General features: G+C 54.0%; 59 protein-coding genes, 2 tRNA genes and 1 pseudogene (2 of these 62 running past the window's edge). 18 read left to right on the forward strand and 44 right to left on the reverse strand.

Annotated features, from left to right (window positions below):
• Together JQR90_RS13485 and JQR90_RS13490 are read right to left on the reverse strand one after the other, a co-directional pair.
• Window positions 1–452, reverse strand: a pseudogene (locus tag JQR90_RS13485) (MFS transporter); its annotated part reaches 835 nt to the left of the window's first position; the annotation flags it as partial.
• 117 nt (window positions 453–569) lie between these two features.
• Window positions 570–1136 (reverse strand): GNAT family N-acetyltransferase, encoded by a 567-nt coding sequence (locus JQR90_RS13490; RefSeq protein WP_010795150.1) that lies wholly within the window; start codon window positions 1134–1136, stop codon window positions 570–572.
• A 270-nt stretch (window positions 1137–1406) separates the two neighbouring features.
• On the opposite strand from JQR90_RS13490, the gene JQR90_RS13495 reads away from it, so the two are divergent.
• Window positions 1407–4883, forward strand: coding sequence for a hybrid sensor histidine kinase/response regulator (locus JQR90_RS13495; protein ID WP_434140057.1), 3477 nt, complete (start codon window positions 1407–1409; stop codon window positions 4881–4883).
• 400 nt (window positions 4884–5283) lie between these two features.
• On the opposite strand, the gene codA is transcribed toward JQR90_RS13495, so the two are convergent.
• Both codA and codB read right to left on the reverse strand, forming a co-directional pair.
• Complete coding sequence (codA, locus tag JQR90_RS13500; protein ID WP_434140058.1) at window positions 5284–6525, reverse strand: cytosine deaminase; 1242 nt, start codon at window positions 6523–6525, stop codon at window positions 5284–5286.
• Between the two features lie 67 nt (window positions 6526–6592).
• Window positions 6593–7867, reverse strand: coding sequence for a cytosine permease (gene codB / locus JQR90_RS13505; RefSeq protein WP_434140059.1), 1275 nt, complete (start codon window positions 7865–7867; stop codon window positions 6593–6595).
• A gap of 349 nt (window positions 7868–8216) precedes the next feature.
• Here codB and JQR90_RS13510 point away from each other — a divergent pair, with 349 nt between their 5' ends.
• Window positions 8217–8441, forward strand: coding sequence for a hypothetical protein (locus tag JQR90_RS13510; RefSeq protein WP_010795154.1), 225 nt, complete (start codon window positions 8217–8219; stop codon window positions 8439–8441).
• A gap of 174 nt (window positions 8442–8615) precedes the next feature.
• Here the strand turns inward: JQR90_RS13510 and JQR90_RS13515 are convergent, their stop codons facing one another.
• The 8 genes from JQR90_RS13515 to JQR90_RS13550 form a co-directional block, all read right to left on the reverse strand.
• A complete protein-coding gene (locus JQR90_RS13515) occupies window positions 8616–9362 on the reverse strand; it encodes a TerC family protein (protein WP_434140060.1) in 747 nt (248 codons plus the stop codon).
• Between the two features lie 138 nt (window positions 9363–9500).
• The gene (locus JQR90_RS13520; RefSeq protein ID WP_434140061.1) at window positions 9501–10331 is read right to left on the reverse strand and encodes a quaternary amine ABC transporter ATP-binding protein; all 831 of its coding nucleotides are present in this window, start codon (window positions 10329–10331) and stop codon (window positions 9501–9503) included.
• A complete protein-coding gene (locus JQR90_RS13525; protein ID WP_074824530.1) occupies window positions 10328–11179 on the reverse strand; it encodes an ABC transporter permease in 852 nt (283 codons plus the stop codon). Before JQR90_RS13525 ends, JQR90_RS13520 begins: the two co-directional genes overlap by 4 nt.
• Window positions 11180–11245: 66 nt before the next feature.
• Window positions 11246–12193 (reverse strand): ABC transporter substrate-binding protein, encoded by a 948-nt coding sequence (locus JQR90_RS13530; protein WP_434140062.1) that lies wholly within the window; start codon window positions 12191–12193, stop codon window positions 11246–11248.
• Window positions 12194–12328: 135 nt separating this feature from the next.
• On the reverse strand, window positions 12329–13117 hold the full coding sequence (locus JQR90_RS13535) for a phosphate/phosphite/phosphonate ABC transporter substrate-binding protein (RefSeq protein ID WP_434140063.1): 789 nt from the start codon (window positions 13115–13117) through the stop codon (window positions 12329–12331).
• Between the two features lie 10 nt (window positions 13118–13127).
• Window positions 13128–14156 carry an ABC transporter substrate-binding protein gene (locus tag JQR90_RS13540; RefSeq protein ID WP_010795160.1) on the reverse strand — a complete coding sequence of 343 codons (1029 nt, stop codon included), beginning with the start codon at window positions 14154–14156 and terminating at the stop codon, window positions 13128–13130.
• A 111-nt stretch (window positions 14157–14267) separates the two neighbouring features.
• Window positions 14268–15020 carry a carbon-nitrogen hydrolase family protein gene (locus tag JQR90_RS13545; protein ID WP_010795161.1) on the reverse strand — a complete coding sequence of 251 codons (753 nt, stop codon included), beginning with the start codon at window positions 15018–15020 and terminating at the stop codon, window positions 14268–14270.
• A 123-nt stretch (window positions 15021–15143) separates the two neighbouring features.
• Window positions 15144–15455, reverse strand: a complete 312-nt coding sequence (locus JQR90_RS13550) for a hypothetical protein (RefSeq protein WP_019367186.1) — start codon at window positions 15453–15455, stop codon at window positions 15144–15146.
• A gap of 222 nt (window positions 15456–15677) precedes the next feature.
• Between JQR90_RS13550 and treA the strand changes: the two genes are divergently transcribed.
• On the forward strand, window positions 15678–17333 hold the full coding sequence (gene treA, locus JQR90_RS13555) for an alpha,alpha-trehalase TreA (RefSeq protein ID WP_051001249.1): 1656 nt from the start codon (window positions 15678–15680) through the stop codon (window positions 17331–17333).
• A 129-nt stretch (window positions 17334–17462) separates the two neighbouring features.
• Window positions 17463–17699, forward strand: a complete 237-nt coding sequence (locus tag JQR90_RS13560) for a hypothetical protein (protein ID WP_010795164.1) — start codon at window positions 17463–17465, stop codon at window positions 17697–17699.
• Window positions 17700–17750: 51 nt separating this feature from the next.
• Here JQR90_RS13560 and JQR90_RS13565 read toward each other — a convergent pair.
• From JQR90_RS13565 to dapA, 5 genes are all read right to left on the reverse strand, one after another.
• Window positions 17751–17840: transfer RNA gene (locus JQR90_RS13565), tRNA-Ser, on the reverse strand.
• A 96-nt stretch (window positions 17841–17936) separates the two neighbouring features.
• Window positions 17937–18647, reverse strand: coding sequence for a phosphoribosylaminoimidazolesuccinocarboxamide synthase (gene purC / locus JQR90_RS13570; RefSeq protein WP_010795165.1), 711 nt, complete (start codon window positions 18645–18647; stop codon window positions 17937–17939).
• Between the two features lie 29 nt (window positions 18648–18676).
• Window positions 18677–19435, reverse strand: coding sequence for an MBL fold metallo-hydrolase (locus tag JQR90_RS13575; RefSeq protein ID WP_010795166.1), 759 nt, complete (start codon window positions 19433–19435; stop codon window positions 18677–18679).
• Window positions 19374–20555 carry an outer membrane protein assembly factor BamC gene (gene bamC, locus JQR90_RS13580; protein ID WP_010795167.1) on the reverse strand — a complete coding sequence of 394 codons (1182 nt, stop codon included), beginning with the start codon at window positions 20553–20555 and terminating at the stop codon, window positions 19374–19376. The genes JQR90_RS13575 and bamC overlap by 62 nt, the downstream gene beginning before the upstream one ends.
• A 14-nt stretch (window positions 20556–20569) precedes the next feature.
• Window positions 20570–21448: a 4-hydroxy-tetrahydrodipicolinate synthase gene (gene dapA, locus JQR90_RS13585; RefSeq protein ID WP_010795168.1), complete on the reverse strand. Its 879-nt coding sequence runs from the start codon at window positions 21446–21448 to the stop codon at window positions 20570–20572.
• 153 nt (window positions 21449–21601) lie between these two features.
• Between dapA and JQR90_RS13590 the strand changes: the two genes are divergently transcribed.
• Together JQR90_RS13590 and JQR90_RS13595 are read left to right on the forward strand one after the other, a co-directional pair.
• Entirely contained in the window at window positions 21602–22162 is a 561-nt protein-coding gene (locus JQR90_RS13590) for a glycine cleavage system protein R (RefSeq protein WP_010795170.1), read from the forward strand.
• Window positions 22163–22189: 27 nt separating this feature from the next.
• Window positions 22190–22660 carry a peroxiredoxin gene (locus JQR90_RS13595; RefSeq protein WP_010795171.1) on the forward strand — a complete coding sequence of 157 codons (471 nt, stop codon included), beginning with the start codon at window positions 22190–22192 and terminating at the stop codon, window positions 22658–22660.
• Window positions 22661–22691: 31 nt separating this feature from the next.
• On the opposite strand, the gene JQR90_RS13600 is transcribed toward JQR90_RS13595, so the two are convergent.
• Window positions 22692–22943, reverse strand: a complete 252-nt coding sequence (locus tag JQR90_RS13600) for a sulfurtransferase TusA family protein (RefSeq protein WP_010795172.1) — start codon at window positions 22941–22943, stop codon at window positions 22692–22694.
• A 104-nt stretch (window positions 22944–23047) separates the two neighbouring features.
• On the opposite strand from JQR90_RS13600, the gene JQR90_RS13605 reads away from it, so the two are divergent.
• Entirely contained in the window at window positions 23048–24481 is a 1434-nt protein-coding gene (locus JQR90_RS13605; protein ID WP_434140064.1) for a M48 family metalloprotease, read from the forward strand.
• Window positions 24482–24506: 25 nt separating this feature from the next.
• Here the strand turns inward: JQR90_RS13605 and nadA are convergent, their stop codons facing one another.
• From nadA to aspS, 16 genes are all read right to left on the reverse strand, one after another.
• Window positions 24507–25565, reverse strand: coding sequence for a quinolinate synthase NadA (nadA, locus tag JQR90_RS13610; protein WP_010795174.1), 1059 nt, complete (start codon window positions 25563–25565; stop codon window positions 24507–24509).
• Between the two features lie 84 nt (window positions 25566–25649).
• Window positions 25650–25725: transfer RNA gene (locus JQR90_RS13615), tRNA-Lys, on the reverse strand.
• Between the two features lie 46 nt (window positions 25726–25771).
• Window positions 25772–26461, reverse strand: a complete 690-nt coding sequence (gene queC / locus JQR90_RS13620; RefSeq protein ID WP_010795175.1) for a 7-cyano-7-deazaguanine synthase QueC — start codon at window positions 26459–26461, stop codon at window positions 25772–25774.
• Between the two features lies 1 nt (window position 26462).
• Window positions 26463–27113, reverse strand: a complete 651-nt coding sequence (gene queE, locus JQR90_RS13625) for a 7-carboxy-7-deazaguanine synthase QueE (RefSeq protein WP_010795176.1) — start codon at window positions 27111–27113, stop codon at window positions 26463–26465.
• Window positions 27114–27197: 84 nt separating this feature from the next.
• The gene (ybgF, locus tag JQR90_RS13630) at window positions 27198–28019 is read right to left on the reverse strand and encodes a tol-pal system protein YbgF (protein WP_010795177.1); all 822 of its coding nucleotides are present in this window, start codon (window positions 28017–28019) and stop codon (window positions 27198–27200) included.
• Window positions 28020–28024: 5 nt separating this feature from the next.
• On the reverse strand, window positions 28025–28540 hold the full coding sequence (pal, locus tag JQR90_RS13635; RefSeq protein WP_010795178.1) for a peptidoglycan-associated lipoprotein Pal: 516 nt from the start codon (window positions 28538–28540) through the stop codon (window positions 28025–28027).
• A 54-nt stretch (window positions 28541–28594) separates the two neighbouring features.
• Window positions 28595–29893, reverse strand: coding sequence for a Tol-Pal system beta propeller repeat protein TolB (tolB, locus tag JQR90_RS13640; protein ID WP_010795179.1), 1299 nt, complete (start codon window positions 29891–29893; stop codon window positions 28595–28597).
• Entirely contained in the window at window positions 29890–30999 is a 1110-nt protein-coding gene (tolA, locus tag JQR90_RS13645; protein ID WP_112297631.1) for a cell envelope integrity protein TolA, read from the reverse strand. Before tolA ends, tolB begins: the two co-directional genes overlap by 4 nt.
• A complete protein-coding gene (tolR, locus tag JQR90_RS13650) occupies window positions 30996–31445 on the reverse strand; it encodes a protein TolR (RefSeq protein WP_010795181.1) in 450 nt (149 codons plus the stop codon). The genes tolA and tolR overlap by 4 nt, the downstream gene beginning before the upstream one ends.
• 12 nt (window positions 31446–31457) lie before the next feature.
• Entirely contained in the window at window positions 31458–32150 is a 693-nt protein-coding gene (gene tolQ / locus JQR90_RS13655) for a protein TolQ (protein WP_010795182.1), read from the reverse strand.
• A gap of 14 nt (window positions 32151–32164) precedes the next feature.
• Window positions 32165–32599, reverse strand: coding sequence for a tol-pal system-associated acyl-CoA thioesterase (gene ybgC, locus JQR90_RS13660; protein WP_010795183.1), 435 nt, complete (start codon window positions 32597–32599; stop codon window positions 32165–32167).
• 51 nt (window positions 32600–32650) lie between these two features.
• A complete protein-coding gene (gene ruvB / locus JQR90_RS13665; protein ID WP_010795184.1) occupies window positions 32651–33703 on the reverse strand; it encodes a Holliday junction branch migration DNA helicase RuvB in 1053 nt (350 codons plus the stop codon).
• Between the two features lie 2 nt (window positions 33704–33705).
• On the reverse strand, window positions 33706–34311 hold the full coding sequence (ruvA, locus tag JQR90_RS13670; RefSeq protein ID WP_010795185.1) for a Holliday junction branch migration protein RuvA: 606 nt from the start codon (window positions 34309–34311) through the stop codon (window positions 33706–33708).
• An 11-nt stretch (window positions 34312–34322) separates the two neighbouring features.
• Window positions 34323–34847: a crossover junction endodeoxyribonuclease RuvC gene (ruvC, locus tag JQR90_RS13675; protein WP_010795186.1), complete on the reverse strand. Its 525-nt coding sequence runs from the start codon at window positions 34845–34847 to the stop codon at window positions 34323–34325.
• Window positions 34848–34961: 114 nt separating this feature from the next.
• Entirely contained in the window at window positions 34962–35708 is a 747-nt protein-coding gene (locus tag JQR90_RS13680) for a YebC/PmpR family DNA-binding transcriptional regulator (RefSeq protein WP_010795187.1), read from the reverse strand.
• Between the two features lie 58 nt (window positions 35709–35766).
• Complete coding sequence (gene aspS / locus JQR90_RS13685) at window positions 35767–37542, reverse strand: aspartate--tRNA ligase (RefSeq protein ID WP_010795188.1); 1776 nt, start codon at window positions 37540–37542, stop codon at window positions 35767–35769.
• Between the two features lie 328 nt (window positions 37543–37870).
• Between aspS and JQR90_RS13690 the strand changes: the two genes are divergently transcribed.
• Together JQR90_RS13690 and JQR90_RS13695 are read left to right on the forward strand one after the other, a co-directional pair.
• The gene (locus JQR90_RS13690; protein ID WP_010795189.1) at window positions 37871–38341 is read left to right on the forward strand and encodes a Dps family protein; all 471 of its coding nucleotides are present in this window, start codon (window positions 37871–37873) and stop codon (window positions 38339–38341) included.
• 193 nt (window positions 38342–38534) lie between these two features.
• Complete coding sequence (locus tag JQR90_RS13695) at window positions 38535–39161, forward strand: cold shock domain-containing protein membrane protein (protein WP_434140065.1); 627 nt, start codon at window positions 38535–38537, stop codon at window positions 39159–39161.
• 42 nt (window positions 39162–39203) lie between these two features.
• Here JQR90_RS13695 and JQR90_RS13700 read toward each other — a convergent pair whose 3' ends face one another.
• Together JQR90_RS13700 and JQR90_RS13705 are read right to left on the reverse strand one after the other, a co-directional pair.
• Window positions 39204–39410 (reverse strand): SlyX family protein, encoded by a 207-nt coding sequence (locus JQR90_RS13700; RefSeq protein WP_010795191.1) that lies wholly within the window; start codon window positions 39408–39410, stop codon window positions 39204–39206.
• A complete protein-coding gene (locus JQR90_RS13705; protein ID WP_286787518.1) occupies window positions 39400–39831 on the reverse strand; it encodes an HIT domain-containing protein in 432 nt (143 codons plus the stop codon). The genes JQR90_RS13700 and JQR90_RS13705 overlap by 11 nt, the downstream gene beginning before the upstream one ends.
• Window positions 39832–40213: 382 nt before the next feature.
• On the opposite strand from JQR90_RS13705, the gene JQR90_RS13710 reads away from it, so the two are divergent.
• The 3 genes from JQR90_RS13710 (at window position 40214) to JQR90_RS13720 (ending at window position 44345) form a co-directional block, all read left to right on the forward strand.
• Window positions 40214–41515: an OprD family porin gene (locus JQR90_RS13710; RefSeq protein ID WP_150346922.1), complete on the forward strand. Its 1302-nt coding sequence runs from the start codon at window positions 40214–40216 to the stop codon at window positions 41513–41515.
• 158 nt (window positions 41516–41673) lie between these two features.
• Window positions 41674–43389, forward strand: coding sequence for a proline--tRNA ligase (locus tag JQR90_RS13715; RefSeq protein ID WP_010795194.1), 1716 nt, complete (start codon window positions 41674–41676; stop codon window positions 43387–43389).
• A gap of 8 nt (window positions 43390–43397) precedes the next feature.
• Window positions 43398–44345: a hypothetical protein gene (locus JQR90_RS13720; RefSeq protein WP_286787517.1), complete on the forward strand. Its 948-nt coding sequence runs from the start codon at window positions 43398–43400 to the stop codon at window positions 44343–44345.
• 15 nt (window positions 44346–44360) lie between these two features.
• On the opposite strand, the gene JQR90_RS13725 is transcribed toward JQR90_RS13720, so the two are convergent.
• Genes JQR90_RS13725 through JQR90_RS13735 form a run of 3 tightly spaced genes read right to left on the reverse strand, consistent with a single transcriptional unit; the run spans window position 44361 to window position 46344 of the window.
• Window positions 44361–44636, reverse strand: a complete 276-nt coding sequence (locus JQR90_RS13725) for an acylphosphatase (RefSeq protein WP_019366325.1) — start codon at window positions 44634–44636, stop codon at window positions 44361–44363.
• Entirely contained in the window at window positions 44633–45097 is a 465-nt protein-coding gene (locus tag JQR90_RS13730) for a TlpA family protein disulfide reductase (RefSeq protein ID WP_010795197.1), read from the reverse strand. Before JQR90_RS13730 ends, JQR90_RS13725 begins: the two co-directional genes overlap by 4 nt.
• Window positions 45094–46344 carry a YihY family inner membrane protein gene (locus JQR90_RS13735; protein ID WP_125887639.1) on the reverse strand — a complete coding sequence of 417 codons (1251 nt, stop codon included), beginning with the start codon at window positions 46342–46344 and terminating at the stop codon, window positions 45094–45096. Before JQR90_RS13735 ends, JQR90_RS13730 begins: the two co-directional genes overlap by 4 nt.
• Before the next feature lie 118 nt (window positions 46345–46462).
• On the opposite strand from JQR90_RS13735, the gene arsC reads away from it, so the two are divergent.
• Both arsC and wrbA read left to right on the forward strand, forming a co-directional pair.
• The gene (gene arsC / locus JQR90_RS13740) at window positions 46463–46816 is read left to right on the forward strand and encodes an arsenate reductase (glutaredoxin) (protein ID WP_019366326.1); all 354 of its coding nucleotides are present in this window, start codon (window positions 46463–46465) and stop codon (window positions 46814–46816) included.
• Entirely contained in the window at window positions 46813–47415 is a 603-nt protein-coding gene (gene wrbA, locus JQR90_RS13745) for an NAD(P)H:quinone oxidoreductase (protein WP_197871052.1), read from the forward strand. Before arsC ends, wrbA begins: the two co-directional genes overlap by 4 nt.
• 35 nt (window positions 47416–47450) lie before the next feature.
• Here wrbA and hda read toward each other — a convergent pair whose 3' ends face one another.
• The 3 genes from hda to JQR90_RS13760 all read right to left on the reverse strand — a co-directional run bounded on the left by hda (window position 47451) and on the right by JQR90_RS13760 (window position 50421).
• Window positions 47451–48155 (reverse strand): DnaA regulatory inactivator Hda, encoded by a 705-nt coding sequence (gene hda, locus JQR90_RS13750; RefSeq protein ID WP_010795201.1) that lies wholly within the window; start codon window positions 48153–48155, stop codon window positions 47451–47453.
• Window positions 48152–49243 (reverse strand): AI-2E family transporter, encoded by a 1092-nt coding sequence (locus JQR90_RS13755; RefSeq protein ID WP_434140066.1) that lies wholly within the window; start codon window positions 49241–49243, stop codon window positions 48152–48154. The genes hda and JQR90_RS13755 overlap by 4 nt, the downstream gene beginning before the upstream one ends.
• Window positions 49244–49356: 113 nt before the next feature.
• Window positions 49357–50421 (reverse strand): DUF2066 domain-containing protein, encoded by a 1065-nt coding sequence (locus tag JQR90_RS13760; protein WP_434140067.1) that lies wholly within the window; start codon window positions 50419–50421, stop codon window positions 49357–49359.
• 293 nt (window positions 50422–50714) lie between these two features.
• On the opposite strand from JQR90_RS13760, the gene purM reads away from it, so the two are divergent.
• From purM to JQR90_RS13780, 4 genes are all read left to right on the forward strand, one after another.
• Window positions 50715–51773, forward strand: coding sequence for a phosphoribosylformylglycinamidine cyclo-ligase (gene purM / locus JQR90_RS13765; protein ID WP_434140068.1), 1059 nt, complete (start codon window positions 50715–50717; stop codon window positions 51771–51773).
• On the forward strand, window positions 51773–52423 hold the full coding sequence (gene purN / locus JQR90_RS13770; protein ID WP_407362105.1) for a phosphoribosylglycinamide formyltransferase: 651 nt from the start codon (window positions 51773–51775) through the stop codon (window positions 52421–52423). The genes purM and purN overlap by 1 nt, the downstream gene beginning before the upstream one ends.
• Before the next feature lie 12 nt (window positions 52424–52435).
• Window positions 52436–53152: a DUF3108 domain-containing protein gene (locus tag JQR90_RS13775; RefSeq protein WP_010795206.1), complete on the forward strand. Its 717-nt coding sequence runs from the start codon at window positions 52436–52438 to the stop codon at window positions 53150–53152.
• A gap of 219 nt (window positions 53153–53371) precedes the next feature.
• A complete protein-coding gene (locus JQR90_RS13780; protein ID WP_019366332.1) occupies window positions 53372–53542 on the forward strand; it encodes a hypothetical protein in 171 nt (56 codons plus the stop codon).
• A gap of 61 nt (window positions 53543–53603) precedes the next feature.
• On the opposite strand, the gene JQR90_RS13785 is transcribed toward JQR90_RS13780, so the two are convergent.
• A complete protein-coding gene (locus JQR90_RS13785) occupies window positions 53604–55811 on the reverse strand; it encodes a xanthine dehydrogenase family protein molybdopterin-binding subunit (RefSeq protein ID WP_434140069.1) in 2208 nt (735 codons plus the stop codon).
• On the reverse strand, window positions 55808–55933 hold the 3' portion of the coding sequence (locus JQR90_RS13790; RefSeq protein WP_434140070.1) for an FAD binding domain-containing protein. Its footprint extends 864 nt past the window's final position; the window shows 126 of its 990 coding nt (coding positions 865–990); its start codon lies beyond the right edge, outside the window — the gene reads right to left on this strand; it ends in the stop codon at window positions 55808–55810. Before JQR90_RS13790 ends, JQR90_RS13785 begins: the two co-directional genes overlap by 4 nt.

Here is a 55933-nt window from a genome sequence, read left to right on the forward strand (position 1 = left end):
GTGCCCATCTCCACCAACGCGTTACCGCCCATTAACTCTCGAGACTCGAGATGCTGGGGCAAAATTGAGTACTTGGAAGGTCCGAAGAGCGCCGAGCGTGTACCCATGGCAAACAGGACAAATAACAACAGTGGCAGGCTGTTAAGCCAAAAGCCTAGACTGCCTAACAGCAACATGACGATTTCCGAGCCTTTTAGCCATCGCATGAGCCGCGCCTTGTCATATTTTTCGCCTAATTGTCCGCCTAACGCTGAAAACAGCAGGAACGGAAGAATAAACAGCAAGGCGCACAAGTTGACCAGCAACAGCCTGTCACCGGTAACGCTCAAGTGAAACAGCACCGCCAGAATCAATGACTGCTTATAGACGTTGTCATTAAAGGCGCTAAGGGACTGTGTTACGAAAAACGGTAGGAAGCGCCGTTTTTTCAACAGAGCGAACTGTGAGGACATCGAACGAGGTCCTATTCGAAGAAGGGAAACCGGAACGGGCCACAGCCATCCTTGCAGCCCGAGATAACAACCGCGTTACATCGTACGTCAGTCAAACATCGTTATATCCGGATAGCCTTAGGAAAAAGAAGCTTCCAGGCTGGCTTTTACCGTCGGCCACTCACGGTCGGTAATACTGTACATGACGGTATCATCAAGCCGACCGTCGGCCAAACGTCGATGGTTACGTAACAGCCCTTCACGTACAGCCCCTAGCTTTTCAATAGCGCGTTGCGCACGCAGATTACTGGCTGCCGTCTTGAGTTGTACACGTACCAGATGCCAGTTCTCGAACGCATGACGCAGCAGGAGGTATTTGATGTTGGCATTCAATCCACTGCCATGCTGCTCCCGATCCAGCCAGGTCCAGCCAATTTCAGCGGCAGGTAGCGCAGGCAGAAACTCTGAAAAGCGAGTGGTACCCACCAGCTTGTCAGCCAGCCTGATGGTAAAAGGGATAGTTTTGCCTTCACGCTGCTCAGCAATGGCGTGCCTATACCAGTCCGGTCGTAGTGGACCGCTCAGGTAATGCAACTCATCCCGGTTGAGATCAGCCAGGCTGACCAGTTCCAGTACGTCGCTTTCCACCATAGGCTCTAAACGAAGAGCACCGCGCTGCAAGGTAATGGGATGCGCTTCGAACATGGCGCCACTCTCCTTGATAACACTGCGACACGCTAACAGGCTGAAGCCCTTGGCTCAACCAAACCTGCGACATTGGTCTCAGTGACCTTGGAGCAGTCGCTTTGATGAGACACTTATAAAGCCTGCCATGCTCCCCAACGAGCGCATTAGAATAGTCCCTAGGTATTCCCACTACTCGAGACGAGCTCTTTCTAATCTATCTGGCAGCGGAAGGCCTAGGGCCAATCACCTATAAAAGGCCCTGCACAACAAAATTCCACAGGAGTTCGCATGACCCTATCCAGCGGACTGATCGCCGCCGTTGCCCTACTCTACATGGCGGTGCTCTTTGCGATTGCCTTTTATGGCGACAGACGTAAAACGCCGTTGCCACCCAAGTTACGCGCCTGGGTTTACAGCCTGTCGCTTGCGGTATATTGCACCAGCTGGACATTCTTTGGCGCCGTTGGACAGGCGGCCGACCAACTTTGGTCCTTTCTGCCGATTTACCTAGGGCCTATCCTGCTCCTGCTATTCATGCCACGTCTGATCAAGAAAATGATCATGATCAGCAAGCAGGAAAACATTACTTCCATTGCCGACTTCATTGCCTCCCGTTATGGAAAATCGCGGGCGCTGGCGGTTGTGGTTACGCTGATCTGCCTGGTAGGCGTGCTGCCTTATATCTCCCTGCAGCTCAAAGGCATTGTCATGGGCGTTAATCTGCTGACCGGTGTAGGGGCCGAGTCAATAGGCATGCGTGCACAGGATACCGCCTTGATCGTCTCACTGGCATTAGCGGTATTTACCATCCTGTTCGGCACTCGCAACCTTGATGTTACCGAGCATCACCGGGGCATGATGCTCGCAATTGCCTTTGAGTCGCTGATCAAACTCCTGGCATTTCTTTCCGTAGGGATTTTTGTGACCTATGGACTTTATGATGGATTCGATGACCTCTTCGATCAGGCACGCATTGCGCCCGAGCTGTCCAAATACTGGCAGGAAACCTTCGACTGGCCCGCACTGCTGGTGCAAACCGGAGTAGCGTTCACGGCCGTCATGTGTCTGCCACGACAGTTTCATGTCACGGTGGTTGAAAATACGGATGCGCGTGACCTGAACCTGGCCCGTTGGGTATTTCCTTGCTACTTGGCCTTGGCGGCGCTGTTTGTTGTTCCTATCGCCCTGGCAGGACAGATGCATCTGCCCAAAGGGGTCGTACCTGACTCCTTTGTTATAAGCCTGCCCATGGCACAGGCGCATCCCGGCCTGGCGCTCCTGGCTTTCATTGGTGGCGCTTCGGCCGCTACCAGTATGGTGATCGTCGCCAGCGTGGCCTTATCCACCATGCTATCCAATGATATTTTGCTGCCTCTCTTATTCCGTAAGCAGAAGGTAGAGCGCCCCTATGAGGTGTTCAGCCACTGGCTGGTAACCATTCGGCGTGTTGCGATCGTGGCGATCCTGCTATTGGCGTATCTCTGCTATCGCCTGCTGGGCTCTACGGCAAGCCTGGCTACCATCGGGCAGATCGCCTTTGCAGCTATCGCTCAACTGGGCCCGGCCATGGTAGGGGCACTCTACTGGAAGCAGGCGAACCGGAGAGGTGTATTTGCAGGACTTGCAGCGGGCGCCTTTCTTTGGGCTTATACCCTGGTTCTGCCAGTCATGGCAGAAAGTCTGAGCTGGCCACTCGACCGTTTTCCTGGGCTAGCCTGGCTGGCGGCCAATCCGTTTGGCCTGCCCTTCAAGCCCCTGACTCAAGGCGTACTGCTGTCCTTGGCAGGAAATTTTCTCCTTTTCTTTCTGGTTTCCAATCAGGCCAGGACGCGAGTATCCGAGCACTGGCAGGCCGGCCGTTTCATTGGGCAAATGACCTCGGCGCGCCTGAATACCCGGTCGCTATTGGCAGTGCAGCTGGAGGATCTTCGCGCACTCGCTGCCCGCTTCGTAGGCGATGAACGTGCTCGGCAGAGCTTTATTCGCTTCGCTGACCAGACGGGCCTGACCTTTCATCCGGCCCAGAATGCCAACGGAGAATGGATTGCCCATACCGAGCGCCTGTTAGCCGGCGTGATTGGAGCCTCCTCTGCGCGGGCGGTGGTAAAGGCTGCCATCGAAGGCCGTGACATGCATGTGGAGGATGTCGTACGCATTGCTGACGAAGCGTCCGAAGTACTTGAATTCAACCGCGCGCTTTTGCAGGGCGCTATCGAAAATATTTCTCAAGGTATCAGCGTTGTCGATCAATCTCTTCGGCTGGTGGCCTGGAACCAGCGTTACCTGGAGTTGTTTGACTACCCGGACGGCATGATCCAGGTCGGGCGTCCAATCGCCGAAATCATCCGCTATAACGCAGAACGGGGCCTCTGTGGCCCAGGCGATCCTGACGAGCACGTAGCACGACGTGTTGATCGAATGCGGCAAGGGATTGCCCACACATCTGAGCGACAATTCCCTAATGGCCGGGTAATCGAACTCAGTGGCAAACCCATGCCGGGACGCGGCTTTGTCATGAGCTTTACCGACATCACTGCGTTTCGCGAAGCAGAGCGCGCCCTTCGTGAAGCCAATGAAGGGCTGGAGCAGCGCGTGGAAGAGCGAACCCGGGAGCTCTCCCAGCTTAACCAGGCGCTGACAGAGGCCAAAGCCCATGCAGAAGCAGCAAACCAGTCCAAAACACGCTTTCTCGCTGCCGTCAGCCATGATCTGATGCAACCGCTAAACGCAGCCCGCCTGTTTACGGCCGCCCTCGCCCACCACGATGCGTTACCAAAGGATGCTCGCGAGCTGGTTAACAACATGGATTCGTCCCTGCGCTCCGTGGAAGACCTGATTGCCGACCTGCTGGATATCTCGCGTCTGGAGAGCGGACGGGTTCATACGGAAGTCGGCACGTTCGCAATCAATACGCTATTCGATACGCTGGGCGTAGAGTTTCGTGCCCTGGCGCGAGAACAAGGCATAGATTTCCACCTAAGCGGAAGTCGCCTGAGAGTAGAAAGCGACGTCAAGCTTCTGCGCCGAGTCCTGCAGAACTTTCTGACCAATGCTTTCCGCTATGCCAGAGGGCATGTATTGCTAGGTGTCCGCCGCCATGGTGATCATGTGACACTGGAGGTATGGGACCGTGGCCCAGGTATCCCGGAAGATAAGCGGCAGGTCATTTTTGAGGAGTTCAAGCGACTCGACAGCCATCAGACGCGCGCAGAGAAGGGGTTGGGCCTGGGACTGGCTATTGCTGATCGTCTTTGCAAGGTACTGGGCCATCGTATCGAGGTACGCTCCTGGCTAGGCAAAGGCAGTGTATTCAGCGTCTCGGTGCCCGTTGCGACTCAAACTCTATCCGAGCCTGTCCTGCAGCCTACACGAGCACACACCAGCGAACCGCTACGAGGCGCACCGGTATTTTGCGTTGATAACGAGGAAAGCATCCTGACGGGTATGCAGAGCCTTCTTAGCCGCTGGGGCTGCGAGGTTCATACGGCACGCAATCAGCAGGAGTGCGAGGCGTTATTGGCGCAAGGCATTCAGCCACAGATAGCGCTGGTGGATTTCCATCTGGATGACGGCAATACCGGACCTCAACTGATGGCATGGCTTCGTACGCGGCTTGATAAGCCGTTGCCTGGCATTGTGATCAGTGCAGATGCACATCAGGATCGTGTCAGTGAAGTGCATTCGGCTGGGCTGGATTTTCTACCTAAACCCGTAAAGCCAGCCGCCTTACGCGCATTGCTTAGCCGTTATCTGAATTTAAGATGACTTGGCGGCGCCCGTGTCGATAGGTCATAAAAACCCAATCGAAATAATGCAAAAAAATTCTTGCATTTTGATGAAGCCAAGCGTGATGCGGTCTACAGGGTTAATCCACAGAACCTGTGGATAACTCTGTAGAAAAGTTGGTGGAAATGTCCTGTAAGCTAGATGAAATGGGGGGTTCCGTTAAACTGTCCATTTTTTAACCAATCAAAAAAATCCTTATAAATCATATATTTATACCTAAATAACCGTTCTAAATATTTTTATGCCTGTTTAAGCGAAGCGCTTGACAAGCGCATTAGTGCTTGTGCACAAGTCCTGAACATTGCCCCTTGACTCAGGGTGTATTTTTGAGCATAGCCCTTCGCCTGAGTTAGAAAATTTAGTGAATTCATATGTTTTATCACCCTGCCAGACTGACCTCGGCAGGACGACGACTCATTAACACCCTGCCCTCACGGACAGAAAACAGTGGAAGGCCCTGGCTTCTTATCATTTCGTAGTCCGAATCGGCTGACAGGATCAGCAGATTGGCCGGGCGCCCTACTTTCAGCCCATATCGGTCACCCAGCTGCATGGCGTTGGCGCTATTTACCGTCACCAGATCCAAGGCATGCTGCAGGCGCTCATAACCGAGCATGTGACAGATATGCAGGCCGGCCTCCAGTACCCTGAGAATGTTGCCGTTACCCAGCGGATACCATGGATCAACAATGGAGTCCTGCCCGAAGCACACATTCATACCGGCCTCCAGCAGTTCGTTCACACGCGTTACGCCACGCCGCTTGGGAAAAGTGTCGAAGCGACCTTGCAGGTGAATGCTCTCGGTGGGGCACGATATAAAGCTGATACCCGAACGACTCAGCAGACGAAACAGCTTTGAACAGTAGGCATTGTCATAAGAACCCATGGCAGTAGTATGGCTGGCAGTGACACGTGAGCCCATGCCACGACTACGCGCCTCCTCTGCCAACACTTCCAGAAAGCGGGAATGGGGATCGTCTGTCTCATCGCAGTGAACATCCACCAGACAACCTGTGCGCTCAGCCAGATCCATCAGAAATTTGACGGAACTGACCCCTTGCTCACGGGTATATTCGAAGTGAGGGATTCCGCCAACCACGTCGGCTCCCAGCCGAATGGCCTCCTCCATCAGTTCTCGGCCCTGAGGATAGGATTCGATTCCTTCCTGGGGAAACGCCACAATTTGCATGTCAACTAAATGGCTTGTTTCTTCCCGAATTTCCAACATGGCCTTCAAAGCCGCCAGACTGGCATCGGTTACATCCACATGGGTACGAACATGCTGGATACCGTGGACCGCCAGGGCATTAATGGTCTGCTTGGCCCGCGCCTTGGTATCTTCGTGGGTAATAGTCGCCTTTCGCTCTCCCCAGCACTCAATGCCTTCGAATAACGTGCCGCTCATGTTCCACCGCGGTTCCCCAGCTGTCAGGGCGGCATCCAGATGGATATGCGGTTCGACGAAAGGCGGAATAACCAGATTGCCACGCGCATCCAGTATTTCAGCGCTGGTTGGGCTCACAAAAGCGACCTGTGATTCGATTGCAGCGATCCGGTCGCCTTGCAAACGCACGGTAAACAGCCCTTCCTGACCACGCAGCCGCGCATTGATGACATTCATCGACAGACTCCTCAAGCAAAGGACTACTTACTCTTTATAACAGTAGGTGACCTGGAACATTTCCAGCCTATGCCTCTGCGCGAGCGACAACCGATAGCCGGGCCCCCACCAGGCCACACAGCATTACGTACCCCAGCGCGGCAGTACCAACGCCGACAAGAGGCGCCAACCAAGGGGAGAAAAAGGCTGCCAGAACACCCAGGCCATAGGCCGCAAGCCCAACCCAATTGAATTTAGGTAAATGAACAGTCGCCAAGAGGGGGTAACGCCCTCTATGACGATAAAAGAAATCAGCTGCAATCACGCCGCCGATAGGAGGGATAATGGTTCCCAATATAATCAGGTAGGGGACCAGCAGATCGTACATGCCCAGCACTGCCAGCAATGTACCTATTGCTGCGCCAACCAGCGTAACGGTTCGCCGGCGATCTGTTCGAACCAGATTACAACCCGCCACAGCGAAGTTATAGATAGTATTGTCCTGCGTGCTCCAAAGATTAAGCATGAGCATGGCTATCGCTGCCAGCGAGAAACCCTGAAGCAGCAAGACCTCCACCACGTCCGGTTGTTGGTACACAATGGCGCCATAGGCGCCGATCAGCACCATCAGGCCATTGCCGATAAAAAAACCAGCCAGGCTGGCCAGAATGGCAACTCTCCCAGTGCGAGCAAAACGTGTCCAATTAGTAGCCTGTGTCGCCCCGCTGACAAATGTGCCAAACACTAATGTCAGCGCTGTGCTATACTCCATCGTGTTGCCTGGTTGTATGGCCACCAGGCCTTCCAGCCCACCGATCTTTCGTGTTGCAACCCACATGGATAATGCCAGCAGGCCACACATGGCGGGTACAGCAATATAAGACAGGATCTCCAAGCCTCGGTAGCCAATATAGGCTGTGGCACAAAAGCCAAAACCGAAGATCACCATCAGCAACAGCACAATGCCTTCGGGCAATCCCAGAAACTTACCCAGCACGACTGCCGCCGTCGCCGTGCCCCAGGCATACCAGCCAATCTGCGTGAATCCCAACACCAGATCAGACAACTTGCTTCCTACTTCGCCAAAGCAGAACCGGCCCATCAGAACAGAATTAAGGCCGCTTCGATACGCGATATATCCCAGCAAGGCGGCATAAAGACCAAGCAGCAGATTACCTACCATAATCACGCTCAGCAGGGTCTTGAAATCGAACGCCGTGCCGATCTTACCGCCTGCAAACATCGTCGCGGTAAAGAAGGTAAAGCCCAGCAGCACCAACGTTGTCGACCAGACGCCCCGACGGGCTGACATAGGCACTTCACTTAACGGATAGTCGTTCGCGCTTGCGTTCGTCTCGCTCATTTCGCTATTCCCGCTTGGTCATGGACCTGAGAGCAAGTGCGAAGCGCATGCCAAACGCTGTAACGCTCTGGTGCAACCCAATGACTGCGGCAGGAAGGTGCTAAACAAGAGGCCAACGCACAAAAGCGGCTCATTGTCCTTTAGCTTTGCCTTGAAATGGTTCACTGCAGCGGCAAACACAACATTGTGCTGAAGCAATTTGAAGCAAATGAAAAAGAGACATTTCCCATTCAGCGACTTAGCTTAATGGGAAAAGTTGGCAAAAAACTTGCTAAAGCAGGTTATCAATGCAGCAAATTGACGCCGCTGCTGTCATAAGCGCGTCACGTGATTCAACTAAAAGAAGATTATGAATACACATCAGCAAACTCAAACCGCAATCCAAATGCTTTCTTCTGCTTTCGCTCCGTTCGATTGTGTAATCGCTGCGCCCAGCAAGAAAGGCTTTTCATTCATCATCGTCAATGAATTCGGCGTTGCGCGCCATACTCAGCGACTTTACCGTGAGGAATACAGTTGCCCGACTCGTCTGCAGTCCGTTATCGAACGTGCACGCAAAGCCATCAGCGCCTGATCCATTCCCGCCTTACTTTTCCTAATACGATGCCCGACACGCGCCTGACAGGCAGCGTGCAACGGTGCATGCGTGCCAGCGGAATCCTCCCCTTTCCGGCAGGCACAAAAAACCCGTAGCGGTCACAGACGCACTACGGGAAGACGAGGAAACTCTCGCGCGGCTCTACAGGATCTAACGCTTGCGCTTTGCGCGGCGAGCCAGCATGTTCAGGCCTTCGATAACGGCCGAGAATGCCATGGCAGCATAGATATATCCCTTGGGCACATGAGCGCCAAAGCCTTCAGCGATCAGGGTCATGCCGATCATGATCAGAAAGCCCAGCGCCAGCATGACAACCGTGGGATTGTTATTGATGAAGCGCGCCAGCGGATCAGCGGCGACCAACATGACGGTCACCGCGACGATAACGGCGATGATCATGATGGGCACATGCTCGGTCATCCCGACAGCCGTAATAATGCTGTCGATGGAGAAAACCAGATCGAGCATGAGAATCTGGACGATGGCCGAGGTAAACCCGAGGGTAACGGCCTTTTCGCTGCTTTTACCTTCGAATAGGTCGCCTTCCGGATCAGGATCCACATTATGATGGATCTCCTTGGTTGCCTTCCAGAGCAGGAAGAGACCACCTGCTATCAGGATGATATCTTTCCATGAGAAGCCCTTGCCAAAGAGTTCGATCACCGGTTCGGTGAGCTGAACGATCCAGGCAACCGTTCCCAAAAGGCCCAGTCGCATGACCAGCGCCAGGCCTATTCCGATACGCCTGGCCTTTTGCCGATGCTGCTCGGGCAGCTTGTTGGTCAGAATGGAAATAAAGATCAGGTTATCAATACCGAGCACCACTTCCATGGCGATCAGCGTCGCCAAGGCAACCCAGGCGGTAGGATCCGAAATCAACTGCTGGAGGTAATCCATGAACCTTTTTCTCAGAAAATAGGAGAGTTAAGGCGCCGATGAGTTACCAAAGGCACCCAGTTACCCTGAACTATAGCCAAAAGAAAGATGTGAAATTTTTGTCGTATCGCTGATTTGTTTTTGTTTCAAATCATTGAGCTAGACATCTGCCCCGGAGATACTCCGGTTTCGATATCGCCGAACGAAACGATCAACATACTCGTCTGCCGGTTCGTTGAGAATGTGCTGCGGGCTTCCCACCTGAATCAGCTGGCCGTCCCGCAGGATTGCAATCCGGTTTCCCAGCCTAACCGCCTCGTCCAGATCGTGGGTAATGAAAACGATGGTCTTGTGCAGGCGCTGCTGTAACTCCAGCAACTGATCTTGCATCTCGGCACGAATCAGTGGATCGAGCGCCGAGAACGCTTCGTCCATGAGGATGATTTCTGTGTCAGTTGCCAACGCCCTGGCCAGCCCGACTCGCTGGCGCATACCGCCTGACAGCTGATGGGGCCATTTGCGCTCATACCCTTTGAGCCCTACCGCTTCAATCCAGTGCTGTGCATGCGCTTCTCGTGCAGTCCGGCTTTCGCCACGCAGTTTCAAGCCGTAGGCCACATTACCGAGTACGGTTTTATGGGGTAACAGCCCGAAGCCCTGGAAAACCATGCTGATCTTGTGGCGCCGGAAATGCCTGAGCTGCTGCATGTCATAGGCCAGTATGTTCTCGCCATCGACTCGGATAGAACCACTGGTAGGGTCAATCAGGCGATTCAAATGCCGAACCAGCGTTGATTTGCCCGAGCCTGACAGCCCCATGGTCACAAATATTTCGCCCGCTTCGATGGACAGCGATAGCCCATTGACTCCGACGACACACCCGGTTTCCGCCAGCACCTGATCCTTATCCCGGCCCTGGCGGACCAGCTCAAGCGCTGCGGCTTCGCGACGGCCGAATATCTTATAGACGTTATCGAGCTGAATTTTCATCGCTCGCCCTCATAGCGTGAACGACCATACGCCTGAGTAATGCGATCAATCACGACCGCCAGGATAACAATCGCCAGACCTGCTTCGAGCCCCTTGCCTACGTTGAGCGTCTGGATACCGACCAGAACTTCTTCACCCAAGCCACGTGCACCGATCATCGAAGCGATTACAACCATAGACAATGCCATCATGGTGGTCTGGTTGATACCTGCCATGATGCTAGGCAAGGCCAATGGGAGCTGTACGCCAAACAGCTGTTGCCAGCGATTGGCACCAAAAGCATTGACGGCCTCCATGATTTCCTTGTCGACCTGTCGAATTCCCAGATCGGTCAGACGAATCAACGGTGGCGCTGCATAAATAACAGTAGCAAAGATAGCCGGCACTTTACCCAAACCAAACAGCATCAGGACAGGAATGAGATACACAAAGCTAGGCATGGTCTGCATGATGTCCAGCAGTGGCAGCAACACCGTACGCAGCCGGTTACTGCGTGCACACAGAATGCCCAGGGGAATGCCGATCAGCACCGCAATCAGTGTCGCGACCAGCATCAGCGCCAAGGTCTGCATGAGCTTGTCCCACAACCCCATGGCGCCCACGAGAAATAGCAGCCCGGTAATGACCGCAGCCGGTATCACACGTCGCGTGGCGTGGTAGGACACAACAGCCACGACCAGCAGAATCAACCACCACGGTGTTGTCCGGAGAGCGCCTTCAAGCCGGACGATTGCCAGCAGAAGCACATCGGAGATCTGGCGGAACACATCGCCATAATTGGCGACCAGAGCGTCTACCCAGCCATTGACCCAGTCAGCAATAGAAAACGTGAGATTGTCAGGAAACATAGACATGCCCGTTTGGTAAAGGTAGGCCCTTCAAACAGGGCCTACCCTCACATGACCTGCGAAAGCCTACAAAGAGGCCTCGATTTTTTGTGCAGCGGCAGCATCAACCCATTCATGCCAGACATCGGGGTGCGCCTTCAGAAAAGCTCTGGCAGCGGTAGGCGCGTCCTGCTTATACTCGGCCTGTTCTGCCAACGCCTTGTTCAACAGGTCAATCGGCACGTTGACCTTTTCCAGAACGGCAACAAGCTCCGGGGCGTTTTCATAAAAAGGTTTGGACAATCCAGCCTGCACCGTTATGGCTTTCTCATCTCCCGGTTTGCTGGCCAGCTTGATGAGATCCGCTCGCCCCAATAGTGGCGTAGGCGACCAGTAATAGGTCAAGATGGGCTGCTTGCGCTTCACGGCCGATAGGATTGCGGCATCCAGTGCCGGCCCTGTGCCAGGGCGAAAATTGGTAAATGTGTCGGCCAATCCATAGCGTTCGAGCATCTCGGTATTTTCCAGCTCGCATGTCCAGCCGGCTGGGCAATTATAAAATCGACCTTTCCCAGGCTCCTCTGGATCGCGAAACAGCTTGGCGTATTTAGGCAGATCACTGATGGACTTGAGATCTGGAGCCTTGGCATTCTTGCCTTCCACCAGATAGCGCGGCACGTACCAGCCTTCCGTCGCACCTTTGATGGGTGTACCAACGCCTACTACCTTGCCTGTATCAGCGGCTTTATTCCAGACGTCACTACGACCGATCCACTCTTCAGCAAAAACCTGAATATCATTAGAGGAAAGTGCAGCCTCCAACGTAATCGAGTTACCTGGAATACTATCGGTCTTACAGCCGTAGCCTTCCCTCAAGACTGTCGACATCAGCTCGGTGAGAAGCATCCCGCTTTCCCAGTTCACACCGGCGAACTTGACTGGCTTACCAGACTCACACCAACCGGCTGCCTGCGCGTTGCCTATAACCAGCCCCAGCGCCAAAAGGCCTACCGCCAGGCCATTTCTTGCGTTCATGATCTGCATCCTTAGCATCCATACGCCTGCCCGGCGCGAAAAGTCGTTACCTATCGAAGCGGCTGTTTTGAGCCTGGATGCCCTCTGCAGTTTCATAAAAACTACAGCGAAACAGGAAAAAGCCTGTCCGGCTACTCATGCAATAATGGGATATCCAGCGACCATTGCTCGATCACGCTGGGCAAGAATCACTCGATAATCGTCAAGGGAGGCCGGTACAAACGAGCGAATAGCCAGTGTTTCAGCCAGCGCAGGCTGCTCCTGCAGGACCTCATTCAACACGTGCTGCATCTGCTGTACCTCTTCCAGACTACGTGACGCTGCGGTAATGATCGGCAACGCAAGCGTCAGCTCCGTGCGGGCAAGAACTCGTGTGCGGGCTAACGTGTCAGGCGCATAACGCTCAAGGTACCCCCAGGTGACGCAATCAATAGCTGTCAATTCCGTCTCGCCGCGGCTGAGTAACTCCAGGCTTGTCACATGGGCACCGCTGGCCTTGACCTCACCAAAGAATCGCCCCTTTTCAGCCATGGGCGCGACCGTCACCCTTAATAAATTCATGCCGCTATTGGAGTCCAGCGCGTTGATGACCACACGCGCACCTCGAAAGGCCTCCAGGGTACTGCGCTCATCATCTGCGTGGATCACGATAAAACTGCGGTGCTGAGCACCTTCACAGCCGCTCAGCTCATAACAAGGCGTTGCTACGATCTGAACCTTGTCGCGCAGGCGCGTCATCACCGGATAGCCGCAGCTCTGAGATAACAACAGGCTCGGTGATGACCATTGCGCCATGAGATCAGCGGGCGCTTCCTCACATTGTTGAATACCCAGATGCGCCAGGACCCGCTCGATAAAGATCTGACCGGCCTCGCGTACCGGTTCAGGCGTAACGTACATGGGCCATGTAGCTAACGATGTCACGGATAAATACTCACTGTGCGTTCAAGGCGGCATCCACCCGCGCCGCGGCATCAGCCGAAAGCCAGGCAGACCATATATCGCGATGTTCCTTGAAGAACGCCAGGCTCATCGCATCGGCATCCTTATGTTTCTCCGACATTTCGGCCAATATGTTGTTGAATAATGGAAGCGGTATTTGCACCTTTTCAAACAGCTGTACAAGCTCAGGTGCCTGGTCATGCAGATCTTTCGAGATGCCGATCGTAATCTTCGCAGGGAGCGAGCGGGACGGTAGAGGACTGGGATTCTTGGAGTCGGAAAGTGTTTCCCAGGCTTGCTGACTGAACGGTGGCTCCTCAAGCTGTATCAGCTTGAAGCGGCCCATCAACGGCGTAGGCGACCAGTAGTAAAACACGATCGGCTCGCCTCTGCGGATAGCCGTACTGATGGCTGCGTCCAGGGCTGGACCGGTTCCAGTACGGAAATTCGTAAAACTGTCAGTTAACTTGTAGGCCTTGAGCTTTTGCGTATTGACGATTTCACAGGTCCAGCCAGTCGGGCAATTATAGAAACGGCCTTTGTCGGGTGATTCAGGATCCTTGAACAGATCCTTGTATCGCGACAAATCCGTTACAGACCTCAGCTCAGGCGCCTTGGCCTCAATCCCACGAGCCGAATCGCCCTTAACCAGATATTCTGGAACCCACCATCCCTCCGTAGCACCCTTGACCGTTTCTCCAACCGAGAACACCTTGCCGGCCTTCTCCGCCTCACGCCAAAAAGGGCTACGGCCAGCCCACTGCTCGCCTGTTACCTGAATATCGTTTTGCGCCAGCGCATTTTCCATCGTTACTGTATTGCCGGGAATCGCATCGGTCTTGCAGCCATAGCCCTTTTCCACCAGAAAGCGCAGCACTTCAGTGGCGAACATGCCGCTCTCCCAGTTGAGACCTGCAAATATCACAGGCTTATCATAGGGACATTTCACCTCATCAGCGTAGGTGTAATGTGTCATACCCAGACTTGTGACAATCGCAAGAATGGACAAAGAGATACGCATGGAAGCTCCTTCATGCTTGGCAACAAGGTCTTCGCCTGTCGCTAAATTGCTCATGCAGCTCGTACTGAGCGGCTACCTCACAGTATTTCAACAATCCGTAACGGTGTAGTCTCAACTCAGCAGTACCACCCGCCCCTGCCAGGTATAACCATTACGGGACGCGATTACGAGCGCTTCACGGTCATGTGGCGCCTGGATAACAATTTCACCATCAGGCAGCCAGAACGTACTACGTCCGGTCGCAAGCCAGCCACCGGTTTCGCCTACATGGTTAGCCAACAGGACAGGAAAGCCATGAATCTGCGCATATGACCTTAGCTGCGCAGTATCAGCTTCAAAACCACCTGGCGTAATCAGAGCGCTGGTGACATAAAGAGAAGCACCCGCCTGAGCCGCACTCGCAGCATGCTCGGGGTGACTTGTGTCGGCACATATGGCCAAGGCTATGCGCTCGTTCTCAAGAAGTAGCAGTGGCCCACCGCTTCCCGCCTGAAATGCCTGGTCTTCACCTTCGTGCAGGTATCGCTTGGTATATAGCACGTCGTCCCGCCCCGCACCTATTACCAGCGCCGCAATAAGCGGCTTCCCTGTCGAACTTAACGGCATGCCTGCCAGGATTGATATGCCTGTCTGAGCAGTAGCCTTACGCAACGGCACCAAGCGAGAGTCATTGGGCAACAACGCATTCTGGCTAGCCGTCTTCCGCTCATACCCTGTCAGTGACAACTCAGGAAAAACAAGAAAGTCGACGCCTTGCCGAGCAGCCTGTTCGATTACACGGACATGGCGCTCGACATTGGCTTGAATGTCATGACCAACCGGCGTGATCTGTGCAGCAGCGATTACGATACCTGTAGAACTCATCGGCACATCCCGGCAAGGTTGGAAGGCCAGAGGATGCCATATAACAAACCCATGACGTCAACATAACGTCCGAGCCATACCCGACAAGACAGGTAGTAAAGGGGTAGAAAGTGATGGGTGCAGTCAGTCCCTAGGCAAGGGCAACAGAATGACTTCTACCCAGTTTTCATAATCCATGCAGATTTCAAGTGTCTCGATAGTTGAGACCATATGAGTCGTCTTGATCTCAGGATCGAAGCGCTTGTTCTGGATAACAGCCTTCCCACCATTGTTGAGCATCATGGCCACAATGATTGGTTCGCTTTCAAAATTGACCAAATGACGAAAAACAGCCTCGTAAATATCCTGAGTGCGACCAGAAGCAGGCGAGTCAATTTCTACCTGGTAAATAGTACCGGCCTTCAAATAGCGATAACTCACAGTAGAGAAATGCATCGGTCAAGCACACCGAAAGACAAGGTTTCTTATCTTACCTGATAGCAATTGGCCATTTATCAAAAAAGCGTAAATCTCCGCAAAAGAAAAAGGCTATTGCGGGCAAAACTTCAAAATGAACCTGACCGTTTTCAATAGCCGAACAAAAAACAAAGCTTGACTGGACGAACTTGCCGGATAATCAGCTGGTCGATGGTTGAGAATGATCAGAATGGGTTTTCCATGACATTTCCTCTCGTCCGCCACGCTTATCGATCCACTCGGCTTCTGGCCTTTTCCGCTTCGGTTGTTCTGTTGGGTGCCTGTGCCACTGCTACAGACAGATCCGAGATGTGGAGCTATCAAAATGCCCAACAGCATCAGGCGCTCCCACCAGACCAGGCGTACCCGGAATTATTTGCAGCCGTACAGCAGCAATGGTTGTTCGACGATCAAAAGCATTTTGTCGATGCCCTACCGCTAAGGCCTCCCGCCACTATCCGGGCGGACTACTTGGCGCAACGAGCCAACCCTGGCTTTGATCTCAGACGCTTTGTGGCGGACAACTTCGAGCCATCAGGAGCTGCTGAAACCCAAAAGCCTCAGACAGGTACCGATATCCGTGAACATATCGATAACCTCTGGCCTGTACTCACGCGACATTATGAGAAGGTACCGGCATATAGCAGTATGCTGCCGCTACCCTACCCCTATGTTGTTCCGGGGGGTCGCTTTCGCGAGCTGTACTATTGGGACTCCTACTTCACCATGCTTGGCCTGGTAGAGAGTGGACAAACGAAGTTGGCGCGTCAGATGCTGGATAACTTCGCCTACCTGATCGATACCTATGGCCATATCCCCAATGGCAATCGCACCTACTATCTGAGCCGCTCCCAGCCACCCTTCTTCTCTTATATGGTTGAACTGGAGGCAAAGACGGAGGGGGATGAAGTCTATCGCCGTTACCTTCCGCAATTGCAAAAGGAATACGCTTATTGGATGGAAGGTTCGCAAACGCTAAAGCCTGGCGAGGCTGCCCAGCACGTTGTTCGTCTGGCTGACGGTACGCTATTCAACCGCTACTGGGATGCCAGCGATACACCTCGCCAGGAATCCTACATGCAAGACAAGGAAACGGCAGCCAAGGCTGCTAATCGCCCGGTCAATGAGGTTTACCGAGACCTGCGAGCCGGGGCAGAAAGTGGCTGGGACTACACGTCACGCTGGCTGGGTGATGGGAAAACTCTCGCGACTATCCGTACAACCGCTATCGTTCCGGTAGACCTCAACAGCCTTCTCCATCATCTGGAAACCACAATTGCACTTGCTTGTGAAAAGAACGCCATGTCGACTTGTACGCAACGCTACAGCCAGCGTGCAGAAGCGCGAAAGGCTGCCATAGAGAAACACCTGTGGAACAACAAGGGCTATTACGCTGACTACGATTGGCAGAAGAATCAACTCAGCGATCAGATCACAGCCGCTACGCTCTATCCTCTTTATGCAGGGATCGCCAATTCCGATAGAGCCCGGCAAACCGCATTGACTGTTGAAAAGAATCTGGTCAAAACCGGTGGGCTTGTCACTACGCAAATCCATAACGGACAGCAGTGGGACTCTCCCAATGGCTGGGCTCCGCTTCAATGGATCGCCGTAGAAGGCTTGCGTCGCTATGACCAGCAGGATCTAGCCAGAACCATCGGCCAGGGTTTCCTTGATCAGGTGCAGACGCTGTTCACTAAAGAGCACAAACTGGTCGAGAAATATGATGTGGAGGGTTCAAGCCAGGGAGGTGGCGGTGGTGAGTACAAACTGCAGGATGGCTTTGGCTGGACCAACGGTGTCACGCTGAAACTACTCGACCTCTATCAGCAACCACCAGCTAATGCGCAACCCTGACACCATTAACCAAAGGGCAAGTCTATCTCTTTGCCCTTTGGTTGCCTCGCTAGGCATGGACGTCCTGGCTTTTCACAGCTTTCGTTCCTATCGCCTAGGCTGAGCAATACACCCGTTACCGGAGCGCCCATGATCGACACGACTTCCCACAATATCGCTGACCTGAAACAACACCTTTCTAATGCGTTGGACGAAGGTGTAAATGAAATCAAAGCGCATCAGGAGGAAGGTCTCGATATCCCGGAGGCCATGCATGAGCGCCTGATCCGTATCCGCTCAATGCAAGAATCCCTTGAAAAAGGAGAAGACATACGTCTTGAGCTCGAACACTTCGAGGCGTGGAAAAAAGAAAATAATTTGATTTGAGCTGTATAGAAATAAAAAAGCCCCGCAGCATAACTGCGGGGCTTTTTAGTATGGCGGAGAGATAGGGATTTGAACCCTAGGAGCCATTGCTGACTCAACGGATTTCGAATCCGTCCCGTTCGGCCACTCCGGCACCTCTCCAATGCAGCGCATGATAACAGCTGAAATGCATCAGGCGAAGCCTTGAATGCAAAATTTCTACCATTATCAGGCGTTTGCAAAAGTCGCCTGCCAACCTTAGAGCGGTACGCCTAGGCGGTTAGCCACTTCTTCATAGGCCTCGATAACGTCCCCCAGCCCTTGGCGAAAGCGATCCTTGTCCATCTTCTTACGGGTTTCCTTATCCCATAGACGGCAGCCATCAGGGCTGAATTCATCGCCCAGCACAATCTGGCCATGGTGCACACCAAACTCCAGCTTGAAATCCACCAGCAGCAGCCCTGCGTCATCGAACAGCTTTTTCAGCACGTCGTTCACCTGGAACGTCAGCTCTTTCATGCGAGACAGCTGTTCAGGCGTAGCCCAACCAAATGCATAGACATGGGTTTCGTTGATAAAGGGATCGTGCAACGCATCATTCTTGAGGAACAGCTCAAACGTGGGCGGGGAAAGCTCCAGCCCTTCCTCAACACCCAGACGACGCACTAGGCTACCAGCAGCATAGTTACGAACCACACACTCCACAGGAATCATGTCGAGCTTTTTAACCAGACATTCATTGTCCGCAAGCAACGCATCGAATTGGGTTGGAATCCCTGCGGCCTCAAGCTTTTGCATGATGAAGGCGTTGAACTTGTTGTTCACCATGCCTTTACGATCAAGCTGCTCTACCTTTTGACCGTCGAACGCAGACGTATCATTGCGAAAGAGAAGAATGAGACGGTCCGGGTTGTCCGTCGTGAACACAGACTTGGCTTTGCCGCGGTAGAGTTCGGTGCGTTTTTCCATGATGGCTCCGCTTTTAAATAATCGAAGGTTCAGGCAATGAGCTGCCAACCAAGACCTTCGTGCTGATCGGCGACCTGCAGCCAGTCCGCATCGCACCCCAGGGTGTCGACGAACGTTTGCCGAGCCAGATGCGGCCGATTGTTCTTTTCACTCAGATGCGCCAACACAAGATGCTGCAGGGCATCGCATTGCAAGCGGCAAACCAGCGAGGCCGCCTGCTGATTACTTAAATGACCGTGTGATCCACTGACCCGCGCTTTCAGAAAATAGGGATACAAACCTTCATCCAGCATTTGCCGGTCGTGGTTCGCCTCGATCACTAGGGCGTCCAGATCACGATAACACTCCAGTACTGTCGTTGTAGCCTCGCCCAGATCGGTAAGTACACCCAAGCGACGCCGGCCATCAAAGAAGACGAACTGTGTCGGATCGTATGCATCATGAGACACAGGAACGCTTTTGATCTCAATGGCTTCTAACTCGAGCGTATCGCCTGCTGCCAGTACCGTTGTAGCAGCAATAGGCTTGCGTAAGCCGCGCACTGTACCCTCGGTCAGATAAACCGGAATCCCATAACGACGCGATAACAGCTCGACCCCATGAACATGGTCGGAATGCTCATGGGTAACGAGAATGGCATCAAGTTGTGTAGGTTCGACGCCCAGGCGAGCCAGGCGTCTTATCGTTTCACGTAGCGGAAAACCGCAATCGATCAGTATGTAGGTGTTATGGCTGTGAACCAGGGTTGAATTCCCCCGACTCCCGCTGCCTAGGACCGCGAAGCGCATATTGCATGCTCGTCTGTAGCTTTTTCAGCACCGTCTCGGCCATATCGGCTGGCGCTACGGTGTTGATGTCTTTATCCAGCGTGACTTGAACAGCATCGCCTACATTGGTCAGACGAACCTGATAACGCTCGGCACGAGCGTTTTCTTCTTCCTTGGAGGGCTCATGACCAAACAGGCGCTTGAAGAACCCAGGTTTGTCCTCGTTGGGCTTGCGTGCACCCTCAGCCAGATTGATGTAGTACACCCCCAAGCTACGGTCCATATCGTCAACGCGTATGTTAGCGCCTTCCAGGGCACGACCGACACTGGACCAGGCACGATCAAAGTCGCTCGTCAGGCTCAGCATCGGGTCGCCATTGCCATCTCTCGTATAGGAGACCCGCTCAGGCGTATCGTAGGAACCAGCAGCCAACAGAGATACTGAACCACCTTGGGTATCGGCACTTGCCAGACTGGTTACCATTTCATTCAGCAGGGCTGCATCGAAGGCCGATGTATCAGAGCGAGAAGACCAGTTCGGCTCACTGCTGCTGCCAGTCTTGCGCGTCTGGCTTTGTACAAAGATTTCACTGGTGTTGCTGGAAACCCCTGGCTCGATCCGCACCCGAATACGTGTTTCGGAGCCCGGCTCGATATCACCACCTGTGCTCAAGCTGCGAGCCAACGGTGTCGTCAGGTCGGTCAAAGGTTGCCAGCGTGTCGTGAACTCACCGGTCTGCGGACGTGCCTCACCAATCACGAAGCCATTATCGGTAAAGAACTGATTGGCCACCGGCCAGATCTCGGCAGGCTGCTTTTGAGCGACAACCCAGCGGGCCTTACCATTGCGCTGCAGGCTATAGCTACCCGTATCAGCCTGGACAGCCAATGCTTGAGGCCGTGGAGCCTCGAACTCTGCAGGATGGTCCTGGGTATCCGCTACGTTAGCGGGAATGGGTAGCAGGGGCTGCAAGGACTTGGCCTGAACATCAGTCGGAACCTGCATCGGAGCCGTTTGACGCGACTCCAGATAATCATTACTGCGATCACGAAAATACCCGTGCTCGCCCCATAGCCAGCCACACCCACTGGTCGTGCTGATTACTACGGCAAGTGTTGTTAGTCCAGCCAGTCGCTTCATGCGTAAATTCTCCATCAGGCCAGCACACCGGACTGACGCATTGCCTGGCGAAGCGGCTCATGACAGCGCGGACTCAACCAGGTCAGAGGAAGACGGATACCCTCAGGCATCATTCCCATTTCATGCAACGCCCACTTGACCGGGATCGGATTGGACTCAATGAACAGGTTCTTGTGCAGAGGCATCAATTTTTCATTAAGCGCACGAGCAGTCTCGGCGTCGCCACGCAGGGCAGCCGCGCAAAGTTCGCTCATGTCACGGGGCGCCACGTTGGCTGTAACAGAAATATTGCCTTTGCCGCCCATCAACATCAGTTCAACAGCCGTGGCATCATCACCGGAGTACAGCATGAAATCGCTGCTCACACGATCCAGAATGTCACGGGCGCGCTGCAAATCGCCTGTCGCTTCCTTGATACCAACGATATTCGGCACTGTCGAAAGCCGTTCTACCGTCTCGGCCAACATGTCACAGGCCGTACGCCCGGGCACATTGTAAAGGATCTGGGGAATCGCTACGGATTCGGCGATATGCCGGAAATGCTGATAGAGGCCTTCCTGAGTAGGCTTGTTGTAGTAAGGCGTAACCAGCAGGCAAGCGTCCGCACCTGCATCCTTGGCCGCCTGCGTCAGATCAACCGCCTCACGCGTGGAATTGCCGCCCGTCCCTGCAATGACGGGAATACGGCCAGCCACCTGTTTGACTACACGGCGAATGACCTCGGTGTGTTCTTCTACATCCAGAGTGGCGGACTCGCCAGTTGTTCCGACCGCAACGATGGCATTGGTGCCTTCGGTCAGATGAAAATCAACCAGCTTGGTCAGGCTGGACCAGTCCAGATGCCCCTGTGCATCCATGGGCGTGACCAGCGCCACCATACTGCCTGTGATCATGCAACCGCTCCTGCCGAGAAAAGAGAGCCGTAATGGTACTGACGCTACCAGCCTTGCACAAGCCAAGCTCCGGTAAGGCATTCCCCAACAACGCGCTTTTCGCTACCCTTCGGTTTTGGCCGGTCTACCGGTTTCATCATCAGGAAACACTGAATGTCTGCTACACCACCGCCTCGTGAGCAATTTCTAGTTATCAGTGCGCTGGGCTCCAACCCTATGGAGCTAACCAATGTGCTCTATCGCACGTGTTTGGAAAGCCGCTGCGCGGTCGTCAGCAGCCGCCTGAGCCGACACGGCGAATTCAGCGCACTGATCCTTCAAGTGTCCGGCAACTGGGACGGCCTGGCTCGACTGGAGTCCAGTTTACCTGCTCTGGCAAAGCGACAAGGTTTCACGATTGGTGTAACACGTAGCGCAGCGTTGGAAAACCGAGCGCAAGCCCTACCGTACGTCGTTTATGTCAGTGCGGCCTATCGCTCGGATATTCTCAATGAACTCTGCCAGTTCTTTACCGACCATCGCATAGAGGTAGAAAGCCTGGTTTGCGATACTTATCAGGCGCCCCAGACAGGCGGCACCATGCTGACAGCGACCATTACGGTCATTCTGCCAGCCGGTACTCAGATCAGTTGGCTACGGGATCAATTCTTGGACTTTGCGGACGCACTGAACCTTGACGCGCTGATCGAGCCCTGGCGACCTCAGAACCCGTAATCCAGTAAGCTAAGTGAAGAAACGAACATGACAGTTACCGTTGATCAACCCGTTCCCGATTTCATAGCGGCTGCTACTGGCGGAAAGGACCTGTCGCTTGACACGTTCAGGGGTCGGCAGGTTGTATTGTATTTTTATCCCAAAGACAGCACGCCGGGCTGCACAACCCAAGGCCAGGGGTTTCGCGATCATTACGAAGCATTCCAGGCTGCCAATACCGTAATAATTGGTGTCTCCCGCGACGGCATCAAGTCCCATGAAAACTTCAAAGCCAAGCAGGCATTTCCATTCGATCTGATCAGTGACAAATCAGAAGCGTTGTGTACGCTGTTTGATGTGATCAAATTGAAGAAGCTGTACGGCAAGGAGTATATGGGAGTCGACCGCAGTACCTTCCTGATCGACAAGGAAGGGATTCTTCGCCGGGAATGGCGTGGGGTAAAGGTCCCGGGACACGTGGAAGACGTTCTAGCAGAGGCCCAGGCCCTGAACAGTTGATTTCCAAGGGAGGCTTCTGCCTCCCTGCACTTCATGCCTTGCGCAACCAATAATGAAATACGTTTTCCTGTGCCTGCTCGCCGATCAATGCATGCCCTGACAACTGGGCAAAGGTCCTGAAATCACGCTGCGAGCCGGCATCCGTTGCCGTGACCTTCAATACCGAGCCAGAGGCCAAGCGGTTCAGTTCCATTTTGGCTTTCAGCAATGGCAGTGGGCAACTTAATCCACTGGCATCCAGCTCCGCATCACACGGCCCTGTATAAGTACTGGATTCACTCATAAGAAAACTCCATAAATCCCAAGGATAACGTTCACGGCCTTTCATCGCTAGGCAGCAGCTGTGGGGACAGATAAAGTAAGGGTTTTGCAGTCATGAGCGCCCCTATGAAATTTTTGCGCCCTGCCCTTCTTGGTCTGTCCTGCCTGATAGCTGTACCCGCTCCCGCAGCCACTGATCTACCGTCGCTAGGGGATGCAAGCTCTTCAGTTGTCTCTCCTGAACAGGAGTTTCAGCTTGGCCGCACCTGGTTGAGTATGCTCAGGGGGCAAGTCACGACACTGACCGACCCACAACTCAAGCAGTTCGTGGAAAGCAGTGTTTATAGACTGGCCGAGACGAGCCAGATTCAAGATCACCGCCTCGTATTCATCCTGATCAAAGACCCACAAATTAACGCATTTGCTGCCCCCGGTGGGGTCGTAGGCGTCAATGGGGGGCTATTCCTGTATGCCCAGACCGAAGCTGAGTATGCAGGCGTCCTCGCGCACGAATTAGCCCACCTGAGCCAGCGGCACTTTGCACGAGGCGTCGAAAATCAGAAGCGCATGCAACTACCGTTGATGGCAGCCATGCTGGCCGGCATTGTGGCCGCTGCTGCTGGCGGTGGTGATGCCGGTATCGCAGCGATTGCCTCTACACAGGCAGCCGCCATACAAAGTCAACTCCGCTTCTCTCGTCAGAACGAGCAGGAAGCGGACCGGGTAGGCCTGATCAACTTGGCTAAGGCTGGCTATGACCCACGAGGCATGCCCAATATGTTTAGCCGATTGGCTAGGCAATACCGTTACGATCAGCGACCACCCGAGTTTCTCCTCACCCACCCGGTAACAGAGAATCGCGTTGCAGATACTCGTAACCGTGCAGATCAGTATCCCGCAGGAGGACGAGAAGACAGCCTGCAGTATCAACTGATGCGCGCAAGGGTTCAGCTGCTTTTCGAGGAAACTCCAGGCATAGCCGTCAAGCGCTTTCGTGCCATGTTGGATGAAAACCCAAAGTTGGAAGCAGCACGTTATGGCCTTGCTGTTGGCTTGACTCGCCTCGGCCAGCTCAATGAAGCACGCGAAACGCTTAAGCCTTTACTGGATGCCTCTCCAAACGATGTCACGTACAACCTGGCCCAGATCGAGCTCGACATTACCAATAACCGGCTGCCTGACGCACAAAAGCGCGTAGCGAGAATGATGGAAATGTATCCCGATAACTTCGCGGTCAACATGCTACAAGCCGATCTACTGGTTAAGCTCGATAAGCCCAAGGATGCCAGCGCTTTACTGGACAAGGTAATCAAAGCGCGCCCACTGGACCCTGATGTATGGTACCGGGCTGCAGAGGTGCGCGGCCAAGCGGGTCAGCTGATAGAGGTCCATCAGGCCCGTGCCGAATACTTTGCCCTGACAGGTGATTATGATCAGGCCATACAGCAGCTGGGATTTGCAAAACAGCGTGCTTCAAATAATTTTCAGTTAGCGGCGCGGATAGATGCACGTCAGCAGGAAATAATTACGCAAAAGCGAACTGCTGAAGAAATTATGTGATAGGAAACAGGACAGGAAACGCCCATCAGGCGTTTCCTGTCTGCCTTAATCTTGCTGCCTGGGTAAAGTCCAGCATGCGCTTGAGTGGTTTTACTGCCCTAGGTATCAGGGAAGGATCAACCAGAACCTCACCGCTACCCTCCTGCAAACAGGCCAGCGTACGCTCCAAGGTATTCATGGCCATCCAAGGGCAATGCGCACAACTACGACAAGCAGCACCATTACCCGCCGTAGGCGCCTCAATGAATACTTTGTCAGGACACAACTGCTGCATTTTGTAAAAAATGCCTTTATCCGTTGCGACAATAAACGTCGAGTTGGGCATCGTCTGTGCAGCCTTGATCATTTGACTGGTTGAACCAACCATGTCTGCCAGCTCGATCACAGCCTCAGGAGATTCGGGATGCACCAGAACCGCAGCATCAGGATAGAGCGATTTGATATCAGTCAGCTGAGAAGACTTGAACTCCTCATGAACGATGCAGGCGCCATCCCAAAGCAGCATATCGGCACCTGTTTCCCGCTGAATGTAGCGGCCTAGATGACGGTCCGGTGCCCAAAGAATAGGTTCGCCGTTATCCATCAGGTGCTCAACGATATCCAGGGCACAGCCAGAGGTTACAACCCAATCTGCCCTGGCTTTTACGGCAGCTGAAGTATTGGCATAAACTACTACCGTCCGCTCGGGATGCTTATCGCAGAACGCAGCGAACTCCTGAGCTCCGCACCCGATATCCAGCGAACAAGTAGCCTCCAGCGTAGGCATGAGCACTCGCTTCTCGGGATTGAGAATCTTGGCAGTTTCTCCCATGAAACGCACCCCTGCCACCACGACGGTAGAGGCCTTATGCTGGTTACCAAAGCGTGCCATTTCGAGCGAGTCTGCCACGCACCCGCCCGTTTCCTCGGCAAGCGCTTGCAGAATGGGATCGGTGTAGTAATGCGCAAGTAGAACAGCGTCACGCGCCTTGAGCTCAGCTGCAATGGCATGGCTAAAATGCTCTGTTTCAGCTGCACTTAAAATTTTAGGCTGCTTAGCCGCGAGATGGGCTTGAACCAGAAGTCGTTCCGAGATTTGCGACATGCTCGCTACACCCAAACGCTAAAGGGACAGAAGGAGTGTATCGCCAGGAAGCGGCGATCTAAGGAAACAACAAGGGGAGGAAAATGGTGGGTCGTGTAGGATTCGAACCTACGACCAATTGGTTAAAAGCCAACTGCTCTACCGACTGAGCTAACGACCCCGAAAGCGAGTGCTATAATAATGATTTCTTCTGGATAATCAATACCCTAGCGCAACTTTTTTAAAAAATATCGCGTTGGATCTTCAAGGTGTGCCGCACGGAATCCTTCTGCACGCAAGCGGCAACTGTCACATCGCCCACAGGCACGCCCTTCGTCGTCAGCCTTGTAGCAGGAGACGGTTAGGGAGTAGTCCACCCCATTCGCGACGCCCCACTGGATAATCTCAGCCTTCGACATGAACTGGAGCGGTGCTATGATTTTAAAGCCATTGCCCTCAACGCCCGCCTTGGTGGCAAGATTAGCCATACGCTCAAAGGACTCAACAAATTCAGGGCGGCAATCTGGATAGCCTGAGTAATCCACCGCATTAACACCAATAAAGATATGCTGAGCCTCGAGCACCTCAGCCCAACCCAAGGCAAGCGAAAGAAAAACGGTATTACGGGCAGGTACATAGGTGACAGGAATACCCTCGGTAGGTGCTTCCGGCACATCGATAGTGCTATCGGTCAACGCCGAGCCGCCAATACCATTCAGGTTCAGACCGATCACTTTGTGTTCGACCACACCCAACTGAGTTGCCACACGTTCAGCGGCCTTGAGCTCGGCTCTATGACGTTGCCCATAATCAAAGCTCATGGTGTAGCAGGCAAAGCCCTCAGCCCGAGCCATGGCGACAACCGTGGCAGAATCCAGACCACCAGACAGCAAGATAACGGCTTTTTTCTGGTTCATATCAATGTCCTGGCTCGTCATTCCAAAGAATTTTATGCAGCTGCAACTGAAAGCGTACCGGCAGATTGTCTTCTACAATCCACTCAGCCAACTGACGCGGGGTAACCTGCTGATGGCTAGGGGAAAACAACACCTCATCCACCCGCTCATCAAGGCGATACTGAATCAGCTTAGACACAGCCCACTCGTAATCTTCACGTGAGCAAATCACGAACTTCACCTGATCGTTTGGCGTAAGATGATCAATGTTGTCGTACAGATTGCGAGAGACCTCAGCAGAGCCGGGCGTCTTCAGATCGACGACCTTGACGACTCGCCGATCTACAGGCGCGACGTCGAGCGCACCACTGGTTTCAAGTGACACCTCATAGCCAGCGTCACATAGGCGCTCTAGCAGGGGTAAGCAGTTTGGCTGGGCAAGCGGCTCGCCTCCTGTTACACACACATAGCGAGGCTTATACTGAGCGACACGCTCAACGATTTCGTCCAGCGACATGATCTGGCCGCCGCTGAAGGCATAAGCCGTATCGCAATATTGGCAACGCAAGGGACAGCCTGTAAGGCGCACGAAAACAGTTGGCAAGCCAGCTGTTCGTGTTTCCCCCTGCAGCGAGTAGAAAATCTCGGTAATACGCAGAGTATTTTGTTGCATGTAGGCCACGGGCGTGACAGCGATACAGGCCGTCCGCCTCCGTTGCGAAAAAAGGGAGGCGGATTCTAACGAAAAAACCTGCCGTTAGGGCAGGTTTTTGAGATCACGCTGGGCTAATTGTGCGGCAGACGATCCAGGATACTGCGCAATGACCTGTTGGTACATTGCTTTAGCCTTGTCTCGATTTCCAAGCCGCTGCTCAACATCAGCCAGCTTGTAAAGAGAGTCTGGAACCTTGGGATGATTTGGGTAAGCCTGACTTACGCGTGCAAACGCCTGTCCTGCGGCTTGTAAATCCCCGGAAGCCATATTGACTTCGCCTAACCAATATTGGGCATTTCCCGCATACTGGCTATTGGGATACTTACGCAGAAACGCTGTAAAGGCTTGGCTTGCCTTGGCAAAATCCTTTGCCTTGATCAGATCAAAAGCCGCATCGTAATACAGCTTTTCCTTTGCGGGATCACCAGGCTCGCTGTTGGCCTGAGAAGCTGGCGGAACAGGTGCGGCGTTCGCATTGATGGCCCCTGCAGACGAACCAGCATCATTACCACCAGTGGCATTCGCTGGCGCTCCAGAAGAAGCACTTGCAGAAATTCGCCGATCAAGGTCCTGGTAACGTTCCAGTCCTTGCTGTTTTAGCTGATTGATTTCATTTTGCTGCTCTTCAACCTGACCACGCAGGCGCGCAATATCATCCTGCATCTGCTGCAATTGCATGAAGAGCTGCCCCTGTGCAGAGACAGGGGCGCTAGCGCCCCCATCCCCTGCATAGGGAGCGCCTTGGGTGCTATAGCCGGGAGTAGAACCGCTCCCACCATATCCCCCTTCCTGAACCGGTACCTGTGCCCATACAAAGGAAGTGCACAGAGCCAACGATGTCAGTACAAACAGGCGCTTCGGCATAGATCTTACTTCTTCAGCTCAACGCGACGGTTCTGAGCCCAGGACTGCTCGTCATGACCGATAGCAGCAGGACGCTCTTTACCATAGGAAACGAGTTCCAGCTGAGCCGGAGAAACGCCCTGCAGTACGAGGTAACGCTGAACAGCCTTGGCACGACGCTCGCCCAGAGCCAGGTTGTACTCACGAGTACCGCGCTCGTCAGTATGGCCTTCCAGTACAACGCGCTGACCACTAGTTTTCAGGTCACGAGCATGAACGTCCAGAGCGCGCATGGCTTCCGGCTTCAGATCGGAGCTGTCGTATTCGAAATAGAATGTAGTGATAGCACGCAGAGCGGCTTCGTCGCTCATGCTGCCATCAACGGCACCGGCGTTAGCGCCATAGCCTGCGTTTGGATCGACAGCACCGGCGCCAGCGCCAGCACCTTCACCAGAAGCATCACCACCCTTGGAAGAACAACCTACTGCAACGGCCATGGCCAAAGCCAGAGCAGCGAACTTGCCGAATTTCAGCATTTCCATCGTTAACTCCTAAAGAACCGCAAAGTGTTTTGTATAGAACAGATTATATTGCCGTCAGTTCAGGTAAGGGGACCAAGAAGGCTCGCGAACATCGCCTTGGGTGGTGGGTAGCGTAATACGCACACGTCCGTTGATGGATACAAGCATCAGTACGCCTCGGTCCTGCTGGCGGGACGCGTAGATTACCATGGTGCCATTTGGCGCAACAGTAGGCGAATCGTTAAGACTGGTGTTGGAGAGCACCCGGACGCTGCCACGCTGAAGATCCTGGGCACCAATCTGGAAGTTGGTGAAACCTTCCTGACGATGCACCATTACCAGCGTTTTTTCATCGGCAGATAGTTTAGGGTTCGCATTGTAATTGCCTACGAATGTAACGCGCTCTGCCCCACCGCCGCTAACACTGGTTTTATAGATCTGTGGTTTTCCGGAACGATCTGAAGTGAAATAGATAGTCTGCCCATCACGTCCCCAGAACGGCTCGGTATCAATCGCAGAGTCGTTGGTAACGCGACGAATCTGACGCGAATTCAGGTCCATCACATAAATCTCAGGGTTTCCATCGCGCGACAGCACGAACGCCAGGCGGTTACCGTCCGGAGAAAAAGCCGGAGCGCCATTCAGTCCTTCGAAATTGGTGAGCTGCTCACGACGACCTGTATCTACGTACTGCAGAAAGATACGTGGGCGCTGCTGTTCAAAGGAAACATAGGCGATACGCTTGCCATCAGGAGCAAAACGAGGCGACAGGATTGGTTCACGAGACTGTAGGAGTGTCACGGAACGAGCACCGTCATAGTCTGCACGCTGCAGGGTATAACGAGTGTTGTTCTGGGAAAAACGCTCGGCAGTGACGTACAGGAGCTTCGTAGAGAACGCGCCCTTGATACCGGTCAGCTTTTCGAATGACTGATCGGAAATATAGTGAGCCATGTCGCGCAGCTGATCAGTACCCCCGCCTACGCTACCCGTCATGACCTGCTGCTGTGTAGCAATGTTGAACAGTGCATATTGGATTTGCAGACGACCACCGCTGGGCACGATATTGCCGATCAGCACATAGCTGACCCCCAGTGCCTGCCAATCCTTGTAGGACACTTCGCTTGCCTGAGTCGGCAGGCTAAGCATGTTCTGCCGGTCGATGGGAGCAAAAGAGCCGGAATTGCGCAGATCGTTACCAATGATATTGGCCATATCATCGGGCAGTGGTTGACCACCCTGCCAGCCAAAAGGCACGACTGCAATCGGGATGGCCTTGTCATTGCCACTGGATACCACCAGGGGGTCGGCAGCATGGGCAGCGCCTACCAGGAACATGAATCCCAGCAGAACGATACGAATCAGGTTATTCACAGACTCAAATCCTCCGGTTTGAAGATAATGCGACGCTTGCGATAAAGCTGGTCGAACGTCGCGCGATCAAGCTGTTGCATTTCAGGTATGCGTCCCACATTGCGCACGGCAGCCACTGCCGAGCTATCGAAAGCAGAATCACCGCTAGACCGGGTTACACTGGCATTGGTTACCGTTCCGTCAGGTAGCATTTCAATTTGCACTTCCACACTCATACCGTTGCGGGCAGATGGCGGGCGGCGCCATTGCTCACTGACCAGACGCACGATAAGGTCATCAAAGTTCGACGCTACCTCATCGCCTACCTCATCAGCCATTGCCTGCTGTCGCTGCGTATCATCGGAAAGAAGCTCAGCCAACGCCTGTGCTTTCTTATCCTCTGCTGCCTTGCGTGCGGCAGCCTGAGCTGCCTTTTTCTTGGCGTCCTCAGCAGCTTTGGCTTTCGCCTGCTCGGCCGCTTTTTTCTTGGCCTCTTCAGCTGCTTTCTTTTTAGCTTCTTCAGCGGCTGCTTTTTTCTCTACCGCTTCAGCCGCTTTCTTTTGTGCGTCTTCCGCTGCTTTCTTCTTAGCTTCTTCAGCTGCTGCCTTTTTCTGAGCAGCCTCCTCAGCCTGTTTTTTTGCCAATTCAGATTTGCGCTGCTGCTCTGCGGCGGCTTTTTCCTGCGCTGCCTTTTCAGCCTTTGCTGCGGCCTCAGCTTTTGCCGCTTCGGCCTTGGCTTCAGCGGCTTTCTGGGCAGCTTCTACCTGCTGCGCCTTTCGAGCGTCCTCAGCTTTCTTTTGTTCCGCAGCTTTGGCGGCTGCCGCCGCTGCAGCAGCGGCCTGGGCCTGTTGCTCTGCTTTCTTCTGCTCCATCTGCTCGACTTCATACTGGCGAGAAGACGTTTTTTTGGCCTCTCCAGCCAGCTTCTGCTCTGTCTGCACCTGAGCAGGGCTTTTGGATTTCAACTGGACCAGAGTCGCCTGAACAATTGGCTTGGACTGTGGCAGCTCCGGTGCCATTGCCCAGCTCACAAACAGAGCGGCAAAAATGACAACATGGAGAGCCACAGCCCAAACGATAGGCCAGAAATAGCTCTCTGAAGGAGAACGCTCACGGTCTTGCATCAAGGCGCCTCGGTGATCAACCCGACATTGGGTACACCTGCCTGCTGCAGGCCGCCCATGGCTGCTGCCACTATCCCATAGTTAACAGCCTTGTCACCCCGGATGAAAACCTGGGTATCAGGTCTTGCACGCATGATCTTGGTAACCTGCTCCGTCAACTGAGGCAGGGCAACAGCGCTGGCACTGTCACGCTGCTGGTCCGTCTCGACTTCCTTACCTGTATTCCAGTAGTAAGTACCGTCCGCCTTGATAGAAATAGTCAGGATCTGCTTGTTGTTATCCTGCGGCATGGGCTGGCTGTCCGCATTAGGCAAGTCGACCTTGACCCCTTGATTGATCATTGGCGCAGTTACCATGAAAATGACCAGCAGTACCAGCATCACATCGATGTAAGGTACGACGTTCATTTCGGCAACCGGCTTACGCTTATGTCTACCCCTGGAGGACATGGTTGATACCTATTACTCGTCGCTGGTGTGGACTTTGCGATGCAGGATGGACTGGAACTCATCAGCAAAGGTGTAATAACGTCCGATCAGTGTCTCTGAGCGCGCAGCAAACCGGTTGTACGCCACTACGGCCGGAATCGCTGCAAACAAACCGATCGCGGTTGCAATCAATGCTTCTGCAATACCAGGCGCAACGGTAGCCAGCGTAGCCTGCTGTACCGTAGCCAGACCGCGGAATGAGTTCATGATGCCCCATACGGTACCGAACAGACCTACATACGGACTGGTGGAGCCGACGGTAGCCAGGAACGGCAGGCTTTGCTCAAGCTTCTCTTCTTCGCGAGAAATGGCGACCCGCATGGCACGCTGAACGCCTTCCATCACCGCGTCAGGGTCTACCCCCGCCTGCTGACGCAGCCTGGAAAACTCTTTGAAGCCAGCACGGAAGATCTGCTCGACACCTGAATCGGGGTCAGGATTGCTGCCTGCCTGACGGTAAAGCTTGGACAGGTCGATACCCGACCAGAAACGCTCCTCGAAAGTCTCCAGTGCACGTTTGGCTGCACGGATGGCATTAGCACGCTGGATAATCATGACCCATGATGTTACCGAAGCCGCTACCAGCGTCAGCATGACCAGCTGAACTACCAGGCTGGCATTGCTCACAAGGCTCCACATGGAGGAATGGTCGACAGTTGGTTCCACGCTAAATCTCCTGCTTAAATTGAGTCCGAATCGCTCGCGAATACTGTTCGCATGGCCTCAGGAATGGCCCTGGGCCTGAAGTTGTCTGAACGTACACACGCAACCGTCACATACCCTTCGCATAACAGAACACCATCGTCTCGCCGAGTCACCTGCTGATGAAAGCGCAGGCTGGCCCGGTTCAGTTCAATAACCCGAGCGCTGACCTCCAACTCGTCATCCAACCGAGCCGGTGCATGGTAACGTGCCTCACATGAATGCACGACAAATAGGATGTTTTCTTCCGCCAGGCGAGATTGAACAAAGCCTAACGCCCGCAACCGTTCGGTACGAGCACGTTCCATGAATTTGAGATAGTTGACGTAGTAGACGATGCCTCCTGCGTCGGTGTCTTCGTAATACACTCGACACCGCAGCGAATACGGCTGAGTCACATGTTGCGCGCGCATACTCTAGAACCAAGCCTTCAATTTGCCAATCAGAAATACTTGCAGTTGCAATTAATTATTATCTTCCTCAAAAAGATCAGGCACGGTTCCTGGCCCCATACGCTTGGGCACGTTCAAACCAAAGTGAAGATAAGCATGGCGGGTTACCATCCGACCCCTTGGCGTACGCATGATATAGCCCTGCTGAATCAAATACGGTTCCAAGACATCTTCAATGGTGTGACGCTCCTCACTGATTGCAGCCGCCAGGCTATCTACCCCTACCGGCCCGCCGTCGAACTTGTCGATGAGCGTCAGTAGAAGTCTTCGGTCCAGGTGATCAAAGCCGCGTGCATCCACATCCAGCAGATCCAGAGCCTGGCTTGCAATCGTATGACTGATTCGTCCCTGCCCTCTCACCTCTGCAAAATCGCGTACACGTCTTAACAACCGGTTCGCAATACGGGGAGTACCGCGGGCACGGCGAGCGATTTCCACAGCGCCTTCGGCCTCAATTGTCAGATTCAGGATTTTGGCAGAACGCGTAACGATGCTGGCAAGGTCCTCTACGCTATAAAACTCAAGCCGCTGAATAATTCCGAATCGGTCCCTTAATGGGTTCGTCAGCATTCCGGCACGCGTAGTGGCTCCCACCAATGTAAACGGTGGCAAATCCAGCTTGATTGATCGCGCGGCAGGGCCTTCGCCAATCATAATATCGAGCTGATAATCCTCCATCGCTGGATAGAGGACCTCTTCTACAACCGGCGAAAGGCGATGGATTTCGTCTACGAAAAGAACGTCTCCAGCCTCGAGACTGGTCAGCAGAGCAGCAAGATCTCCTGGCCGCTCAATTACCGGTCCAGATGTGCTTTTGATGGCAACACCCATTTCCTCAGCAATAATATTGGCAAGCGTGGTTTTGCCTAGCCCTGGCGGCCCGAAAATAAGCGTATGGTCTAGTGCCTCGCCCCGCCCCTTTGCCGCCTGGATGAAAAGACTCATCTGCTCGCGCACGACCGGCTGACCAATGTACTCGGTCAGTCTCAGAGGACGGATAGCACGATCCTGCTGTTCTTCACGATCTCGGCCCGCGGCAGAAATCAAACGATCCGGTTCAATCATGGTTACACCATGCCTTTAAGGGCACGACGAATAAGGTCTTCACTGCTGAGGCCTTCTTCAGCGATGGCAGATACTGCACGACTGGCTTCCTGCGGCTTGAATCCGAGCGACACTAACGCACTGACCGCATCAGTTTCAGCTGTTACGACAGGCTTGCCGGCAGCCGTTTCCATCATGAGCGGTGCGATAGACGGAAGGCTTTCCCATGCCTTGAAGCGATCCTTGAGCTCGACTAGCAGACGTTCAGCCGTCTTTTTGCCGACGCCGGGAATCTTAACCAGCGCAGACGCATCCTGGGCCTGAACGCAGCGCACCAGCTCGTCCACCTCAAAGCCAGACATCAGCGCCAGTGCCAGCTTTGGCCCTACTCCATTCAAGCGAATCAACTCACGAAAGAGTTCTCGCTCGCGCTTTTCAAAAAAGCCGTAAAGCAGATGAGCATCCTCACGCACGACCAGATGCGTATGCAAGGTAACTGGCTCATCCAACAACGGAAGGCGATACAACGTTGTCATGGGGACTTCCAGCTCGTAGCCCACGCCATTGACATCGATGATTACATGCGGCGGCTGTTTTTCAGCCAGAGAACCGCGGAGACGTCCAATCACAGAAATACCTATTAAAGACGCAGGCGACCACCGCGCCGGCGAGCCCCTAGAAGCCCATGAGGGGTCAGACTTTGCCGTGTATGCGCATGACAAATAGCAATCCCGAGGGCATCGGAAGCATCTATTTGGGGCTTCTCCTTTAGTTTCAACAAATGCATGACCATCATCATGACCTGTTGCTTATCGGCAGCACCTGAGCCCACGATGGCTTGTTTGACCTGGGTAGCCGTGTATTCAGCTATTTCAAGCCCCGCTTCCGCACAGGCCACAATGGCTGCACCTCGAGCTTGTCCCAGTTTTAAAGCAGAGTCGGCATTGCGCGCCATGAATACCTGTTCAATGCCCATGGTGACTGGCTCATAAAGCCCAATGACTTCCCGCACCCCTCTGTAGACGATTTGCAAACGCTCATACAAAGGGCCATTACCTGTACGAATACAGCCAGAGGCTACGTATTCGCACCCTTTACCCGTGTCCCGGATTACGCCGAATCCAGTGATTCGCGAACCAGGGTCAATGCCTAGTACCAGGGTCATCTCTATATCCTTCCCAGACCAGGCGGGAAAAAGGTGACTGCTTTAAGGAGGCTTGTACCTTTCCAGTAGCAGCCACCCCTGTTGCGCGCTGACACTATAGGGGTATCAGGCCCGTTAGCCTAGCTGCGCCATAACATCATCTGGAATTTCCGCATTGGAGTACACATTCTGGACATCATCCAGATCCTCCAGCATATCAATAAGCTTGAGCACTTTCTGGGCCGTATCCAGATCCAACGGCGTTGTCGTAGACGGAATCATGGAAATCTCGGCAGCTTCGGATTTGAAGCCAGCTTCCGTCAATGCCTCGTTTACGGCAATAAAGTCACTAAATGAGGTAAAGACGTCAACAGACCCATCATCATTGGTGACTACATCATCAGCACCTGCTTCAAGCGCCGCTTCCATGAGTGCATCTTCGTCGACGCCCGGTGCAAAGCTGATCTGCCCCTTGCGCTCGAACATGTACGCTACCGAGCCATCAGTGCCCAGGTTACCGCCGCACTTGCTAAAGGCATGACGCACCTCAGCGGCCGTACGGTTACGGTTATCCGTCATGGCCTCTACGATCAAGGCGACACCACTCGGGGCATAGCCCTCATAGGTCAGCTCTTCAACGTTATCCCCTTCGTTGGCACCTGCCCCTCGTGCAATGGCGCGATCGATGGTGTCACGTGTCATATTGGCAGTAAGCGCCTTATCTACTGCCAGGCGAAGACGCGGGTTATCCGCCGGAACGCCACCACCCTGACGGGCAGCTACGGTCAGCTCACGGATGATCTTGGTAAAGATCTTACCCTTCTTGGCGTCCTGTCGCTCTTTGCGGTGCTTAATGTTGGCCCATTTGGAATGACCCGCCATAACGAACTCCAAATCACTTTTTGACAAAGGGCAGCCTTGCGGCTGCCCGGTTGATCAATTACTCAGCTTTTGGCTGCTCACGCAAACGAATGTGCAGCTCGCGCAACGCCTTGGCATCCACTGCGCCAGGTGCCTGAGTCATGACATCGGCAGCACTCTGGGTTTTCGGGAAGGCAATAACTTCACGAATAGACTGTGCGCCGGTCATCAGCATTACCAGACGATCCAGGCCGAAGGCCAAACCACCATGCGGTGGCGCGCCAAACTTGAGTGCGTCGAGCAGGAAGCCGAACTTCTCTTCCTGTTCCGCCGCGTCAATGCCCAGCAAGCGGAACACAGCCTGCTGCATTTCCTTGCGGTGGATACGGATGGAACCACCACCCAGCTCGGTGCCGTTGAGGACCATGTCATAGGCGCGAGACAATGCATTCGCCGGATTCGCCTCGAGCTCTTCCGGTGTGCACTTGGGCGATGTGAAGGGGTGATGCAGTGCAGAGAAACTACCATCATCGTTTTCTTCGAACATCGGGAAGTCAACGACCCAGAGCGGCGCCCACTCACAGGTCAGCAGGTTCAGATCATGCCCCAGCTTGATACGCAGACCGCCCAACGCATCACTGACGATCTTGGCCTTGTCTGCGCCAAAGAAGACGATATCGCCGTCTACCGCACCCACGCGATCAAGAATGGCGTTGAGGTTCGACTCAGCAATGTTTTTGACGATAGGTGACTGCAAGCCTTCAACACCTTGGGCGCGGTTGTTGACCTTGATATAGGCCAGGCCCTTAGCGCCAAAGATACCCACATACTTGGTGTAATCATCGATCTGCTTACGGGGCATGCTGGCACCACCCGGTACGCGCAGTGCAGTTACACGGCACTTGGGATCGTTAGCCGGGCCGGCAAACACCTTGAAATCGACATCCTTGAGCAGATCAGCTACATCCACCAGCTCCAGCGGAATGCGCAGGTCCGGCTTGTCTGAACCATAACGGCGCATGGCCTCCTCGAAGGTCATATGCGGGAACTCGCCGAACTCCAGATCCAGCACTTCCTTGAACAAGGAACGGATCATGCCCTCGGTGATACCCATGATGTCTTTCTCATCGAGGAAGCTGGTCTCGATGTCAATCTGGGTAAATTCGGGCTGACGGTCTGCACGCAGGTCTTCGTCGCGGAAGCACTTGGCAATTTGGTAATAGCGATCAAAGCCCGCCACCATCAACAGCTGCTTGAACAGCTGGGGTGACTGCGGCAGAGCAAAAAAGCTGCCAGGATGGGTACGGCTAGGCACCAGATAGTCACGAGCGCCCTCGGGTGTCGCACGGGTCAGGATAGGCGTTTCCACATCCATGAAGCCCTGCTCGTCCAGATAACGGCGAATGCTGGAAGTTATGCGCGAACGCAGCTTGAGCTTGGCAGCCATCTCGGGGCGGCGCAGATCAATGAAACGGTAGCGCAGGCGTGTTTCTTCGCCCACATCGGAATATTCGTCCAGCGGGAACGGCGGCGTCTCGGCCTGGTTCAGCACTTCAAGGTCATAACCCAGCACCTCGATAGCCCCTGAGGCCATATTCGGGTTGACCGCACCCGCAGGACGCAAACGGACCTTACCCGTTACCTTGACGACATATTCACTGCGTACACGGTCGGCCTTAGCAAACGTCTCTGCCCGATCCGGGTCGAACACGACCTGAGCGAGGCCTTCACGGTCGCGTATATCCAGGAAGATAACGCCTCCATGGTCGCGACGGCGGTGAACCCAGCCGCAAAGGGTGATTTCCTGGCCGTCCAGGCTCTCGTTCAATTGGCCGCAATAATGGCTGCGCATCATGGTTGTGTTTCGCTTCTCTTGAGTCCGGAATTAAGAGATGGGGAGCAAGCATCATTCACAGGCACGTCTCGCAGAACTGCTGCAACGTAAAGCCAGCCAAAGATTGTATTCCCATCTGGTTTCTCTTGGTCAGTGGGCGATTCTATAACAATTACCAAGCCTGACGCAGCCGACCTATGACAAGCCGGCTGCCTTTTAAGAGCCTAGACTGACTTTTATAGAACCCAAGCGATTAGGCCCTCCTTGACCGGTGCTTGCGAGCATTCCATTTCCAAGGGCCTGTGTTAGGCTCCGTTTCAAATAAACATCACTGCCAAAGGAGAGCGGTATGGAAATCAATATCGGAATTGCTGAGCAAGATCGTGCGGCCATTGCAGATGGGCTCTCTCGTCTGCTTGCAGATACCTACACGCTGTATCTGAAGACCCATAACTTTCACTGGAACGTGACAGGGCCGATGTTCAACACGCTGCATACCATGTTCGAAACCCAGTACACCGAACTGGCTACCGCAGTTGATGATATTGCCGAGCGCATCCGCGCATTGGGATTCGCTGCACCAGGCACCTACTCGGCCTATGCCAAGCTATCCAGTATCAAGGAAGAAGAAGGCATTCCAGAGGCGCAGGAGATGATTCGCCTGCTCGTACAAGGCCAGGAAGCAGTCGTTCGTACCGCTCGTGGAATTTTCCCGATTGTAGATAAGGTCAGCGATGAGCCGACAGCCGATCTGCTGACTCAACGCATGCAAACGCATGAGAAGACAGCCTGGATGCTACGCAGCCTCCTGGCCAACTGATAAAAGCCCGGCAGACGCCGGGCTTTTTCATTTTTCCCTCTCATTCTGATGGCATCATCGGGCCATTGATTGAGTAGCCTTCACCTTTACGGTTAAATAACGCTGTGCGTATCTGCGCATAAGTCGATCATTCATAGCCACGCATTTCAGGCAACAACAGCGATCGACTTGCTATTTCTCCAAGGTGACATCATTGAATACGCTTACACTTGTTCACATTGCGTCTGGTGCGATTGCACTTTCGATAGCCGTGGTTTCCTCTCTACAAGCAGATAAACCCAGCTTTTTTCATCATCATGAAGCCTTGCACATGGCTTTTCTTGGTCTTCTCTTGCTGATTACGACCCCTTCCGTCAGCAGCAAAAATAAGGGAGCTACGCAAACCATCACCTCAACGCTGCTGATAGCAGCTGCATGCCTTCAAGCCCTGGAACTCTTGGCTCCTGATGCCTTTCCTGGCCTACCGCCCCTGGTCAGCATCAGCCTGCCGATTGCGATGATTGCAACGCTGGTCAAGCTGTTTGCAGCCTTTAAATCGTCCAATACAGGCAGCTACAACAAGCACAGGAAGACACGACACAACGTACAGGATGCACTTCCTGCAGAGGGCCGTGAAATAGGCACTGTAAAGTGGTTCAACACCTCGAAGGGATTCGGGTTCATTTCACGTGATCAGGGGGACGATATCTTCGTTCACTTTCGAGCTATTCGGGGCGAAGGTCATCGCGTCCTGGTAGAGGGCCAGCGTGTCGAGTTTTCCGTTATTCAGCGTGACAAGGGGCTTCAGGCAGAAGACGTGACAGTATCGTTTGCACGTTGACCCGCTCAAAGGCGGCTCCTTTGGGAGCCGCCTTTATCAACATCAATAATGAGGTGGCGGAGCATCGTCCTCGACCGCTCCTTGCGAAACCGCGATTTCAGCCTGCCTTCTCGCAAGCTCTTCGATCTGCAGCTTCATTCGATCCAGCACTCTCTGCTGCTCGACAATAATATCGTTCAAGGTCTGGATCAGATCGTCCTGAAACGCTTGTCGCATTTCCAACTCGTTGATTCGTTCTTCAACCGTCATGCTTGTCACCCTCCCACTTTTCGGCAAAAAGGGACTTGAGGTCACTCAGGCATTTTTCAAGCTCGCTTTTACTATAGGCTTTTGCAGGTCCTTTACCCCATACAGGACCCGGCCACGCTAAATCCTCTTCAAAACGAGCCACTACATGAATATGAAGTTGCTTAACTATGTTTCCCAATGTGGCGACATTTATCTTTGCCGCATGGGTGTAGTCTTTCAAACGCTGTGCAACGTATGACGATTCCTTCATCAGTTGCATCTGATCCTCTAACGACAACTCAAATACTTCGCTGATATTGGATCGCCGGGGAACAAGTATCAGCCATGGATAGTTGGCATCCTTCATTAAAAGCAACTTGCACAACGGTAAATCGCTTACCTCTACAGTATCCGCCCCAAGGCGCTCATCAAGATCAAACATAGTTACCTTCCTAACTAAAAACGGGACGGACATTGACGCCCTTGCACCAAAGCAGTTCAGCTACGCCTTTCATCTGAAAGAGCGCGCCTCAAAAGTGTGCATGTACCGAGTGCAAGTCATTGATTATCTACCCGATAACGTGCTGATGGCACTTTGTGCACACTCCTTGCTTAGCGTTCGAGCATCTTATCAAGGGGAACTCTTATCAATCCGGATGAGATTGATAAGGCATCTTTCTGATTCTAAAAAATTATAGAAAGCGCCCATAAAAATTCGATGGGAACTTTCAAGCCTGACACTAGAGTGCTATAAGTTGGCACCAACAAGAACAACCAGTCACGTTTAACGATGACTGATATTTCAATCCAAAGGAGCAATCATAATGCAAGTGATGAAGTGGAGCGTCATCGCCCTCGCCGTAGCGGCAGGGACGACCCAGATGGCATTCGCCAGTCAGCAGTCTGAATCTAAAGGCTTTATTGAAGACAGCAGCCTGACGCTGACCAACCGCAACTACTACTTCAATCATGACGGCAAGAACGGCGCAGGTGATGGTCGTGACTGGTCACATGCACTTTTGACTAACTTCCAATCCGGCTTTACACAGGGCACAGTCGGCTTTGGTGTCGATCTCTTCGCCAATATTGGTTTGAAACTCGACAAACGCTTTGGTGGTGCAGGTAACGTTCCGGTTCACGACGACGGCAAATCGCCTGACGATTGGGAGCACGTAGGCGGGGCGGTTAAGCTGCGTGTATCCAACACCGTATTGAAATATGGCCAGATGGCACCGACCGCTCCGGTATTTGCTATCGGCGGCTCCCGGATTTTCCCGCAAACAGCCACAGGCTTTAACCTGCTGAGCAGTGAAATCGAAGGTCTTAAGCTTGAAGCCGGACATTTCACTTCGGGTACAGGGCCTCGTGGACAAAGCAACCGTGAGCCTCTATACGCAGCATATGCCAGCGTTGAAGCCAAGAACGTGGACTACCTAGGCGGCAGCTATGATCTGGCTGATGGCCTAAGCGTTAGCCTTTACGGCTCTGAATTCGAAGATATCTGGCGCCAGTATTATGGCAACGTGAACTACGCCATTCCCCTAAGTGATCAGCAGGCGCTGACATTCGATTTCAACCTCTACCGCACATTGGATGAGGGTCGCGCAGATGCAGGCTCCATTAACAACACCACATGGTCGCTGGCTGCCGCTTACTCGCTAGGTGCTCATACATTCACTCTAGCCTATCAAAAAGTCCATGGTGACACTCCATTTGACTATGTAGGTGTTGGCGAAGAGAACAGCGGCGGTGACTCGATTTTCCTGGCAAACTCGATTCATGTTTCTGACTTCAACGGCCCTGGCGAAAAATCTTGGCAGGCTCGCTATGATATCAACATGGCATCCTATGGCGTTCCCGGCCTGAGCTTTATGACTCGTTATGCCAAAGGTTATGATGCTGATGGCACCAATACTGGCAACGGCTCCGCCTACGCAGGCCAGTACGGGGAAGATGGTAAGCACCACGAGTGGGATGTGGAAGCCAAATATGTTGTTCAAAGCGGCCCCGCTAAAGATCTTTCCATCCGTGCGCGTCAGGCCTTCCATCGTGGCAACAGTGATTATGCTGACGGTGATACCAACCAGTTCCGCCTGATGGTGGAGTACCCGCTGAGCATTCTGTAATACAGAACTCATTAGCAACACCTAAAATGCCCGGCCTGCCGGGCATTTTACTTTTCCCGTCACATCTACTTCTCTCTAATGCTTGCCCCTCTCGCCTGTACGGCTAGGAAAGCCCACCGTACAATGCAGTTTTCGCTGATCAGAAAAGACCTGCCCTCATGCGTACTAGTCAGTATCTTCTCTCTACCCTGAAAGAAACGCCTTCTGATGCCACTGTCATCAGTCATCAACTCCTGCTACGCGCCGGCATGATCCGCAAGCTGGCGTCCGGCCTCTATACCTGGCTGCCGCTGGGCCTGCGTGTATTACGCAAGGTTGAGACTGTTGTACGCGAAGAGATGAATGCGGCCGGCGCTCTGGAAGTACTCATGCCAGCCATTCAGCCCGCCGAGCTGTGGCAGGAATCAGGCCGCTGGGAACAATATGGCCCCGAACTGCTCCGCCTCAAGGATCGTCATGAGCGCGACTTTTGCGTAGGCCCAACCCATGAGGAAGTGATTACAGATCTGGCGCGCAACGAGCTCAACAGCTATAAGCAGCTTCCGATCAACATGTACCAAATTCAGACCAAGTTTCGCGATGAGATTCGTCCTCGCTTTGGCCTGATGCGTGGGCGTGAATTCGTCATGAAGGATGCCTATTCCTTCCATATGACCCAGGAATCGCTGCAGGAAACCTATGATCGAATGTATCAGGCCTACTGCAACGTATTCACCCGACTCGGGTTGAACTTCCGTCCTGTTCAAGCTGATAACGGATCCATTGGTGGCAGCGGCTCCCATGAGTTCCATGTACTGGCCAGCTCCGGCGAAGACGATATCGTATTCAGTGACAGTTCCGATTACGCAGCCAATATTGAAAAGGCTGAGGCGCTACCCCGTGAAACTTCACGCGGCGCGGCTACTGAAGAGCTTCGCCTGGTTGATACACCAGACACCAAAACCATCGCGGCGCTGGTAGAGAACTTCAATCTGCCGATTGAGAAGACGATCAAGACATTAATCGTACATGGCGCAGAAGAAGGCACGCTCGTTGCGCTCATCATTCGTGGCGATCATGAGCTGAACGAAATCAAGGCCTCCAATCTCGAACTTGTTGCCTCCCCTCTCGAATTTGCTACTGAGGCGGAAGTTCGTGCAGCCATTGGCGCAGGCCCTGGCTCCCTAGGCCCGCTGAACCTTCCGATGCCTTGCGTCATTGATCGCTCGGTTGCCATGATGAGCGACTTCGCAGCAGGTGCAAATATTGATGACAAACACTATTTTGGAGTGAACTGGGAGCGTGACCTGCCGCTGCCTGAGGTCGCTGATCTGCGCAATGTGGTGGCAGGCGATCCCAGCCCCGACGGCAAGGGCAACCTGGTCATCAAACGCGGCATCGAGGTCGGTCATATTTTCCAGCTTGGCACCAAGTACAGTGAAGCAATGAACCTGACCGTCCTGAGCGAACAAGGAAAGCCCGTCAAGCTCACTATGGGCTGCTATGGCATCGGCGTGTCTCGTGTCGTCGCGGCAGCCATCGAGCAGAATCATGATGAACGCGGCATCCTATGGCCCGATGCGCTTACTCCCTTCCACATTGCGCTGGTTCCTCTGAAATATGAAAACGAGCGCGTACGGGAAGTAACGGATCAACTGTATCAGGCGCTAACTGCTGCCGGTTATGAAGTCCTGTTGGATGATCGTGACAAAAAGACAAGTCCCGGCGTCAAATTTGCAGATATGGAGTTGATCGGCATTCCTCACCGGATCGTAGTAGGTGATCGCGGCCTTGCTGAAGGTACTTACGAGTACAAAGGACGCCGCGAGCAGGACAACCAGAATGTGCCGATCAATGAATTGCTGCCATTTTTGGAAGCACGCATTAATCGTTGAGCCAAGCCATGCCTGTAAGAAGCCCTTCTTTTCTCCTTTCCGTCACGCTTGCCAGTGTGACGGTGCTTTCTGGGTGCGCCAATCACTTACCGCAGCGCAGCGAGCACGAGGAGCGCGTCGATCGCAAATTGATCGAACACAGCCTGCAGATCAATGCTGGCGAAAAAGAAGTGCTCGAACTGCCACAGCGACGAATCAAGGTACTCGATCAACATCGTTATGAAGTGACTGATTTCGAAGTAACACGTCATTACGATCGGTATACGCCTTATCAGCCCTGGCGGGAGCTTTATGAGGTTCCGCTGGGAGCTGTAACACTCGTGGCAGGCATAGGCGCCAATATTCTCAATGTGCCTCTTCTTGGCAGTCTTCCTGAAAGCGCAACACATGGACTGGTCGTCTATGGGCTGGACGGCCTTAACCCGTTCATGAACGTGGCGTCCAATGGGCGCTCCGAGCAGAACCTGGCCAGCATTGATGAAAAGCAGCTCGATAAACGCGTCGAATACACCAGCCTTCCCTGGGCTGAGCGCCCCGTTGAAGTCAAGGCGGGCAAGGCTCGACATGAGCTGCTGACCGACCAAAACGGCTTTTTGCGTCTGAACCTGCTGGAAGACCCTTTTGCAGGTCATGACATCAGCGGCATTGGCAAGCTGGACATCACGGTTATCGACCCTGAAGACCAGACCAAAGCCGAGCGCACGTTAACGGTAAGCCGCAGCCTGCGTAGCAAACTTCTGGAGGCCCATGAGCTTATTTACGATGACCTTGAAGAGGACGATGTGACTCGCTGGGTTCATCGTGTAAAGCGCTTGTCTGAACTAGGCCTGGAAGAAGAATCCAGCGAACTGGAACAGAACCTGATCGAGCTGACCCACAATGATCCGGAGCTGCAAAATGAGTTTGTCACTGCATTAGCCAAAGCAACCGGAACACCCAAGACCATCAGCCAGTAAGCATCTATATGGCTGTTAGCGCCATACTGTAAAGTTACCAAGCCCCAATGGCGCATGATCCTGAACCAGGACTTGATTGACATTTGCCTGTGCGGGGCCATGACGAAGCCATGCCAGAAACTGCTCCAGCGCTTCTGGCTCGCCTTCACATTTTATCTCGACACGCCCATCGTCCAGGTTTCTTACCCACCCTGTGATACCTAGGCGTTCTGCCTCTTCCCGGGCACTTTCTCGATAACGGACGCCCTGTACCCGTCCGTCAACGTGGATATGCCTTGCCTGACTGCTCATGGTGACTGCTTCTCCAGCTCAGCGATACGTGCCTGTATGACCGCAGCCGTTTGCTCCCCTACAAGCTTTTCCCTGAAACGGCCTTGAGGGTCAACAAGATAGGTGGCTGGCAGGACATTGCTGACCGGCAGATCGAAATGCTTGGCAGGATCCTTTTGGAAGACGGCGTATTGAATACCCATCGTTTCTGCACTCTTACGCAATGCATCGTCCTGCTGGTGATCGTAGTTAACGCCTAGCACCCTTATCTCAGCATTGGCTTTGGCCAAGGCATTGAGCTGGGGGATTTCCTTGTGACAGGGTCCGCACCACTCTGCCCAATAATTAATTACCAACCACCGCCCGTCCAGCTGAGCGTTGTCGATTTTATGGCCATACTGGTCATTTCCGTAATCCGGCGTACAGGCTGCCAACAAGAAACTGACGGCAAGCAGGCCGCCACGTAACGCTTTAGTAATCATGTTGACTCCATGGAAGATACTGGTTTGGCTTCAGGTTTCAGCCACTTGGCGAGACTGCCGCCCAGAAGTTGCTCACGTTGCTCATGAAGCTGTTTAAGCGCTTCAATCAGAGGAGGATACCAGTCACCTGTACAGCGCTCGACCTCAGGAAGACGATCGATTTCTGGTAGATGCCATGGGCTCTTTTCCATCAATTGCGTCAGGGTGAATGTGTTGAGATCCCGGCAGAGCACCCATCTTCCACTACTGGTGTGGCACACCAGTTTCTCTTTCTTGAGAAAGTCCAGAATGGGTTGCCATTGATCCTCAGGCAATTTCCAGCCGCTTTTCTGGAGCTCGACAAGATCGAGCGAGGCGCCTGTCTGTTGCCGATCCAGAAAGACACGAAGCACGCCCAGTAAGACAAGAAACGTAGGGATTGGCTGTCGGCGCCACTGCTTGGAGGAAGAAAGGTTGCACACCAACTCAGCGCCAAAAAGAACGATCAGCCAGGAGACGTAAATCCAGACCAGAAAAAGCGGAATGGTCGCAAAAGCGCCGTAGATCAGCTTGTAGCCCGGAAAAAACATGACATACAAGCCAAACAATGACTTGGCCGCCTCGAATAGCACTGACGTAAAGATACCCCCAACCAACGCATGCTTGAGCGGAACACGCGTGTTTGGTACCGCGGCATAGAGCAAGGTGAAGGCAGCCATGCTGAAGAGGAGCGGCATGAACTTGAGCAGCACGGCCGTTCCCATGACCGCATACCGACCGGACATCATGGACAGCGACGCGATATAGGTGCTGATCGCAAAGCCTGCGCCTAGCAAAAGAGGCCCCAGACTGAGGATTGCCCAATACAGGAGAAAACTGGACATGCCCCGACGAGGCTGGGAAACGCGCCAGATGTCATTGAAGGTTTTTTCGATGGTCACCAACATGGTCAGGGACGTTACTGCCAGCAGCGCGACGCCTAGCCATGTCAAGTGGCGGGCCTGCTCGATAAATCCACGCAGGTGCTCCTCCAGGGTCTCGCCGGTCGAAGGGACGAAGTTATGGAAGATGAATATCTGAATCTGCTCTTCTGTTCCCTGAAAGGCGGGAATGGCAGAGAGCATGGCAAAGGTCACCGTCATGATGGGAACGACGGCAAACAGGGTGGTGTAGGTCAAGGCCGCCGCGTTGTTGGGCGCTCGATCGCCAAGAAAGCGTTTGACCAGGAAACGGCCCCATTCAAATGTGTCGCTCAGGCGCTGACGCATTCTATTTCCTCAACCATGCGTGAATCGTCTTGAATCCAATTACCCGGCACAATGCTCGTTCAGACCATCGGAGGCCCGTTAGAATAGCTGTCACCTCCATAACGATGCGACCTTTTCAATGAGCGAATCGATACTCTTCCACAATCCTCGTTGCTCCAAGTCCCGCAGCGCACTCGAATTGCTGCAGGAAAAAAAGCTGGACCTGCATGTGGTTCGCTACCTTGAAACGCCCCCTACCGCTACAGATCTCAAGGATATTCTGCGTAAACTGGGCATCCCGGCTCGTCAGCTTTTGCGTACCGGCGAAGAGGAATACAAAGCGCTAGGCCTGGCGGATGAAACTCTTTCTGAAGACAGACTGATTGAAGCCATGGCGAGTCATCCGAAACTGATTGAACGCCCCATTTTCATCGTAGGCGACAAGGCGGTCATTGGCCGTCCGCCAGAAAAGGTTCTGGAGATACTGCCATGAGTGCTTCCTATATCCTGGTGCTTTATTACAGCCGACATGGCGCTACAGCCCAGATGGCTCAGCAGATTGCCCGCGGAGTCGAAATGGGTGGCCTGGAGGCACGTATCAGGACCGTTCCGAGTGTGTCGACAGTATGTGAAGCAACCGCACCAGAAATCCCAGAGGAAGGCGCGCTATATGCCAGCCTTGATGATCTGCGGCATTGTAGCGGCCTGGCCTTGGGCAGCCCTACGCGGTACGGCAACATGGCGGCGGCGCTGAAGTACTTTTTGGATGGCACGAACAGCTTGTGGCTGACAGGCGAATTGGTAGGAAAGCCGGCCGCGGTCTTCACTTCCACTGCAAGTCTGCACGGTGGTCAGGAAAGCACGCTGCTCTCCATGCTGCTGCCTCTGCTCCATCACGGCATGCTGGTAACCGGATTGCCGTACAGCGAAAGCGCCCTGCTTGAAACCAAAGGCGGCGGCACACCTTATGGTGCCAGCCACTTTGCCGGAACCGATGGCAAGCGGGCCTTGGATGAACATGAGATCACGCTGTGCCGTGCGCTAGGCAAGCGCCTTGCAGCCACAGCCCTGCAACTGGAGTCGCGCCGCTGAAGTGCTTAGCTACAGCGCCGTAAACAGGTAGCGGCTCACCAATCCATGATTTCCTTGACGAACGGAATGGTGAGCTTGCGCCGGGCCTGCAGAGAGGCATGATCCAGGCGCTCCAGCACATCGAACAAGGAGTTCATGCTCCGAGAACCACGCGTCAGGATATAGCGTCCCACTTCTTCGTTCAGATGCAGACCCCGTCGAGAGGCGCGCAGCTGCAGCGCGCGCAGCTTGTCTTCATCAGACAGCGGCTGAAGCTGGAAGACCAATGCCATGGTAAGCCGTGATTTGAGATCCGGAAGCTTGATAGGCAATGACCGTGGAGGCTTGGAGCCAGACAGCAAGAGCCGCTTTCCAGCATCCCGCACACGATTGAAGAGATGAAACATCGCCTCTTCCCATTCTCGCTTGCCTGCCAGGGCATCCAGATCATCCAGGCAAACCAGCTCGCACTGTTCGAGATTTTCAAACAGTGCGGTTCCATACCCGGAAAGCTCGGCCATTGGCAGATAAACGGCTTGCTCACCCATCTGATAAAACCGCAGGCAGGCAGCCTGCATCAAATGGCTACGCCCGGCGCCTTCCGTTCCCCAGAGGTAGATAAGGCTTTCAGCCCAACCTGCGTCCAGCTCGCATAGGCGCTCGACATAACCCAGCGCCGCCGCATTTGCGCCGGGATAATAATTGGCAAAGGTAGCGTCATCGCGTAGACGCACACCCAAGGGTAACTGTATCGGTTTCATGCCGTGTCTGGCGGCTCGCTGGATTCAGGTCGACCGGGTTTGGAGTAAAGGTCGGAAAGTTTATACAAATCATGGATATGACGCAGCAGAACCATCAAGACGGCGGCTACGGGTAATGCGAGAAGAATACCGCTGAAACCAAACAGTTGACCACCCGCCAGAACGGCAAAGATGACCGCAACGGGATGTAGGCCAATACGATCACCCACCAGAAGCGGTGTCAGCACCATGCCTTCGATCATTTGTCCGAAGACAAATACCGCGAGAATGCCCAGCAGCGGATACCAATCAAGGCCAAACTGGAAGAATCCAGCAGCCATGGCTGCCGTGATGCCAACCGCAAATCCCATATACGGGACAATGCTGGCCAGTCCCGCCAGCAGACCAATCAACAGGCCCAGCTCAAGCCCTACCAGCATCAGCCCACCGGCATAGATGATTCCAAGGCCAAGCATGACCATCAACTGCCCGCGCAGGAAGGCGCCCAGCACCTCATGACAGTCACCCAGCAGCCGAGCCACCAAACCTTCATGTCGACGCGGGAGCAGGCCCCTGAGCTTGCCAACCATGACATCCCAGTCGCGTAACAGATAAAAGCTTACGACCGGGATCAACAACGTGTTTCCGATCCAGGCCAGTAAAGCAAGACTGGAAGACGTTGCCTGGGCAAGAACGATACCGACGATATCACCGGTACGATCCAGATGGCTGGCTAGTACCGCCTTGATACGATCGAAGCGCCAGAAGCTGTCTGCAAGACCGAATTTGATTTGAATCCATGGCAATGCGGTGAACTGGAGCCAGTCGAGTATGGCAGGCATCAACTCGTAGAGACGGATGAACTGCCTGACCAGCATGGGCACGATGACAAGCAGCATGCCCAGCAGAACCAGCAGGAAGGCCAGATATACCGTAAGCACGGCCAATGTGCGGGAGAGCCCCAGCCGCTCCAGCCGATCTACCAATGGATCACCCAGGTAGGCCAGTAACATGCTGATCAGAAAGGGAGACAGAATAGGCTGCACCGAGTGCAGCAGCCACAGCAAAACGGCCAGCCCGCCAATGACATACCAGCGGCGTGTCGTCATGTTCGTTTCTCGCTAAATAATTTGTGCATAAAGAAAGCCGCTAGGCGAAGGCCAGGCGGCTTAGGAGTGTCTGATGATCGGACTGCGGTAAGGTCTCTCTTTAGCGGACCCGATCAATGCCAGCGATAATAGAGTACCTGTTGTGCTGGCGCAGGTGCGGGCGGCTGTGAAGCGCTTGGTGCAGCTTGGGTGTCCGGTGCCGCAACGGGCGCGTTGGCATCGACCGGTGCAGAAGATTGCTCCAGATCGGCCAGGCCTAACTGTGCATGAAGTTGATCCGGGTTAGCGGTCAGCTGATAGCGAAGCTGTCCATTCTCTGCCTTGAGCAACCGAGCACCCATGGGTTCCAGCAGCTTTTGCAGCTGAGAGTAGCGCTCGAAATTGGCCCCACCCACTACTAGTGTCAGTGCTTGTGTAGAACCTGGCTTGGTAATGAACTGCTTGGCCAGACGTGTACTTAGCTCATGCATGATAGTCTTGGCCAAGGCATCCAGATCGGCTCCCTGCGCATTGCCCTGTGCCGAATTGGTCCCCTGCCACATCCGCCATTGAGCCTGCCAGGAACCACCCGATTGCCTGGCATGAACCGCCAGCAATACATCACTGCTATAACGCTTGGAAGCCTCACGCAGAGCGTCTGGCTTACCGGAATCAATATTTTCGGCAGTACCGACCAGCTGTTCACTGAGGTCTGCCAAGGGCAGGACGAGCGGCAGGCCACTGTCCTGAGCGGCCCTTTGCAAAGGAGCTGCCGCTGGCTGGCTGTCACCCACCAGGGCACTACCGCCATCAGAATCATTCAACCACCACGTCATCACGGAGGGACGATTGGCTCCCCAGATAGGCAGCCCCGCCTGCGTTAGGGTACGGTTGACGGATGCAGGATCGAAATTGACGACCAGCACGGCTGGCGGGCCGGCATCGTAACTGTACTGGGTAATCAGTTGCTGAGGGCTTTTTACCGACTCGGATAAGGCAGGGCTCTGAGCGGCATTCGCATCGCCAGTCAAACGAACCACCAGATCCTGCAGGGCACGCCCCAGCGCAGCGTCGCGCTCTGAGGGCTGCTGGGAGGCAACGGGCTCGCGCACCTGATAAAGACCTTCCACCAAGGCTGCTGAAGCAGACTGGCTCAGCAAGGGCAGGCAGAGCGTAAGCAGAAAGGCAAAACGACGCATGTAGAGTCTCGGCAAGCAGGAACGAAGAGGCATACCTTAAAAGGCGCCCTGCCCGTCGGCAAGCCTGAGGGCAGGTTATGTGCAGCATCACGGTGAAATCAGACCGCGCTTTATGCCAAAAGGCTCCTTTATGACTGAATAAAAGCTGAATAAGCCTGACAAGGCCATTCGATGACCAACAGTGCCTCGTCAGGAAGCGCCGTTTCCCGATTGCTTCTGGTAAAATCGCCGCCTCTCAAAAGCTGTGCCCGCGGCATAGCCTGTTTCGCAGCATTTTTAAAAGGCCTGGATTCATGAGCAAGCAACCCTCGTTGAGCTACAAGGACGCCGGAGTGGATATCGACGCAGGCGAAGCCCTGGTTGAACGTATCAAAGGCGTCGCCAAGCGTACTGCCCGCCCGGAAGTCATGGGCGGCCTCGGTGGTTTTGGCGCCCTCTGTGAAATCCCGGCCGGTTACAAGCAGCCGGTTCTGGTTTCAGGTACGGACGGTGTCGGCACCAAGCTTCGTCTGGCAATGAATCTGAAAAAGCATGACAGCATTGGTATCGACCTTGTTGCTATGTGTGTAAATGACCTGGTTGTCTGTGGCGCCGAGCCACTCTTCTTCCTGGACTACTATGCCACCGGCAAACTGAACGTTGATGTCGCGGCTCAGGTAGTGACCGGTATCGGCGAAGGCTGTGAGCAGGCCGGATGCTCGCTGGTAGGGGGTGAGACCGCCGAAATGCCCGGCATGTACGAGGGCGAAGACTACGATCTGGCTGGTTTCTGCGTAGGCGTGGTGGAAAAGGCCGAGATCATCGACGGCTCCAAGGTATCGACCGGCGATGCGCTGATCGCGCTGCCCTCCTCCGGCCCGCACTCCAATGGTTACTCCCTGATCCGCAAGATCATCGAGGTTGCAGGCGCGGATATCGAAAGCATCCAGCTCGACGGCAAACCTTTGACCGACCTTCTGATGGCGCCGACGCGTATCTATGTCAAACCCCTGCTCAAGCTGATCAAGGACACCAGCGCCGTGAAAGCGATGGCCCACATTACTGGTGGCGGCCTGCTCGAAAACATTCCGCGCGTTCTGCCTGAAAACGCGCAGGCAGTCATCGACGTGGAGAGCTGGACACGTCCGGTTGTATTCGACTGGCTGCAACAGCAGGGCAACGTTGACGAGACAGAAATGCATCGCGTGCTGAATTGCGGTGTTGGCATGGTCATCTGCGTCGCGCAGGAGCACGTTGAGAAGGCGCTGAACACGTTGCGCGATGCGGGTGAACAGCCTTGGGTAATCGGTCAGATCGCCGCCTGCGATGAAAGCGCTCCTCGCGTTGTACTGAACAACCTGAAGACGCATTGATGCCTGCACGTTGTAATGTCGTGATATTGATCTCAGGTGCCGGTAGCAACTTGCAGGCACTGATCGATGCCTCGACCAGCCCGGAGGCGCCCATCCAGATCCGCGCGGTGGTTTCCAACCGTGCGGATGCCTACGGATTGGAGCGTGCTCGCCAAGCGGGCATCGAGGCGCAGGTTCTTGACCATACACAGTTCGCTGATCGGGAGGCGTTCGACGCTGCCCTCGTCGAGCTGGTTGATCGCTTTGAACCGGACCTCTTGGTCCTGGCCGGCTTCATGCGTATCCTGACGGAGCGCTTCGTGACCCATTACCGAGGCCGGCTGCTCAATATTCACCCTTCCCTGTTGCCACGCTATACCGGTCTGCGTACGCATCAACGTGCGCTGGATGCAGGCGATCTGGAGCATGGCTGCAGTGTTCACTTTGTTACGGAAGAGCTTGATGGCGGCCCGGTTGTTGTACAGGCCGTCGTTCCCATTCATCCTGGCGACACAGCGGAAACCCTGGCCCAGCGCGTTCACGGACAGGAACACGTAATTTATCCTCTGGCTGTCAGCTGGTTCGCCCAAGGGCGCTTACGGCTGACTGAGCGAGGCGCTGAACTGGATGCCCAGCCGTTGCCGGCTACTGGACATGTCATTCGATCCTAGGAGAAATATCCCATGCGACGATTGTTGTGCCTGATCGCATTTGCGCTGGCCCTGCCCGCCCATGCGTTCGACCTTAAACCCTTTGATGCCAGCTATACCGCCGACTGGAAGCAGATGCCCATGAGTGGCTCAGCTGAGCGGCACCTGACAAAACAGCAGGATGGCAATTGGAAACTTGAATTCAGTGCCTCCATGCTGGTGGCGGGCCTGACCGAAGCCAGTACGTTCCGCTATGAAGGCGACACGTTCCTGCCCACGAGCTATAGCTATTCACGCCATGGCCTGGGTAAAAGCCGTGAAAGCAAGCTGACCTTTGACTGGACCGCGAAGAAAGTCACCGGCACTGAAAAAGGCGACTCGGTCAACCTGCCGCTAGACCGTGGTCTGGTGGACAAGTCCACTTACCAGCTGCTCTTGCAGCATGATGTGGCAGACGGCAAGAAAAGCATGAGCTACCAGGTGGTCGATGGTGATGAGATCGATACTTACGACTTTCGCGTAATTGGCGAGGAGCGCGTGCGCACCAAGGTGGGTCTGGTTGATGCCATCAAAGTCGAGCGCGTTCGAGATCCCACCAAGAGCAACCGTAAGACTGAACTGTGGTTTGCGAAGAACTGGGATTACCTGCTGGTCCGCCTGTATCAGATGGAAACCGATGGCAAGGAATACCAGATCATGCTGGAAGACGGCTCCGTTGACGGCAAGCCGGTGAAAGGTCAGCAAGGCTAAATAGCCTGGCACCTCTAAAACGCGTCTTATCGAAAGGTAAGACGCGTTTTTTATTGCCCGTATTTTTACAGAATGACGTGCCGCCTGTTGTATCAGCGACATATTGTCGCTATAAATGTAACAGATTATTGCAAACAATCAGCTTGGTCTCTTTTCCTGATTGATCAATGATCGAGTTGTTAGCTGCCTTGCGTGCCCTTTTAACCAAGGAGAAAGACAATGACCGTTACAGTGACTGAACGCGACGAAAACCATATGTCTCAAGAAGCCCGTTCACTGGGTTTATCTGTCTGGGACGTTCACCAGGAAGGCCATTTAGTCGGTATTTATCATTCCGAGGCCGATGCGGTCGCGTATAAAGCGCAGATCGAAGAAGAAAGTCAGCGTTGATTTAAAGCAGTATCCATAAAAAAGCCCGCCTGTCAGAGGCGGGCTTTTTTGATCAGTCGTTTTATTCGAAAACCTTATCCAGGGTAATTGGCAGATCGCGAATACGCTTGCCTGTTGCGTGATAAACCGCGTTGGCGATGGCCGCCGCAACCCCTACAATACCGATCTCGCCTATCCCTTTTGCGCCAAGCGGATTGACAATCTCGTCGTGCTCTTCGACAAAGATGACATCCAGATCATGCACATCGGCGTTTACCGGAAAATGGTATTCGGCAATGTTGTGGTTCATCCAGCGGGCCAGATCCTTATCAAGCATCCCCTCTTCCTGCATGGCCATGCCAATCCCCCAGACCATTCCGCCCAGGATCTGGTTTCGTCCTGGCTTGAGGCTCAAAACGCGCCCCGCCGCAATAGCGCTGACCATCCGGCTGACCTCAATCGTACCGAAGTCTTCGTCGATCTTGACCTCTACAAACACTGCAGAGTGGGTAGCCGTTGTGTAATCGTCCCGCTCCTTCTTGGGCGAGGCGCTGGCGGAAGCCTCCATACTTGGCGTCCCCCCCTTTTTCAAGAGATCAGCGATCTTGATTCGCTCGGCAGGTGCGGCCTTGATGCAAATTTCGCCATTTTCGAAAACGACGTCGGTCAACTCAAGGTTGCTGAAGGGCGATTGATCCTCTTCCTTGGCTTGATCGAGCAGTTGCTGTTGAAGGGTTTCGCATGCCTGCTTAACGGCGGAACCAACAGAAGAAACGGTAAACGATCCCCCTTCCAGGGGCGCCTTGGGCAAAGTCGAGTCGCCCAATCTGAATGTGACCTTTTCCAGAGGCAGGCCGAAGATTTCCGCTGCGATCTGGGTCATGACGGTATAGGTACCCGTACCGATATCAGCTGTAGCGCTGGAGACGACCAAGCTACCGTCGATGTTGATCACTGCCTTGGCACTGGCGGGATTCTGCATGGCCTCCCAGACACCGGTTGCCATTCCCCACCCTACCAGCTGCTTGCCATCGCGCATTGAACGTGGTTCGTGACTACGCTTGGACCAGCCAAACCGTTCGGCACCCTGGCGGTAGCATTCGAGCAACTCCTTGCTTGAGTAAGGCTTGTTGGAGGCAGGATCGACATCCGTGAAGTTGCGGATACGAAACTCCAATGGATCAATGTTGGCCGCGTAGGCCAGCTCGTCCATCGCGGATTCAAGGCCATAGACACCTAGCACAGCGCCTGGGGCACGCATGTCTAGCGGTGTATAGAGGTCAAGGGGAGCCAGCTTGTAATCCAGCCGCACGTTGGGGCATCCATAGAGCGAAGCGGACCAGACCACGACCATCTCGGTGAAGTCCTCAAAGCTTGAAGTCTCGCCTACCACTTCATGGATAGTCGAAACCAGCTTGCCTTCCTGGTCACACGCCAGCCGGAAATGCTGGATGGTTTCCGGGCGATGACCGAACGAGAACATTTGCTCGCGGGACAGCACTACACGAACGGAACGCTTGAGCTTAAGCGCCGCCATGGTCGCCAGTACCAGTTGATACTGTGGGCGCAGACCAGAACCAAAGGCGCCACCTACAAAAGGTGTTACGACACGTACATCTCCATCAGGCAGTCCGAAGATGTTGGAAATGAACTGAGCGCTGTTCTGCACGCCCTGCGTCTTGTCGTGGACGGTCAACTTGCCATCCGTGTTGTAAATGACCGTAGAGGCATGCATCTCCATCGGATTGTGAAACTCGGCGGCCGAATGGTATTCCGCCTCGATCTTGACTGGTGCACTCGCCCAGGCGCTATCGGCATCGCCTCGATCTGGCGGCATGGGCGTAGGCGCCTTATGAGCATCGCCACGCTGAGCGTAGATGTCAGCCTGATGCGGCTCGGTTTCGTAATCCACTCGAATCAGCGAAGCCGCATAGCGAGCAGCTTCGAAGCTTTCTGCCACCACCAGCGCAACCGGCTGCATGTTGAACAGGACTCGGTCGTTATAGAGAGGACGAAAGTGCTTGCCATCTGCGGCGTCCATATCGGTGTAGCTTTCGTTATACGATGCCACCTCGGGACGGTTTTCATGGGTAATGACATCCAGAACACCCGGAACACTGAGCGCTGCCTGGGTATCGATGCTCAGGATGCGGCCCTTGGCTACCGAGCTGTTGACGACATAGCCGGTGCAGAGGTCGGCTGTACCGAACTCACCGGCATAAAGGGCTTTGCCAGTTACCTTGAGTGGCCCATCGACCCGAGAAACGGCCTTTCCTAGATAAGCTGTCATTTGGCATTTACTCCTGAAGCAGCCTCGCTCAAGGCACGCACAATGGCGCGCTTGGCCAATTCAATCTTGAAGCTGTTGTGCTCGAACCCCTGGGCACCCTGCATGAGCAATTCTGCAGCTGC

This window comes from Pseudomonas sp. JZ114, from assembly GCF_051027705.1.
Taxonomy (GTDB): domain Bacteria; phylum Pseudomonadota; class Gammaproteobacteria; order Pseudomonadales; family Pseudomonadaceae; genus Chryseomonas; species Chryseomonas luteola.

Coding starts and splice junctions, on each gene's coding strand:
- JQR90_RS13490 (WP_010795150.1), bottom strand. CDS start 1,136: ATGTTCGAAGCGCATCCCATTACCTTGCAGCGCGGTGCTCTTCGTTTA.
- JQR90_RS13495 (WP_434140057.1), top strand. CDS start 1,407: ATGACCCTATCCAGCGGACTGATCGCCGCCGTTGCCCTACTCTACATG.
- codA (WP_434140058.1), bottom strand. CDS start 6,525: ATGAATGTCATCAATGCGCGGCTGCGTGGTCAGGAAGGGCTGTTTACC.
- codB (WP_434140059.1), bottom strand. CDS start 7,867: ATGAGCGAGACGAACGCAAGCGCGAACGACTATCCGTTAAGTGAAGTG.
- JQR90_RS13510 (WP_010795154.1), top strand. CDS start 8,217: ATGAATACACATCAGCAAACTCAAACCGCAATCCAAATGCTTTCTTCT.
- JQR90_RS13515 (WP_434140060.1), bottom strand. CDS start 9,362: ATGGATTACCTCCAGCAGTTGATTTCGGATCCTACCGCCTGGGTTGCC.
- JQR90_RS13520 (WP_434140061.1), bottom strand. CDS start 10,331: ATGAAAATTCAGCTCGATAACGTCTATAAGATATTCGGCCGTCGCGAA.
- JQR90_RS13525 (WP_074824530.1), bottom strand. CDS start 11,179: ATGTTTCCTGACAATCTCACGTTTTCTATTGCTGACTGGGTCAATGGC.
- JQR90_RS13530 (WP_434140062.1), bottom strand. CDS start 12,193: ATGAACGCAAGAAATGGCCTGGCGGTAGGCCTTTTGGCGCTGGGGCTG.
- JQR90_RS13540 (WP_010795160.1), bottom strand. CDS start 14,156: ATGCGTATCTCTTTGTCCATTCTTGCGATTGTCACAAGTCTGGGTATG.
- JQR90_RS13545 (WP_010795161.1), bottom strand. CDS start 15,020: ATGAGTTCTACAGGTATCGTAATCGCTGCTGCACAGATCACGCCGGTT.
- JQR90_RS13550 (WP_019367186.1), bottom strand. CDS start 15,455: ATGCATTTCTCTACTGTGAGTTATCGCTATTTGAAGGCCGGTACTATT.
- treA (WP_051001249.1), top strand. CDS start 15,678: ATGACATTTCCTCTCGTCCGCCACGCTTATCGATCCACTCGGCTTCTG.
- JQR90_RS13560 (WP_010795164.1), top strand. CDS start 17,463: ATGATCGACACGACTTCCCACAATATCGCTGACCTGAAACAACACCTT.
- purC (WP_010795165.1), bottom strand. CDS start 18,647: ATGGAAAAACGCACCGAACTCTACCGCGGCAAAGCCAAGTCTGTGTTC.
- JQR90_RS13575 (WP_010795166.1), bottom strand. CDS start 19,435: ATGCGCTTCGCGGTCCTAGGCAGCGGGAGTCGGGGGAATTCAACCCTG.
- bamC (WP_010795167.1), bottom strand. CDS start 20,555: ATGAAGCGACTGGCTGGACTAACAACACTTGCCGTAGTAATCAGCACG.
- dapA (WP_010795168.1), bottom strand. CDS start 21,448: ATGATCACAGGCAGTATGGTGGCGCTGGTCACGCCCATGGATGCACAG.
- JQR90_RS13590 (WP_010795170.1), top strand. CDS start 21,602: ATGTCTGCTACACCACCGCCTCGTGAGCAATTTCTAGTTATCAGTGCG.
- JQR90_RS13595 (WP_010795171.1), top strand. CDS start 22,190: ATGACAGTTACCGTTGATCAACCCGTTCCCGATTTCATAGCGGCTGCT.
- JQR90_RS13600 (WP_010795172.1), bottom strand. CDS start 22,943: ATGAGTGAATCCAGTACTTATACAGGGCCGTGTGATGCGGAGCTGGAT.
- JQR90_RS13605 (WP_434140064.1), top strand. CDS start 23,048: ATGAAATTTTTGCGCCCTGCCCTTCTTGGTCTGTCCTGCCTGATAGCT.
- nadA (WP_010795174.1), bottom strand. CDS start 25,565: ATGTCGCAAATCTCGGAACGACTTCTGGTTCAAGCCCATCTCGCGGCT.
- queC (WP_010795175.1), bottom strand. CDS start 26,461: ATGAACCAGAAAAAAGCCGTTATCTTGCTGTCTGGTGGTCTGGATTCT.
- queE (WP_010795176.1), bottom strand. CDS start 27,113: ATGCAACAAAATACTCTGCGTATTACCGAGATTTTCTACTCGCTGCAG.
- ybgF (WP_010795177.1), bottom strand. CDS start 28,019: ATGCCGAAGCGCCTGTTTGTACTGACATCGTTGGCTCTGTGCACTTCC.
- pal (WP_010795178.1), bottom strand. CDS start 28,540: ATGGAAATGCTGAAATTCGGCAAGTTCGCTGCTCTGGCTTTGGCCATG.
- tolR (WP_010795181.1), bottom strand. CDS start 31,445: ATGTCCTCCAGGGGTAGACATAAGCGTAAGCCGGTTGCCGAAATGAAC.
- ybgC (WP_010795183.1), bottom strand. CDS start 32,599: ATGCGCGCGCAACATGTGACTCAGCCGTATTCGCTGCGGTGTCGAGTG.
- ruvB (WP_010795184.1), bottom strand. CDS start 33,703: ATGATTGAACCGGATCGTTTGATTTCTGCCGCGGGCCGAGATCGTGAA.
- ruvC (WP_010795186.1), bottom strand. CDS start 34,847: ATGACCCTGGTACTAGGCATTGACCCTGGTTCGCGAATCACTGGATTC.
- JQR90_RS13680 (WP_010795187.1), bottom strand. CDS start 35,708: ATGGCGGGTCATTCCAAATGGGCCAACATTAAGCACCGCAAAGAGCGA.
- aspS (WP_010795188.1), bottom strand. CDS start 37,542: ATGATGCGCAGCCATTATTGCGGCCAATTGAACGAGAGCCTGGACGGC.
- JQR90_RS13690 (WP_010795189.1), top strand. CDS start 37,871: ATGGAAATCAATATCGGAATTGCTGAGCAAGATCGTGCGGCCATTGCA.
- JQR90_RS13700 (WP_010795191.1), bottom strand. CDS start 39,410: ATGACGGTTGAAGAACGAATCAACGAGTTGGAAATGCGACAAGCGTTT.
- JQR90_RS13705 (WP_286787518.1), bottom strand. CDS start 39,831: ATGTTTGATCTTGATGAGCGCCTTGGGGCGGATACTGTAGAGGTAAGC.
- JQR90_RS13710 (WP_150346922.1), top strand. CDS start 40,214: ATGCAAGTGATGAAGTGGAGCGTCATCGCCCTCGCCGTAGCGGCAGGG.
- JQR90_RS13715 (WP_010795194.1), top strand. CDS start 41,674: ATGCGTACTAGTCAGTATCTTCTCTCTACCCTGAAAGAAACGCCTTCT.
- JQR90_RS13720 (WP_286787517.1), top strand. CDS start 43,398: ATGCCTGTAAGAAGCCCTTCTTTTCTCCTTTCCGTCACGCTTGCCAGT.
- JQR90_RS13725 (WP_019366325.1), bottom strand. CDS start 44,636: ATGAGCAGTCAGGCAAGGCATATCCACGTTGACGGACGGGTACAGGGC.
- JQR90_RS13730 (WP_010795197.1), bottom strand. CDS start 45,097: ATGATTACTAAAGCGTTACGTGGCGGCCTGCTTGCCGTCAGTTTCTTG.
- JQR90_RS13735 (WP_125887639.1), bottom strand. CDS start 46,344: ATGCGTCAGCGCCTGAGCGACACATTTGAATGGGGCCGTTTCCTGGTC.
- arsC (WP_019366326.1), top strand. CDS start 46,463: ATGAGCGAATCGATACTCTTCCACAATCCTCGTTGCTCCAAGTCCCGC.
- wrbA (WP_197871052.1), top strand. CDS start 46,813: ATGAGTGCTTCCTATATCCTGGTGCTTTATTACAGCCGACATGGCGCT.
- hda (WP_010795201.1), bottom strand. CDS start 48,155: ATGAAACCGATACAGTTACCCTTGGGTGTGCGTCTACGCGATGACGCT.
- JQR90_RS13755 (WP_434140066.1), bottom strand. CDS start 49,243: ATGACGACACGCCGCTGGTATGTCATTGGCGGGCTGGCCGTTTTGCTG.
- JQR90_RS13760 (WP_434140067.1), bottom strand. CDS start 50,421: ATGCGTCGTTTTGCCTTTCTGCTTACGCTCTGCCTGCCCTTGCTGAGC.
- purM (WP_434140068.1), top strand. CDS start 50,715: ATGAGCAAGCAACCCTCGTTGAGCTACAAGGACGCCGGAGTGGATATC.
- purN (WP_407362105.1), top strand. CDS start 51,773: ATGCCTGCACGTTGTAATGTCGTGATATTGATCTCAGGTGCCGGTAGC.
- JQR90_RS13775 (WP_010795206.1), top strand. CDS start 52,436: ATGCGACGATTGTTGTGCCTGATCGCATTTGCGCTGGCCCTGCCCGCC.
- JQR90_RS13780 (WP_019366332.1), top strand. CDS start 53,372: ATGACCGTTACAGTGACTGAACGCGACGAAAACCATATGTCTCAAGAA.
- JQR90_RS13785 (WP_434140069.1), bottom strand. CDS start 55,811: ATGACAGCTTATCTAGGAAAGGCCGTTTCTCGGGTCGATGGGCCACTC.